We start from the raw sequence: 54,904 nt of genomic DNA on the forward strand, positions 1-54,904 counted from the left end.
GGCAGAGACCGAGGACGAGCACGCTCGGGTGCTCGCGAGCGGCACCCGCAACCGCCAGCACGTTGTCGAGCGACATGGAAACATCGGCGATGACGATCTGCGTCGCAGCCTGGAGAAATGTCTTCCTCGGCGCAGCTGCGCCGGCTTCAGCCGCATGTTCCTCACCATGACCGGCGCGCAGCTCACGCCACATCTTCCAGCAGACCCAGAGAAGCAGCAGGCCGCCAGCGAGCAGCAATCCGACGATTGCCAGAAGATAGACGGCGACGGAAGCAAACAGGATGCGGAGCACCGTTGCCGCCAGAATGCCGACAATGATCGCCTTGCGGCGCTGCGTAGCTTCCAGGCCGGCAGCAGCAAGGCCGATGACGACGGCGTTGTCGCCGGCGAGAACGAGGTCGATAGCAATGACCTGCAGCAGAGCCGTCAAACCGGCCGCTGTGAAAATATCCATATTGAAGTACCCCCAGGATATGCTTCGAGCGTGCTAGCGTCTTGAGGGTTTTCCGTCAACCGGCGAAGGGATGCGTTGTCGGCCGCGTCCACGGATATGCCCATTGCAATCTGAGCCGTGTAATTCGGTCGGTTGCGCTCGATGTGGTGTCCCGCGCGAACGGATCGATGTAGATTATGGAACGATTCTTTTCTTCGATCCGCAGGCCCATGGAAACTTTGCTTTATCTCCCCGTCAAAGGCTTCCTCGAAAAGGCAGGTTACGTCGTCAAGGGTGAAGTCGGCGGCTGTGATCTCGTCGGCTTGAGCGATGACGATCCGCCTGTGGTGGTGGTTTGCGAGCTGAAGCTCAGCTTCAATCTCGAGCTCATCCTTCAGGCGGTCGATCGCGCTGCCGTCTCCGACGAAGTCTGGATCGCGGCGCGGATTTCCGCCAAAGGCAAAGGGCGGGAGGCCGACAAGCGCTACCGCGACCTCTGCCGCAGGCTCGGCATCGGCATGCTCGGCATTTCGGATGCGGGTGACGTCAGCATCATCGTCGGCTCCGTATCGCCAATGCCACGGACCAATCCGAAGCGACGCTCGAGGCTCATGCGCGAGCATCAGAAACGGCGCGGCGACCCGGCGCTCGGCGGCAGTACGCGCACGCCGCTCATGACGGCATATCGCCAGCAGGCGCTCGGCTGTGCGGCAGCGCTGGCGTCAGGACCGCTTCGCGTGCGCGACATCAGGGCCAGTGTGCCGGAGGCAGGCAAGATACTGCAGTCCAATGTCTACGGCTGGTTCGAACGGCTCGACAGAGGCATCTATGGCTTGACGAACGCCGGACGGGAAGCGCTGCAGCGCTGGCCGCAGCCGGAGATGCAAGCGGCCGAATAGCTATCCGGCACAGGTTTAGTTCCATAATCTATCTTATGCGATTTTCGTGCAGCCACGGGCACATTCTATTTTTAAGCGCGACATGCCAATGATATCAACGGCTTGCTCTGAACTTTTAAAATCTCCCCACTCCCATGTTTGAACGGCTAAGCGATCGTGGATGGAATTGATGGCGATGAGTGAGTGCGACCTACAGCGGATCGAGCGCTGAAAGTGATCGACGCACGGCATGGCGATGATTTATGGCGAAGCGTCAATCACGGAAAATAGACATTGATGTGAGATGCAACTTGTCTGATAGTTTGATCAACATCACACACCTCTCCATGCCATCATCTGAGCGGAATGCTTTAAACATATGAGATCCCCTATTTTTTCGCGGTTCCTGGCAGCGATAGCGCTCGCCGCAATCTTCACGTCAGGGCAGCCAGCCTATGCGGAAAACCCGTCCGCACCCTGGCCACAGACGCTGAGCGACCTGCCGGCGGAATCCGGCATCCGATTCGGCACGCTCGAAAACGGCATGCGGTTTGCGATCATGCGCAACGCCACGCCGCCTGGACAGGCCGCGATCCGCTTCCGTATAGGATCCGGCTCGCTGGACGAGAACGAAGATCAACAAGGTCTGGCGCATTTCCTCGAACATATGGCCTTCAAGGGCTCGACGCATGTCGCCCAGGACGAGATGATCCGGATCCTGCAGCGTAAGGGCCTGGCCTTCGGGCCAGATACCAATGCCAACACCTCCTATGACGAGACCGTCTATGCGCTCGATCTTCCAGAAGTCGACGCAGACACGCTTTCAACCGGCCTGATGCTGATGCGCGAGACGGCGAGCGAGCTGACGCTGGATGCCGGCGCCTTCGACCGGGAGCGCGGTGTCATCCTGTCGGAAGAGCGGCTGCGCGACACGCCGCAATATCGTGCCGCAATCGGCGTCACGAACTCCCTGCTCGCCGGCCAGCGCGTTACGATGCGCTCACCGATCGGCAAAGTCGACATCATCAGCAATGCGCCCGTCGATCTGCTTCGCGATTACTACCACACCAACTACCGGCCAGAGCGCGCAACGCTGATCGTGGTCGGCGATGTCGACCCAGCCGCAATCGAGACCCAGATCAGGCAGCGTTTTGGCGACTGGAAGGTCGCCGCTCCGGCCCCGCAGAAGCCCGATCTCGGCATGCTGAAAGCGAAAGGCGAAAGCGCCGAGGTCATTCCGGTCCCCGGCGGCACAACGAATGTGCAAATCGCCTGGACGCGTCCCTATGACGCCTCACCCGACACGTTCGCCAAACGCCGGGCAGAATTGGTCGAGGATCTCGGTCTTCTCGTGCTCAAACGCCGGCTGAGCGCCATGGCCAACAGGGCCAACGCGCCCTTCATCAGCGCCGCCGTCGGTTCCCAGGATCTTTTCGACTCCGCCCGCATCGTCGTCATCATGGCGAATTCCGAGACGGACAAATGGCAGCCGGCACTTGCGGCCATCGACCAGGAGCAGCGCCGTTTCCAGCAATTCGGCGCCGAGCAGTCAGAGCTCGATCGCGAAATCATCGAATACCGCTCGCTTCTGCAGGCCGCTGCGGCCGGTGCTGCGACACGCACGAGTCCCGACATCGCTTCCATGCTGGCGAGTAGCGTCGATGACAAGCAGGTCTTCACCTCACCCGCGGAAGATCTGTCGATGTTCGAAACCATGACGAAAGACCTCACAGCGGCCGAGGTCAACCAGACCCTCGCGCATGTCTTCTCCGGCAACGGTCCGCAGCTCGTGCTGCAGACGGCGCAAGCGCCGCAGGGTGGTGCCGGCGACATCAAGCGGGTCTATGACACCTCCCTCGCCGTTCCGGTTACGGCGCCGTCAAGTGCGGCAGCCGTCGTCTGGCCCTACGCGCATTTTGGCGATCCCGGCACGGTCGTCGAACGACGCGTCGTCGAAGATCTCGGTCTGACTATGGTGCGCTTTGCCAACGGCGTGCGGCTCACCGTCAAACCGACCAAGCTGCGCGCCAACGAAGTGCTTGTCCGCGAGGATATCGGCCACGGCCGGCTGGACCTGCCGAAAGACCATCCCCTGCCCATCTGGACATCGCCGGCCGTCGTGCTCTCTGGCACCAAGGCCATGGATTATCCGGATCTGCAGAAAGCACTGGCAGCGAAGATCGCGGGTATCGACTTTTCCGTGGGCGACAGCACCTTCCAGTTCACCGGTCAGACGCAGACGGAGGATCTTGCGACGCAATTGCAGATCATGACCGCCTACACGTCCGACCCGGCTTACCGGCCGGAAGTTTTCAAGCGCGTCCAGCAAGCCTATTTGAACAACCTCGATCAGTATGAGGCAACGCCTGGCGCCGTCATCAGTCGCGATTTTGCCGGCCTCGTGCATTCCGGCGATCCGCGCTGGAGTTTTCCTGATCGGGCGCAATTGTCGGCCACGAAGCTGGAAGATTTCGAAGCGCTGTTTCGGCCCCATATCTCCACTGGACCGATCGATATCACCATCGTCGGCGATATAACGGCGGACGAGGCAATCCGTCGGACCGCAGAAACCTTCGGCACCCTGCCGGCCCGTGCAGACACGACACTGGGCAATGCGGCAAACGAGGTGAATTTCCCCGCGCCCACTGGAAAACCGGTCATGCGGACCCATAGCGGCAGAGCCGATAATGCCGCGGCCATCGTCGCTGCTCCTGTCGGCGACATGCTTTCGGATATGCAGCGGGGTTTTGTGGCCAACGTCGCTGGCCAGATCTTCGAGAACAGGCTGATCGACCAGTTTCGTATTGCCGAAGGCGCGACCTACAGTCCGCGAGGCGCCATGGACCTGTCATGGGACATTCCCGGCTATGGCTACGCCTATCTCTATGTCGAGACGACGCCGGCCAAGGTCGAAAATTTCTATGCGCTCGTGGACAAGATCGCTGCCGATCTGCGATCAAAAGATGTCTCGCCAGACGAACTTGTCCGCGCCCGAGCGCCGATTATCGAGACATTGAAGCACCAGCAGCAGAGTAACGAATATTGGGTGCAATATCTGAACGGCGCTCAAACGGACCCTCGGCGTCTGGAGCGAATACGAGACAATCTCAGCGGCTACGACAACGTGACTGCCGAGAGTATCCGCCAATTTGCCGCGACCTATTTCCAGCCGGATAAATTCTGGAAATTCGAGGTGCTGCCGGCAGCGGTACGATAGGCACAGCGTGCTTCAGAGCAGGATCTCGGACACGCGCTTCGGGATCCTTTCCAATTTGCTTCATCATACCGGTTGATGCCTGACAATGACGAGCGGGATTGTCTGTGTAAAAACGTCGAGATCGTTTTGATGGCGAAGCTGCGCTCAGCTGGCTAGATGCCCAAACGAATTTTACCGGTCTTCGCATGGCATCCGATCATTCTCATCCCATCCAGGAATATGCGCGCGTCGTGCGCGAGAAAAATCTTTTGAAGCTTCGTCTTCTTTCGGTCGACCGGCAGCTTGCCACGGCCGGCGGCGCCTGGAAATCCTATCTGGAGGAGACGCGCCTGTCGATCATCGAAGCGATGCTTGCGCTTGAGGAAGAGGGCGACGGCTATCTCTTGCTGATGCGCAAGGACGGCTCGGCGTAGGTTCCCTTCAGGCCGAGGCGAAGGGATGCGAGCGCCCTCTCCGCCTCCTCGATCTCCTTGAGCACCAGGCGCTGCTTGCGATGATCCATTCCGCCACCAGCGAGTGCGGCATCCACCAGTTCGAGCACATCAGTCGCTTCGACGACCACGCGCGTCGCACCTCTCTGCAACGACGCGACAGGCTCTGCGTGTTCCACACCGGAAGAGCGCTCCGCGGCAACAAAGATGCTTCCCTCGAGGAGATAGGATGCGAGGCGTGGATCGGGCACGACTTCCAGCAAATTCTGGATTTCGTCAGCGGAAAAACAGGTTCGGCTGATCAAGCGCGAGTGAAAGGCCGCGTAGTTCATCCCCAGCGCGGCGGCGACAACATCCACCGGGTAGGCTCTCTCCACAATGAGGATCGTGTAGACGATGTCTGCGAAGGCACGGCCGCGTTGCATCATGATCGCCCCCAGGCTCTGTTCCTGCAACTATAGCGGAAGCCGCGTCAAAAGGGAGAGGCTGTTTTGATATCGTATACGTCGGGGCGATGCTAACGCGGCGCCTCGGCAGGAGACACCCCACCTGCCGGGGAAAGGCCACCTGCCTCCGGGTCCGCCAAGGCGGGTGGCCGGACCGCATCGATGCGCCCTACCCTTTGGCTCGGTTTTGCGATTTTCGCCCGCGAGGCGTCGCTTTCGGGACGGCACTCGGATCTTTCTGGTCTACTCTGTCATAGGCAACGGCTGCGGGAGGAGCTGCTGGCGCGCTGCCCTGATTTCAACGGAGGAGACGGAAATGAGCAAGAACCGTGGCGTCGTCTATTTGCGGCCCGGAAAAGTGGAAGTCCGCGACATCGACGATCCGAAACTCGAAGCGCCGGATGGCCGCCGTATCGAACATGGCGTCATCCTGAAAGTCATCTCCACCAATATATGCGGTTCGGACCAGCACATGGTCCGTGGCCGCACCACAGCGATGCCGGGCCTCGTGCTCGGGCACGAGATCACCGGCGAGATCATCGAAAAGGGCATCGACGTGGAAATGCTCGATGTCGGCGACATCGTGTCCGTGCCCTTTAATGTTGCCTGCGGACGCTGCCGCTGCTGCAAGTCGCAGGACACCGGGGTCTGCCTGACAGTCAATCCGTCGCGGGCCGGCGGCGCTTATGGTTATGTCGACATGGGCGGCTGGATCGGCGGCCAGGCGCGTTATGTCACGATCCCCTACGCCGATTTCAACCTCTTGAAACTCCCTGATCGCGACAAGGCGATGGCCAAGATCCGTGATCTCACCATGCTCTCCGACATCCTTCCGACCGGCTTCCACGGCGCTGTCAGAGCCGGGGTCGGCGTCGGATCGACGGTCTATGTCGCAGGCGCCGGCCCGGTTGGTCTTGCCGCTGCTGCATCGGCTCGCATCCTTGGTGCGGCTGTCGTCATGATCGGCGACTTCAACAAGGACCGCCTCGCCCATGCCAGCCGGGTCGGATTCGAGGCCATTGATCTCTCGAAGAGCGACCGTCTCGGAGACATGATCGCGCAGGTGGTCGGCACCAATGAAGTGGATAGCGCCATCGATGCCGTCGGCTTCGAAGCGCGTGGACATTCAGGCGGCGAGCAGCCGGCGATCGTGCTGAACCAGATGATGGAAATCACCCGCGCTGCCGGTTCCATCGGCATTCCCGGCCTCTATGTCACGGAAGATCCGGGCGCGGTGGACAATGCGGCCAAGCAGGGAAGCCTGTCGCTGCGCTTCGGCCTTGGCTGGGCAAAGGCGCAGTCGTTCCACACCGGCCAGACGCCGGTTATCAAATACAACCGCCAGCTCATGCAGGCCATCCTGCACGACCGCCTGCCGATCGCCGATATCGTCAATGCGAAGGTGATTTCACTTGAAGATGCTGCCCAGGGCTATGAAAGCTTTGACCAGGGAGCAGCCACGAAATTCGTTCTCGACCCGCATGGTGCCATCGCCAAGGCGGCCTGACTGAAATGATATGCCGGGACGGTAGTGTCCCGGCATATTCTTCTTGTCTTCCACCCACGAAAACCGATGTGCCTTCCCTGCACCCTTGCAGGAAGGTCACTGCTCGCGGAATGTATGGCTGATCTGATCCATCAGCGGCTTCGTCATGTATGAGATGACGGAGCGATCCGCGACCTTGATGAAGACTTCCGCCGGCATGCCGGGATAGAGCTTCATGTTGGTGAGCTTCCCGAGGCTCGCTGGCTCCGGCTTGATGCGCACGGGATAATAGTCGGCGCCGCTGCGCTGCTCGGTAACGACATCGGGAGAAATCGATATGACATCGCCCTTCACTTCCGGCGTCGTCCGCTGGTCGAAGGCGCTGAAGCGGATATCGACTTTCTGGCCGAGCGTGAGCTGATCGATATCGCGCGTGGCGATCTTCGCCTCAATGGTCAGATCACGCTGATCGGGTGCCAGCAACATCAGCACTTCACCGGGATTGATGACGCCGCCGACGGTATGAACCGTGAGCTGATAGATGCGGCCATTCATCGGCGCGCGCAGTTCCAGCCGGTTCAACTGATCGACGGCGGCGATGCGACGCTCCTGCGTTTCTGAAATCTTGCCCTCGACATCCGTCAGGTCCTTGGAATTCTCCGTCCGGCGATCCTCGTCGAGCTGCAGGATCTGCAGATTGATCTCGGCGATCTTGCCTTCGGCCTGCGCCCGCGACGACAGGCGCTCGCCGCGATTGCCGTCGAGTTCGACACGCTGGCGCTTGAGGCCGTTGATCTTCTGCATGGTGACGATCTTCTGATCGTAGAGCTTGGMGGCGGCATCATATTCCTGGTCGATGAGCCGGGTGGCCTCGTCGATCGACGCGAGCTGCACCGTATCACCCTTTATCTCCTCGGCGAGCTGCGCCTTGCGCTCTTCCAGCTGCTTGCGCATGCCGACGAGCGACGACCGGCGGGCATTGAAGAGCTGGACTTCGCCGTCTACGAGGTTCCTGTTGGCCGCGATATCGATGTCCTTTGCGACAATATCATCCGCGGAGAATTCCGTTGCGCCGACGCCTTCAGCCTGCAAGCGGGCGCGGCGGACATAGAGCTGGGCAAGATTGCTGTCGATGATAGCAAGATTGGCCTTCACCGAGGCGCTGTCGAGACGCAGGAGAACATCCCCAGCCTCGACATGAGCCCCTTCCTTAGCCATCAGCTCCGAGACGATGCCGCCGGTCAGATGCTGAACCTTCTTCACGTTCTGGTCGATAATGACAGTGCCCTGCCCGACCACGGCATTCGAAAGCGCCGTCGATGCAGCCCAGCCGCCCATGCCACCGACAAGGGCGACGGACAAGGCCCACACGGACAGGATATGGCGGTTCAGTGAGTGTTGCGATTTCATCCTCATCGGCTTCGCTCCGGACTGTCTCCAACGACCTTCAGAGACGCCTGTCTTGGCTGCTCGGTCTGATTTTCGGTGCTGATCACCTTGGCGAGCACCAGATCCTTCGGCCCGAAGGCCAGCGCCTGGCCGTCGCGCATGGCCAGAACCAGATCGACGCTCGAGAGCGTGCTCGGCCGGTGGGCGACGACGATGACGATGCCGCCGCGCCGGCGAACGCCTGATATCGCGCCGGCCAGTGCTATCTCGCCGTCAATGTCCAGATTGGAATTCGGTTCGTCGAGCACGACGAGGAAAGGATCGCGGTAGAGTGCACGGGCGAGCGCAATGCGCTGACGCTGGCCAGCCGAGAGCATGGAGCCGCCCGGCCCTATTTCCGTTTCGTAGCCCTTCGACAGCCGCAGGATCAGTTCGTGAACGCCGGCGTTGCGCGCTGCTGCGATAATCTCCTGCGCCTGTGCATCCTTGCGAAAGCGCGCAATGTTCTGAGCGATGGTGCCGGCAAAGAGTTCCACATCCTGCGGCAGGTAGCCGACATGACGTCCGAGCGAGGCGTCATCCCACTGGTCGAGTGCTGCGCCATCGAGGCGCACCGACCCGCGATGCACGGGCCAGAGGCCCACGAGTGCGCGCACCAGCGAAGATTTGCCCGAAGCGCTCGGGCCAATGATGCCGAGTGCGCTCCCTGCCCGCAGCGTGAAACTGACACCCTGGACGACGAGTTCTTGCTTGCCGGGCGGGCCGCTCGAAACTGCCTCGACGGCAACCTCACTGGAAGGCGTCGGCAGGGCAAGCGGCGAAACCGTCTCGGGCAGCAGTGCCAGCATCTGGCGCAGCCGGTCCCAGGACTGCTGGGCCGCAACAAAGCCCTTCCAGTTGGCAATCGCCTGCTCGACGGGTGCCAACGCCCGCGATGTCAGGATCGAAGCGGCGATGATGATGCCRCCCGAGGCCATGTTTTCGATGACGAGCACGGCGCCGGCGGCAAGCACCGCCGACTGCAGCGTCATGCGGAAGATCTTCGAGACGATCGCGTAGCCGTTGACCGTATCGGAATTGCTGCATTGAACATCGCGGTAAGCATCATTGCGCGCCGACCAACTATCGGCGAGCTCGTCGGCCATGCCCATGGCCTGGACCACTTCTGCATTGCGCTGCGCAGCACTTGCGAGCGCATTCCTCTCGGTCGCGAGTTCATAGACTTTCTTGGCTGAAGCCTGCGAGCTGCGGTTCGTCAGATAGGTCAGTACCAACAGAACCAGCGCACCGCAGATGGCGATGATGCCGATAATCGGATGGAACAGGAAACAGATGCCGACATAGAGCGGCACCCAGGGCAAATCGAAAAAGGCTGCCGGGCCTGAACTGGACAGGAAGCTGCGAACCTGATCGAAGTCGCGCAGCGGGGAAAGGCCGTCACCGGCCACCCTGCCCTTGAGCGGCGCTTTGAGCGTCGTCTTGAAAACACGGCGGCTCATCACCTCATCGAAGACACCCGATATCCGGACGAGAATGCGTCCGCGCACGAGATCGAAGGCACCGTGAAAGGCATACAGCAGCAGCGCCAGAAGGGCGAGCGCAATCAGCGACGGGATGCTGCGGCTCGGTATGACGCGGTCATAGACCTGCAGCATGAAGAAAGAGCTGGTGAGATAGAGCAGATTGACCAGTGCGCTTGCGACGCCGACGGCGATCAAGCCGCCGCGGCTGCGTCGCATCGCTTCTGCAGCGAGGTCCTTCCCGCCTTTCTGAGCTGGCGAGATGCTAAGTCCGTTCAATATCAGATCTCCGTGGAACGCTTGGACTGATTGTACAGGCAAATCAGCCATGGCTTCACAAACATATTGTGAGCAATACAATATGGTTAATGAATGGTTAATACATCATAACTTTGGCGGATTCCACTGTATAAAGTCAAATTGCTTTTGAAGGGAATCACTATACCATCAAAGCAATAAATTCTACTTTCAGGCGAGGATTACAATAATGGCCCAAGCTATTAGAATTAATGATGTTATCGACTCTTTCGGAATTGATACACACATCGATTATACGGATGGGAAATACTCTAATATCGCAGAAGTTGTTAAAGCCTTGGGGTACCTCGGCCTCGACACGGTTCGCGATCATGCTCCCACCCCCGCCTCCGATCCCTATGGTCAAGGCCATCTCGGGGATGCGGCGGACGCCGGCGTGAAATTCGTTTTCGTCTCGGGGCGCGATGACACTCCCGCCACCGTCGTCCAGCGGCTGCATGCCTTCGTGGAGGCGCATCCCGGTTCGATCGTCGGCATCGAAGGCCCGAACGAGGTCAATAACTGGCCGGTCTCCTATAAGGGATTGTCGGGAGAGGCAGCGGCGCTTGCCTATCAAAAGGACCTGTTCAACGCTGTGAACGCCGATCCGCTGTTGAAGGACATTCCGGTGCTCGGCTTTACCGGTTACACGGTGGCCTCATCCAACGATTACACGACGATCCACACCTATGCGAAGGAGGGCGACCAGCCCTTCTCCTGGCTCCAGCGCGAATCGGGCGACCAGATGCAAGCCGATTCCGGCAAACCGCTCACCGTCACCGAGATCGGCTATCACACGTCGCTTTCGGCCGATACCAATGGCGGATGGGAAGGCGTCGACGAGGCGACGCAGGCAAAGCTGCTTCTCAACACGCTGATGGACGGCGCCTTTCTCGGATCGAAGGGGACCTTCATCTACCAGCTTCTCGACGCCTATTCAGATCCGCAGGGCTCCGACCAGGAAAAACATTTCGGGCTGTTTCGCCTGGATTACTCCCCCAAACCGGCCGCAATCGCGATCCACAATCTAACGGAAATTCTTGATGATAACGGCGCAACCCAGGCAAGCTTCAATCCGGGGGCGCTCAATTATTCAATCAGCGGGCTGCCATCGACGGCGCGCAGCTACCTGACGGAAAAATCTGATGGCAGCTACCAGATCATCATCTGGAACGAGCCCGATATCTGGAACCAAACGACCGACACCGCAATCCAGGCGGCGACGAACAGCGTCAACGTCAACCTCGGCGGGGCTTTCGGGGCGGTACAGGTCTACGATCCGCTGACGGGCAACACACCGATCAAGAGCTTCAGCAACATATCCTCCCTGAATGTGGATGTGGTCGACCATCCGATCATTATCAACATAGCAGCGGGATCCGGTGCGCCGCAGGAGCCCGGCCACATCTATGGCGGCACAGGAGACGACGTCTTCACTATCACCGCCCCGACCGATATTGCCGACGAAAGCCGCGGCGGCGGGACCGATACCGTCATGTCGTCGATCACCTTCAGCCTGGCGGACAAGGCGCATGCGATCGGGGCCATCGAGAACCTGACGCTGACCGGAAATTCCAGTATCAACGCCACGGGCAATGAGCTCGACAATATTCTCGTCGGCAATTCTGCAGCCAACGTGCTGGATGGCGGCGCAGGCGCGGACCGCATGCAAGGCGGGGCTGGCGACGACACCTATATCGTCGACAACGCCTATGATGTGGTGATCGAAGCTGGCGGGTCCGGCAAGGATATCATCAAATCCTACGTTTCCCTCAACCTCGCGAACAAGGACGATGTGACCGGAACCGTCGAGAACCTGACCTTGATCGGGTCGGCGAATGTCGATGCGACCGGCAACGCTTCGAACAATATCCTCACCGGCAATGCCGGGAACAACGACATCGACGGCGGCAAGGGTGACGACCGGATGCTCGGTGGTCTTGGCAACGACACCTACAAAGTGGATTCGACAGGCGACATCGTCGACGAAACAGGTGGCAACGGCACTGACACCGTCAACGCGTCCATATCCTTCAATCTGGCAAATACGCTCGGCACGGTCGAAAATCTGAAGCTCACGGGCTCGTCGGCAATCAATGCCACAGGCAATGCCGGAAACAACATTCTGACTGGAAATACCGGAGATAACGTGCTTTCAGGCGGCGCCGGAAGCGACCAACTCATCGGCGGCAACGGCAACGATATCCTGAATGGCGGAGCTGGAGCCGACCACTTCGTTTTTAATGTCAAGCCCAACGCCTACGGTAACATTGACAGGATCGAGGACTTTTCGGAAAGCGCCGGCGACAAGATCGTGCTTGACCACAACATCTTCACGGCGATCGATACGGCGAATTTTTCCGCCGGAAACTTCGTGCTCGGCACCAAGGCTTTGGACACGAATGATCGACTGATCTATGACCAAACGGCCGGAAAGCTTTTCTACGACGCGGACGGAAGCGGGCGCGGCGCTGCCGTGCAGGTCGCAACGCTCTCCAATCTGGCGACGCTTCATCACGACGATTTCCTGTTCCTCTAAAGTCAAACTACCTCAAGCGGCGGACCTGCATGGGGCTCCTTTCCGGAGCCCCTTTTTCTGCTTGTCGCATACCGGGCATGGACACATTGTCGATGCGCCCCACCGGCCAGGCGGAGAGACCACTGCCCTGGACCGTCTATCATCGCGGCCGCCTTCCTGACCAACGGCGTGCGCATTTCGTCAGGGCGTCAGCGGCTCCCGTTCATCAGGATATTTTCGTCTGGCTACAGCGAGCGAAGCTCTGTTCGCCGGCGACCAATGTCGTCCGGGCCGGTTCAATTTGCTCGTCGCCCTCCCGTGCTCTTAGCCAATATCGGGCTGCTTTATAGCGGCACGCCCGGCGATACGATCTTTGTTGCAGCGGGCGTTCTTACATCCGGTGTTTCTGCTGACGCGGATCTTCAAACGAGACAACCCCCGACAAGTTACTTGCATCATGCAAGTGACTTCTGTAGTGACTTGCATGATGCAACGAACAAGCTTCGCCAACTTCAAATGCCCGGCAGCTCGCGCGCTTGACAGTGTCGGCGACTGGTGGAGCATGATGATCCTTCGCGACGCCTTTCATGGGCTGATGCGTTTCGACGAATTCCAAAAGAGCCTCGGCATTGCGCCGAACATCCYGACACGACGGCTCGCGCATCTGATCGATGAAGGACTGTTCGAGAAGCGCCTCTATAGTGAGCGCCCTGCTCGCTATGAATATGTGCTGACCGACAAGGGACGCGATTTCTTTCCCGTTCTGATGGCCCTGTTTTCCTGGGGGCGCCGACATGCACCCGAAGACGATCTCGCCTTCCTGCTCGGTAATGCCGCCTCCGGCGAGGAACGCCGGCCCATCCTGGTGGATGCAAAGAGCGGCGAAGAACTGAAACCCGAAAACACCTGCCTGCTGCCGGGACCGGCCGCTAACGATGGCGACCGCGAACGGATCGCCCGCATGCGCGCTTACTACCTCGGCCTCGACGCCTAGGGCATTTCCGTTTTTCTTCGAGCAACGGGAATGCCCTATCTCTTTGTTTTTACGCAATTCCGAACGCAAAACTACTGCGCATTTTTGCTAGAATTGCTTCAGAAAGGACAAATCCATGGAACGCATTGTTGTCACCGGTATGGGACTTGTTTCGCCGCTCGGCGTTGGCGTCGAGACGGCTTGGAATCGGCTCGTCGCTGGTGGTTCCGGCCTGCGCGTACTGCCTGAAGACGTGGTCGGCGATCTCGCTGCCAAGGTCGGTGGGGTCGTGCCCTCCATCGAGGAGGACACCGAAGCCGGTTTTGATCCCGACCGCGCCGTTCCGCCCAAGGACCAGAAGAAGATGGACCGCTTCATCCAGTTCGCGATGATGGCGACAGACGAAGCGGTGCGCCAGGCCGGCTGGATGCCCGAGGGCGTGGATGAGCGCGAGCGGACGGCAACGATCATCGGCTCCGGCGTCGGCGGCTTTCCGGCCATCGCGGATGCCGTGCGCACAGCTGAAACGCGCGGTGTGCGGCGACTCTCGCCCTTCACCGTGCCTTCCTTCCTCGTCAATCTCGCGGCCGGTCAGGTCAGCATCCGCTACGGCTTCAAAGGGCCGCTCGGCGCACCGGTGACGGCTTGCGCGGCAAGCGTTCAGGCCATCGGCGATGCAGCTCGCCTGATCCGATCCGGCGAAGCTGACGTCGCGATCTGCGGTGGCTCGGAAGCCTGCATCGACAAGGTGAGCCTTGGCGGCTTTGCCGCGGCACGCGCACTCTCGAGCGGTTTCAACGACAGGCCTGAACTGGCCTCCCGTCCGTTCGATACGGCGCGGGATGGTTTCGTGATGGGCGAAGGCGCCGGCATTCTGGTCATCGAAACTCTGGAGCATGCGCTGGCACGTGGCGCGACACCGCTTGCCGAGCTCGTCGGCTACGGCACAGCTGCCGATGCCTATCATATGACAGCCGGACCGGAGGATGGCGATGGCGCCCGCCGGGCGATGGAGGCAGCATTGCGGCAAGCGAGAATTCCGGCTTCCGAGGTCAAACATCTCAACGCCCATGCGACCTCGACACCGGTCGGCGACAGAGGCGAGATTGCCGCGATCGGCACGATTTTCGGCCGCGATGGCGGCATTGCTGTCAGTGCCACCAAATCGGCGACCGGTCATCTTCTGGGTGCAGCCGGCGGTCTCGAGGCGATCTTCACCATCCTTGCGCTGCGCAACCAGATCGCCCCGCCGACGCGCAATCTGGATACGGCAGACCCGGCTGCCGAAGGCATCGATCTCGTCGGCAAGGTGGCCCGTAAGGTGGCGATGGAATATGCGATCACCAACGGCTTCGGTTTCGGAGGCGTCAATGCCAGTGCCCTCTTCCGCCGCTGGTCCTGAGCCCCTGGGTTTTATCGGCCTCTTTCCTTGCGCGCAAAATAGCCTACACTTCGGCTGACATAGCCGGAGATGTCCCATGCGCGCTTTCCTTGCAGTGCTCGTTCTGTGTGCCGTATCCGCGATGTCAGGCATGGCTGCCCATGCCGAAGATCCGGTGCAGACGACGCAGTCGATGATCGAGGAACAGATCAGGGCGTTCCTGAAGGATGACGCCGACACGGCCTATTCCTTCGCGGCACCTGGCATCAAGGCAATGTATCCGGACAAGAACGTCTTCTTCGCCATGGTGAAGAAGAGCTACGAACCGGTCTATCATCCCGGCAACTATGCCTTCGGCCGCAACAGATCGATCGACGACGGCGCGATGGTCTATCAGGAAGTGTTGATCTCAGGCCGCGATGGCAAGGATTGGACGGCAATCTATCAGGTCGCCCGCCAGCCGGATGGAAGCTACAAGATCAACGGCGTGCAGATCGTCCCAAATGCCGACAGCAAGGGCATCTGATCAGACGGGTTCGAGATCGCCCCTCGCCCATTCCTCTGTTGTCTCGGCCATGAAATCGGCGAAGCGGCCTTCGGCGATCGCCTTCCGGATGCCCTGCATCAGTTCCTGGTAATAGTTCAGATTGTGCCAGGAGAGCAGCATGCCGCCCAGCGCCTCGTTGGCACGAACCAGATGGTGGAGATAGGCGCGGGAATAATCACGCGTTGCCGGGCAGTTCGACTGATCGTCGAGCGGGCGCATGTCTTCCGCATGCCGGGCATTGCGGATATTGACCTTGCCGCGGCGGGTGAAGGCGAGCCCGTGGCGGCCCGAACGGGTCGGCATTACGCAATCGAACATGTCGATACCGCGTGCCACTGATTTCAGCATATCGTCAGGCGTACCGACGCCCATCAGGTAACGCGGCTTTTCACTTGGCAGGACGGGAAGTGTCGTTTCCAGCATTCTCAACATGACATCCTGCGGCTCACCGACGGCAAGACCACCGACGGCATAGCCCTTCAGGTCGAGCTCGGCGAGCTTTTCAGCCGAGCGGACACGCAGGGCCGGTATATCGCCGCCTTGCACGATGCCGAACATCGCCTTGCCCGGCTGGTTGCCGAAAGCGACCTTGCAGCGCTCGGCCCAGCGCAGCGACATTTCCATGGCGCGCTCGATTTCCTTCGGTTCAGCCGGCAGCGCGACGCACTCATCGAGCTGCATCTGGATATCGGAGCCGAGCAAGCCCTGGATTTCTATGGAGCGTTCCGGCGACATGTGATGCAGGCTGCCGTCGACATGCGACTTGAAGGTCACGCCCTGCTCGTCGAGCTTGCGCAGGCCTGACAAAGACATGACCTGGAAACCGCCGGAATCCGTCAGGATCGGGTGTTCCCAGCGGATGAGCTTGTGCAGGCCGCCGAGGCGGGCGACGCGTTCGGCCGTCGGGCGCAGCATCAGGTGATAGGTATTGCCGAGGATGATGTCGGCACCCGTCTCGCGGACCTGATCGAGATACATTGCCTTGACCGTGCCAACAGTGCCGACCGGCATGAAGGCCGGCGTGCGGATCGTACCGCGCGGCATGGAAACTTCACCGAGGCGCGCACCGCCATCGGTCTTCTTGAGGGTGAACTGGAAGTTCTCGGTCATTTGTCTTTCCGGAAAAGAAGGCTGGCGTCGCCGTAGGAATAGAAGCGGTAGCCTGTCGAAATGGCATGTTCATAGGCCGCGTGCATGGTGTCGAAACCGGCGAAGGCCGAGACCAGCATGAAGAGCGTCGAGCGCGGCAGGTGGAAGTTCGTCATGAGGATATCGACCGCCTTGAAGCGGTAGCCGGGCGTGATGAAGATGCCGGTCGCGCCAGCCCAAGGCTTGATCTCACCACCCTCTTCGGCAGCGCTCTCGATCAGCCGCAGCGATGTCGTGCCGACGCAGATGATGCGTCCGCCCCTCTCCCGTACGGCATTCAGCCTCGCAGCGATCTCGGCGCTGACATAGCCGCTTTCGAGATGCATCTTGTGATCGTCGGTATCGTCGGCCTTGACCGGCAGAAAGGTGCCGGCACCGACATGCAGCGTCACGAAATGCCGTTCGATACCGGCCTCGTCGAGTGCCTCGAACAGATCAGGCGTGAAATGCAGGCCGGCGGTGGGTGCAGCGACAGCGCCCTCCTCCCGCGCATAAATGGTCTGGTAGTCGGCGCGGTCGCGTTCGTCCTCCGGACGCTTGGCGGCGATATAGGGTGGCAGCGGAATATGGCCGACGCTGGCAATCGCCTCATCGAGCGTCGGGCCGGAGAGATCGAAGGAGAGCGTCACCTCACCCGCTTCGCCCTTTTCCTCGACGGTAGCATCGAGCGAGCCGAGCATGCAGCTTTCGCCGCCATGGCCGAAGGCGATACGGTCGCCTTCCTTGATGCGTTTTCCGGGCTTGGCGAAGGCCTTCCATTTGTTGGCGCCGATACGCATGTGGAGTGTGGCAGAAACCTGCTGGCCGCCGGCGCCCTCGCGATGGCGAATGCCTTCAAGCTGGGCTGGAATGACTTTGGTATCGTTGAAGACCAGCGCATCGCCTGCCCGCAGGAAGGACGGCAGATCGGAGACCTGGTGATCGGAAAACACTATCTGCGCATTCGGATCGACGACGAGCAGGCGCGCGCTATCGCGCGGCTCGGCGGGCCGCAGCGCAATGCGTTCATCCGGCAGGTCGAAATCGAAGAGGTCTACGCGCATCCAGGCACTTTCAGGCAAAGCGAAACCCGCCCCGCGCTCTCGCGCCTGGGCGGGTTTCAGCAGAAATCACAATCAGACGTCGGCGGCAACCCGCAAGGAGACGATCGAATCCGGATCGGAAACGGGTTCGCCCTTCTTGATCTTGTCGATGTTGTCCATGCCTTCGATGACCTGACCCCAGACGGAATACTGCTTGTTCAGCCACGGAGCGTCGGTAAAGCAGATGAAGAACTGGGAATTTGCCGAGTTCGGGCTCTGCGAACGGGCCATCGAGCAGGTGCCGCGAACATGCGGCGTTGCGGAGAATTCAGCCTTGAGATCGTCCTTCGAAGAACCACCCATACCGGCGCGGCCCGGGTTGAAATTCTCGCCGCCCTTCTTTCCGAACTCCACATCACCCGTCTGCGCCATGAAGTCGGCGATGACGCGGTGGAAGACCACGCCGTCATAGGCCTTCTCGCGCGCGAGTTCCTTGATGCGCTTGACATGCTCGGGCGCGACCTGCGGCAGAAGCTGGATGACAACCTTGCCCTTGGTGGTTTCCAGAATGATGGTGTTTTCCGGATCCTTGATCTCGGCCATTGTCGTTCTCCTTCTCGTCTTGAACTTACTTCTTGCCCATCGTGACCTTGATCATGCGGTCAGGATTGCTGACTTCGCCGTTCTGGCCTTCGCCCTTCTTGATCTTGTCGACGTTTTCCATACCGGAGACAACCTTGCCGACGACCGTGTACTGACCGTTCAGGAAGGAACCGTCTGCAAACATGATGAAGAACTGCGAGTTGGCGGAATTCGGATCCTGCGAGCGCGCCATGCCGACCGTACCGCGGACGAAGGGCGTCTTGGAAAATTCAGCCGGGAGGTCGGGCAGATCGGAACCGCCGGTGCCGGCCTGGCTCGCATCAAAGTTCTTTTCCATGTTGCCGTATTTCACGTCGCCGGTCTGGGCCATGAAGCCGGGGATAACGCGGTGGAAGGCGACATTGTCGTACTCGCCCTTCTTCACCAGCGCCTCGATCTGCGCCACGTGTTTCGGCGCGACATCAGGCATCAGTTGAATAACGACCGGGCCACTCTTCAGCTGGATGGTGACGTAGTGATCGGCAGCCTGCGCAAGAGCGTCGCCCGCGAAGGAGGCGAGATAGAGCACGCCGGCAAATGCAAGATAAAAGAGTTTCATGTGAGCTCCGTTGAGGCGATGCCGCCTTAGGCTTTGCGCTTGGATTTCAGGGCTTGCAAGACGGCGGCCGGCACGAAGGCACTGACATCTCCACCCATGGCTGCGATCTGTCGCACCAATGTGGCGGTAATAGGCCGCGAGGCCGTGCCTGCCGGCAGAAAGATGGTCTGGATATCGGGCGCCATCTGCCGATTCATGCCGGCCATCTGCATTTCGTAGTCGAGATCAGTGCCATCGCGCAGGCCGCGGATCAGAAGGCTTGCGCCATGCTCGCGCGCGGCGTCGACCACAAGGTTATCAAAAGAGACGACGTCAATATGCCCGCTCTTTTCCGGCAGTACTTCGGCCAGCGAGGCGCGGATCAGCTCTGCCTTTTCCTCAAAAGAGAAGAGCGGCGCCTTGCCGGGGTGGATGCCGATCGCGACGATCACTTTCTCGGCGACGTTCAGCGCCTGCACCAGCACGTCGACGTGTCCATTGGTGATCGGGTCGAAGGACCCCGGATAGAAAGCTGTCGTCATATGGCCCGGCCGTTCGTTTGACGCCTTTTGTCATGGAAGCCGTCTTCCCGCAAGTTATTTAGCCTAGCTGCCAGCGCTGCTGAACGATGAATGAACGGCACGTTCAAGACCGTTTCAGATACGATCTGCTTTACTCGGGCCATCAACACAGCCGCTGCCGGTCCCGGTGGCGGTCCTCCCGGAAAGACTGAGATCATGCTGATCGTCCTTATTGCAATAGCCGTTATTTTTTCGCTGCTTACGGAGCTTTTCTACGGTTATCTCGCAGATCGGCATCAGCTCGGCTGGGTGCGCCCGGAAGTCAACGAACATGCGGCCATCATGCGTCAGCTTGGCCATATGCGCCAACCGGTTTGAATTCTGAACGGCAGATGAACACGGTATTCAAGGTCGCTTCAGATCACGGTTGTTAAACACCCCGCCAACATCCGGCGGGAACCAATTTAAGACGGATGCGTTCAATGATCGACACATATGAGATGCGGAAGCGCGGCAGGAAGGGGATTAAGATGCCTGGCAAGATCACCATGATTAACATGCTCTGGATGGTAATGATTACGGGCATGCTGACTGCCACAATCGCTCTCTATGACAATCAAAAGGTCGATGCCTCCAAGGTATATGGTCCGTTCGCTTCGGCTCGCGCCGCAAGCGTTCTCGGCCAGTACTGAGGGGCGTGAACGCAACTCCCCACAGAAAGGAACGCCACCATGTTCACGATCCTGACAGTTCTTACTGCACTCATCAGCATCATGTTCATAGTGTCCGTGACTTCGACGATTTCCGCGCTGCGCCGTGAGAGCGAGGAAGTGAAGTCGCTGAACGAGAAGCACAGCACTTTCTAGGCTCTCCTCCCGGAGCAATAACAGCGAATACAAAGCCGGATGTTCTGCGTCCGGCTTTTTCGTCAAGTCGAAGCTGTAGGGCGAAGTGCCAGACAGCCGCTCTTCCGTAGCGGCAACACAAGAATGGCGCCTCTGCCGTAGAGCGCGCGCACGTAGTCGGAGCGCTCGCTCGTCACCACGACGTAACCCCTGCCCCATCGAAGGATGGAGACACCTTCCGGCAACGCGCCGGGCTTTATAGCGCGGGCACTGAAGACCATGGCGGCCGGCGCCTCGCCCGTTGCCGCAAAGACGAGCGCAAACAGCGCGAAGGCTGCGGCAACGACCGCTATCGCAACGCCTGTCCTGCGTGCCAAACGTGCCATCATACCATCGCCTGCCCCATGCCTCAGAAGTCAAATATATGCTCAAGGCCGGGATCAGCAATCTGCCGTTCCCGCAGCAGAGGCGCGAGATCTGCCATTTTGACCGACAGAAGCAGGCGGTCACTATCAAAACCGGTGCGTGGTAGGCGCGTGATCACCTCACCGGGGAGATTGTTCTGTTGCGAACCTGAGGGTACCGTCAGAGACACCATGATGTCGTCATTGCCGGCAATCTCGCGGATTGAACCGCCCGCCCTGGCGATATTCGAAAGGATATGAGTGAAGCGGTCATATCGGGGCGTCTCGATCACGACACCATCTGCGCTTTCCGAAACGATCGATACGTCCGGTATTGCAGCAAACGCTGATGTCGGCAGCCCCGATACGACGGAGCGGATCGTCAGCTTAGCCTGACCGGTCGCGGCCACAGCATCGGCGATCATCCCGGCATAAGCGATTTTGGCATGCCATTCGCCGCCAATCGCCAACCGGCGTTCCCAGCCTCGCAGCGGCGCTTCCACGGGTGCGGCCCAAAGCCGGTCGATCCAGGGTTGGAAAGGATATTTGTACCACGGGGTCTGGCGCAGAAAGGCAGCGTAGTCGATCGCCATATCGCGGGCGATAAGATCCTGCGGCGTCTTTTCGCTGCCGCGCCAGAGCGCGAAAATGTGACCGATCGTTTCCTCGTAGGCGGCCTTCATGCCCATTTCGAGCGTGAAGCTGACGCCGATGGTGGCGATCATCATCCGGGTTTCTGTGTCGGCACCACCGTGGCGGTCGGCTATCCGCGTCAGCGCACAGTCGGCCACCCAGAAATCCTTCACGCTGGAAAGATAGCCGAAGCCATGTTCATCACCCGTCTTCAGGGTCTCGGCCAGGCCGTCATAAGCGTAGACGATATGCCATTCCGGATAGGTTAGATAGGTATTCGCCTCCTGCCGCCGGAATTCGGGATCCGATATCAGCGGCAGGTAATTATCCGCTTCAGGATCGGCATGGCAGAAGGTTTCGACATAGGCAGCGGGGCTCAGCAGCAGAAGGATGGCGACAACGAGAACCGCGAGCATCCAGCCGATGATTTTCAGAAACCGCCGCATCATGGCGCCTCGCGGCGGAAGATATAGCTGGACGCGATCGCGACACCGCCGAGAAAGAGATGCGGCAGGTTGGCGAGAATCTTGAACGTGATGGGTAGGTTCTGAATGCCGTAGTTGACGATACCGAGGTCGAGGTAGCCCGACCCGGTGATCAGCCCAAGCAGACCATCGCCGAAATAGAGCAGGCCGAAATAGAAAAGGAAGTTTCGGGACGCACGGGCCGACAGGAACGCCGCTGTGCCCGCCCAGGCGGCAGAGGCAAGGTGCAGGCTGTCGTCGTAGATATCCAGCGCGAAGATACCGAAGGCTCGACCTTCCGCATCCGTCAGTCCCGGGATGTAATTCAACGCCGCCGCAAAGAGCAGAGCCACGGTGTAAAGCACAGCAATAAGCCGAAGCCTGGACATGCAAATCCTCCTAGAGGCTTCCGAGATAACGATTCCAGAAATGATTGCGGAAAATTAGACCGGGATCCAGCCGGCGCTTGGCCACTGCAAACTCCGGGGCGCGCGGATAAGCACGGATAAACTGATCCTGCCGGGCATGCGGCCGGTACGGCAGATAGTAACTGCCGCCAATATCAAGCACGCGCTCGATCAGCGCTTCGGTCATCCTCTGCATATCGGCCTCGCCTCTGACGGTCTTTTCCTGAGAGAAGAGCATGACGGCGGCAATGCGAGGCTCCGTAGCGTAAGCCAGTACGCTGTCGCGGTCTGTATTCACGTAGCGCAGCGTGATGTTGAGGAGTTGCTGATAGGACGCCGGAATGACATCCCGGCAGGCCGCAACGAAATCGGCAAAGCGCGATGGCGAAACGAAATATTCGTGCAGGATGTCGGTGCGGAAGGGAGTGCGATCATCGAGCGTGATGACGGGTTCGTTCATCAAGCTGTTGCGTGTCGACTGCGCTGATATCGACGGATTGACGACAGCCTCGGTCCACCAGCGAAGATGTTTGGCCGTATCCCAACCGAGCTGTGCTCGGAAGATTTCACGCGAAACGTGGCTGATGAAACCGGAGCCGGAGGCCGGAGGAATATTCGCCTGGTCAGCAGCGGCGCGATAGGTGATCAGCAGCGCATCTTCAAAAAAGCGGTCGAGCGAAATATCCATACGGCCGTAAGCCATATTGATCGAGCCGTCGCTCGCCAACAGCTCGGCAAAACGCCGTCCGAGATCCTCTCCTGCCAGATGTTCAAAGGTCGGCTGCAACAGCACGTTTGGCACCATATCGAGCTCGAGTTCGGTAATGACTCCGAAAAGGCCATACCCGCCCATGGCGTGATTGAAGAGTTCGGCATTCTCACTCCGCGAGCAGGTCAGCAGATTGCCGTCCGCCGTCATCATACTGATGGAGCGGACTGTGCTGCCGCACGCGCTGAAGGGAACCGGCCAGCCATGGGCGTTGACCGAAAAGGTGCTGGCAACGCCGAAGTCATTGTTGGACTGCATGACGGCGGGCGAAAAGCCTATCGCATCGAGCTTGGAGATGATCGTCGACCAGCGCGTGCCGGCGGCGACACGATAAGTCTTGGCGGCCGTATCCGCCTCCAGCCAATCCTGATCCAGCGTCAGAGCCGTACCGTTTTCGGCGAGGCTCTGGCCGCCCATCGAATGGCGTGCGGCGCTGGCGATGAAGGGCCTGTTGGCCTTGACCGCCTCGGCAAGTGCCGCGCGCAATTGGCCGATCATCGCCTCCTGCGGCGGCTCCTTCACCGTCAGATGTGCGGCGACCCGCGTCGGCGTCAGCTCTCCCGCATCATTAAGAATGGTCGTTGGGTCTTCGAGGGGAGGTTCCGCTGGAAAGGCCGGTCCCGGATCGCTTTGCGGCTGAAGCAGGAAACGCCCCGCCGCAACACCGGCTGCGGCCGAAATACCGGCGAGCACCCCGCGCCTTGTCCACTTGCCCATAACATTCCCCCTCCGGACGAATCGGCAAGTCCTTCATAGCGCAATAAAAAACCGGGCGGCAGGGGCCGCCCGGTCTGCAATGAGAAAGTGCTGAATTATTCAGCCGATGGGGTTTCGTCTGCTTCGCCCGCAGCAGGAGCTTCGCCTTCGGAAGCGGCAGCTTCGTCACCGTTTTCCGCCGTCTCTTCCTCTTCCGGCTCGCTGATACGCTCGACGGAAACGACCTTCTCATCCTTGGCGGTCGAGAAGATCGTGACGCCCTTGGTCGCGCGGCTGGCGATGCGGATGCCGCCAACAGGCACGCGGATCAACTGGCCGCCATCGGAGACGAGCATTATCTGATCGCCGTCGTCGATCGGGAATGCGGCGACGAGTTCGCCGATTTCACCTGTCTTCGACGTATCGGTAGCGCGAATGCCCTTGCCGCCGCGGCCGGAGATACGGAAGTCATAAGAAGACGACCGCTTGCCGAAGCCCTTTTCCGAAACCGTCAGCACGAACTGCTCGCGTGCCTTCAGCTCTTCATAACGCTCGTCGGAAAGCTGTCCCTCTTCGGTGACTTCTTCACCGACCAAAGCAATATCTTCTTCATCCACACCCGTTGCACGACGTTCGACGGCAGAGCGCTTCAGATAGGCAGCGCGCTCCCACGGCTCGGCGTCGACATGGCCGACGATCGTCATCGAGATGATGCGGTCGCCATCCCCGAGATTGATACCGCGCACACCGATGGAGTTGCGGCCGGCAAAGACGCGGACATCATCGACGGAGAAGCGGATGCACTGGCCGAGCGCGGTCGTCAGCAGGACGTCGTCCTGATCGGTGCAGGTCTCGACGGAGAGGATTTCATCCCCCTCCTCGTCCAGCTTCATGGCGATCTTGCCGTTGCGGTTCACCTGGACGAAGTCCGACAGCTTGTTGCGGCGGACCGTACCACGCGTCGTCGAGAACATGACGTCGAGGTTGTCCCAGCTGTCTTCGTCCTCAGGCAGCGGCAGGATGGTGGTGATGCGTTCGCCTGACGCCAGCGGCAGCATGTTGATCAACGCCTTGCCGCGAGAAGTCGGCGTGCCGATCGGCAGACGCCAGACCTTCTCCTTATAGACGATGCCACGCGAGGAGAAGAACAGAACCGGCGTATGGGTATTGACCACGAATAGCCGGCTAACGAAATCCTCGTCACGGGTGGTCATGCCCGAGCGGCCCTTGCCGCCGCGGCGCTGTGCGCGGTAGGTCGCGAGCGGCACGCGCTTGATGTAACCGAGGTGCGAGACGGTCACGACCATGTCTTCGCGGGCGATGAGGTCCTCATCATCCATCTCGAGACCACCATCGATGATCTCGGTGCGACGCGGCGTGCCGAACTCGTCGCGGACCGCGGTCAGCTCGTCCTTGACGATCGTCTGGATGCGGACGCGCGACGACAGGATATCGAGATAGTCTTTGATTTCCTCGCCTATCTTATTGAGTTCATCACCGATTTCGTCGCGGCCGAGGGCCGTCAGGCGGGCAAGGCGGAGCTCGAGGATCGCGCGGGCCTGCTCTTCGGAGAGATTGTAGGTCAGGTCCTCGTTGATGCGATGACGCGGGTCATCGATCAGGCGGATCAGACTTTCGACATCTTCCGCCGGCCAGCGGCGGGTCATCAGTTCTTCGCGGGCCGACTGCGGGTCGGGCGCCTGACGGATGACGCGGATGACCTCATCGATATTGGCGACGGCAATTGCCAGACCGACCAAGACGTGCGCGCGTTCACGCGCCTTGCGAAGCAGGAATTTGGTTCTCCGGCTAACGACTTCCTCGCGGAAGGAGACGAAGGCGCGGAGCATGTCGAGCAACGTCAGCTGTTCCGGCTTGCCGCCGTTCAGCGCCACCATGTTGCAGCCGAAGGAGGTCTGCAGCGGCGTGTAGCGGTAAAGCTGATTCAGGATGACGTCGGCATTGGCATCGCGCTTCAGCTCGACGACAACGCGGTAGCCCTGACGGTCGGACTCGTCGCGCAGATCGGAAATGCCTTCGATGCGCTTCTCGCGCACCAGCTCGGCCATCTTCTCGATCATCGTCGCCTTGTTCACCTGATAGGGAATTTCGGTGATGATGATCTGTTCGCGATCGCCGCGCATCGGCTCGATGGCGGCAACGCCGCGCATGATGACGGAACCGCGGCCGGTTTCATAGGCCGAACGGATGCCGGCGCGGCCGAGGATCTTGGCGCCGGTCGGGAAATCCGGACCTGGAATGATCTGCATCAGGTCCGGCAGCTCGATCGCCGGATCGTTGATCAGCGCAATGCAGCCGTCGATGACCTCAGACAGGTTATGCGGCGGAATATTGGTCGCCATGCCGACGGCGATGCCGCCAGCGCCGTTGACCAGCAAGTTCGGGAACTTCGCGGGCACGACCATCGGCTCGGAGAGCGTGCCGTCATAGTTGTCGCGGAAATCGACCGTTTCCTTGTCGAGGTCGTCGAGCAACGAATGGGCGGCCTTCTGCAGGCGGCATTCGGTGTAACGTTCGGCCGCCGGCGGGTCACCGTCGACGGAGCCGAAATTGCCCTGGCCATCGATCAGCGGCAGGCGCAGCGACCAATGCTGCGCCATGCGGGCGAGCGCGTCATAGATCGCAGCGTTGCCGTGCGGATGGTATTTACCCATCACGTCACCGGTGACGCGGGCGCACTTGACGTATTTCTTGTTCCAGTCGATGCCGAGTTCGGACATGCCGTAGAGAATGCGCCGGTGCACGGGCTTGAGGCCGTCACGCACGTCGGGAAGCGCGCGGGACACGATTACGCTCATCGCGTAATCGAGGTACGACCTCTGCATTTCCTCTATAATGGAGATGGGCTCGATGCCTGGCGGGAGCTTCCCGCCGCCGGGGGGTGTTTGCTCAGTCAAAACGGTTCACGTTCTCTTCTAGAATCACTTGAAGATTTATAGCGGAAAGCCTGTTCCCGCGCCAATTTAGCCAGGGGTTTTGAACAGGCTTTTGCGGTCGAAAGAGGGCAAATCGCGCCATTTGCCCGTGGGTAGGAGACAATCAGCGACCATGCATTTGCCAAATCGGAAGCCGCACATCACAATCATCAAAAACAAGCATCTATATGGGGTTTTGGAGAAGCGATGGCAAGCGCCGACCAACTGATCAACGCGTTTACGACGCTGCTCGTCACCATCGATCCGCCGGGGCTCGCCCCGCTCTTTCTCGGTCTCACTGTCGGCATGACCCGCCAGGAGCGCAAGCAGGTGGCGTTGCGCGGCTCGACCATCGCCTTCATCATCCTAGCCGTCTTCGCACTGTTCGGCTCCAGCGTGCTCGGCGTGCTCGGCATTTCCATCGGTGCCTTCCGGCTGGCGGGCGGCCTGCTGCTGTTCTGGATCGCTTTCGAAATGGTGTTCGAGAAGCGCCAGGACCGTAAGGAAAAGACCACGGAAGTGGCGATTACCAAGGATCATATCGAGAATATTGCCGTCTTCCCGCTGGCACTGCCGCTGATTGCCGGGCCGGGCGCCATTTCCGCGACGATCCTGCTGGGAGGCACCCTTCCCTCCACCGTCGAGCGGGCGCAACTGATCGGCGTTATCGCGGCCTGCTTGCTGATCACGTTGGTGGTGCTTTTCCTCGCCGACCGGCTAGACCGCTTCCTCGGCGTCACGGGCCGGGCAATCCTGACCCGCCTTCTCGGAGTCATCCTGGCAGCGCTTGCCGCCCAGTTCGTTATCGATGGGGCAAAATCGGCGCTCAACCTGATCAGCGCCACACCGACATGAAAACGGCGCCCTTGGGCGCCGTTTGCAAGACTACTGAACAAGACCGATCAAAACGGAATGTCGTCGTCGAGATCACGCGAGAAGTTGCCGCCGCCGGCACTACTACCGCCGCCGCTGCTTCCGCCACTACGTCCACCACCGCTACCGCTACGGCCACCGCCGGATGACTGCGCCGGCGCACCGTAATCGTCGCCATAACCGCCGCCACCGAAATCGTCGCCGCCACGGCCGCCGCCGAAGCCGGAGCCAGCACCGCCGCCCTCACCTCCGCGCCCGTCGAGCATCGTCAGCGTCGAATTGAAGCCCTGCAGCACGACTTCCGTCGAGTAGCGGTCGGCGCCAGTCTGGTCCTGCCACTTGCGGGTCTGCAGCGCGCCTTCGATATATAGCTTGGCGCCCTTCTTCACATATTGCTCGACGACCTTGCAGAGGCCTTCGTTGAAGACCACTACGGTGTGCCATTCTGTCTTTTCGCGGCGCTCGCCGGAATTGCGGTCGCGCCATGTTTCAGACGTCGCGATGCGGAGGTTGGCGATCGGCCGGCCATCCTGCGTGCGGCGGATTTCGGGGTCGGCGCCCACGTTTCCGATCAGAATTACCTTGTTCACACTGCCAGCCATATCATTTCACCTTACTGCCGCCCTGACCGGCGGCGTTCAAAACCATCGACATACTCTAAACCATAGAGGACAAGCGGTGCGCATCCAGCCCCGCTTAATCCACAAGGAATTTTGTTCTTTATTTGTTCTATTTATTCGCTATGATCCTGTCAACAGAATCGAAAACCTTTGTTGTTCCGGACATTCAGCCTCGACTCGCCCACCGGCATCACTACATAAGGGCTGTTATTCCCCCAAACGACTTGAAGCAGAGACGATGAGCGAACTGAAGACGATCTCCATCCGTGGCGCGCGTGAGCATAATCTGAAGGGCATCGACCTCGATCTGCCGCGCAACAAGCTCATCGTCATGACCGGCCTCTCCGGATCCGGCAAGTCCTCGCTTGCCTTCGACACGATCTATGCCGAGGGACAGCGCCGCTATGTCGAAAGCCTTTCGGCCTATGCGCGCCAGTTCCTGGAAATGATGCAGAAGCCCGATGTCGACCAGATCGACGGGCTGTCGCCGGCGATCTCGATCGAGCAGAAGACGACCTCGCGCAATCCACGCTCGACGGTCGGCACGGTTACGGAAATCTACGACTATATGCGCCTCTTGTTTGCGCGCGTCGGCGTTCCCTACTCGCCTGCGACGGGCCTGCCGATCGAAAGCCAGACGGTCAGCCAGATGGTCGATCGGGTGCTGGCTTTCGAGGAAGGCACGCGTCTTTATATATTGGCGCCGATGATCCGCGGACGTAAGGGCGAGTACAAGAAAGAGCTGGCGGAGCTCATGAAAAAGGGCTTCCAGCGCGTCAAGGTGGACGGCCAGTTCTACGAGATCGCCGATGCGCCTGTTCTCGACAAGAAGTACAAGCACGATATCGACATTGTCATCGACCGTATTGTCGTACGGCCGGATATGGCATCGCGCCTTGCCGACAGTTTCGAGACGGCGCTGAAGCTCGCCGACGGCCTTGCCGTTGCCGAATTCGCCGACAAGCCGCTTCCGCCCGAAGAAACCTCGGCCGGCGGCTCGGCCAACAAGTCGCTCAACGAGACGCATGAGCGTGTGCTGTTTTCGGAAAAGTTTGCCTGCCCGGTTTCCGGCTTCACCATTCCGGAGATCGAGCCACGGCTCTTTTCGTTCAACAATCCCTTCGGCGCCTGCCCGACCTGCGACGGTCTCGGCTCACAGCAGAAGATCGACCCTGATCTGATCGTGCCTGAGCCTGAGCGCACGCTGCGCGACGGCGCCATCGCGCCCTGGGCCAAGTCGACCTCGCCCTACTACAACCAGACGCTCGAAGCGCTCGGCAAGCATTTCGGCTTCAAGCTCGGCAGCCGCTGGAACGATCTCCCCGAAAAGGCCAGGGATGTCATCCTGAACGGCACCGAGGAGAAGATCGAATTCCATTATGCCGACGGCGCACGCACTTACACGACCTCGAAGAATTTCGAGGGCATCGTGCCCAATCTCGAACGGCGCTGGAAGGAAACGGATTCCGCCTGGGCGCGCGAGGATATTGAGCGCTTCATGTCGGCAGCCCCCTGCCCGTCCTGCAACGGCTATCGCCTGAAGCCTGAGGCGCTCGCCGTGAAAATCAACAAGCTGCATATCGGCGAAGTCACCCAGATGTCGATCCGCATCGCTCGCGACTGGTTCGAGACGCTGCCGGCGACCTTCAACGCCAAGCAGAATGAGATTGCCGTGCGGATTCTCAAGGAAATCCGCGACCGCTTGCGGTTCCTGAACGATGTAGGCCTCGAATATCTCAGCCTGTCACGCAATTCCGGTACGCTGTCAGGCGGTGAAAGCCAGCGTATCCGGCTTGCCTCGCAGATCGGCTCCGGCTTGACCGGCGTTCTCTATGTACTCGACGAGCCGTCGATCGGCCTGCACCAGCGCGACAATGCACGGCTTCTCGACACGCTGAAGCACCTGCGCGACATCGGCAACACGGTCATCGTCGTAGAGCATGACGAGGACGCGATCCTGACGGCCGACGATGTGGTCGATATCGGCCCGGCAGCCGGCGTGCATGGCGGCCAGGTAGTGGCGCATGGCACGCCGCAAGAAATCATGGCCAATCCGAAGTCGCTGACCGGGAAATATCTCTCCGGCGAACTTGGCGTGACCCTGCCCGACGAACGCCGCAAGCCGAAGAAGGGCAAGGAGATCAAGGTCGTCGGCGCCCGCGGCAACAATCTGAAGAATGTCACGGCGGCAATTCCGCTCGGCGTCTTTACGGCGGTGACGGGTGTTTCGGGCGGCGGCAAGTCCACCTTCCTGATCGAGACGCTTTACAAGTCGGCGGCGCGTCGCGTCATGGGTGCGCGTGAAATCCCTGCCGATCACGATCGCATCGATGGCTTTGAGCATATCGACAAGGTGATCGACATCGATCAGTCGCCGATCGGTCGCACGCCGCGTTCGAACCCGGCGACCTATACCGGCGCCTTCACACCGATCCGCGACTGGTTTGCCGGTCTGCCGGAGGCGAAAGCGCGCGGTTATCAGCCGGGCCGCTTCTCCTTCAACGTCAAGGGCGGCCGCTGCGAGGCATGCCAGGGCGACGGCGTCATCAAGATCGAGATGCATTTCCTGCCTGATGTCTACGTCACCTGCGACGTCTGCCACGGCAAGCGTTACAACCGCGAAACGCTCGACGTCACCTTCAAGGGCAAGTCGATTTCCGACGTGCTGGATATGACGGTGGAAGAAGGCGTCGAATTCTTCACCGCGGTCCCGGCGGTACGTGACAAGCTGCAGTCACTTTTCGATGTCGGCCTCGGTTACATCAAGGTCGGCCAGCAGGCCAATACGCTGTCGGGCGGCGAGGCGCAGCGCGTCAAGCTCGCCAAGGAATTGTCGAAGCGTTCGACGGGCCGCACACTTTATATTCTCGACGAGCCGACCACCGGCCTGCACTTCCATGACGTCGCCAAGCTTCTGGAGATGCTGCACGAATTGGTCAATCAAGGCAATTCTGTCGTGGTCATCGAGCACAATCTCGAGGTCATCAAGACGGCCGACTGGATCCTCGATTTCGGTCCTGAGGGCGGCGACGGTGGTGGCGAGATCGTGGCCGTCGGCACACCCGAGACGATCGTCAAGGAGAAGCGCTCCTATACCGGCCATTTCCTCAAGGAGTTGCTGGAGCGGCGGCCGGTCAAGAAGACGGTCGCAGCAGCGGAATGACGATGCGGCTCGCCACGATTGCGGAACTGCCTGCGGTCGTGGCGCTGACATCGGCTGCCTATCAGCCCTACACCGATCTTTTCGGCTATCCGCCGATCCCGGTGACGGAAGATTATGTGCCGCGCATCGAGCGAGGCGAGGTCTGGCTGCGGGAGGCGGACCGCGCGGTGGTGGGACTTTCCGTCATCGAGCGCCACGCCGACCACGTGATGCTTTTCAGTATCGCGGTATCGCCTGACGCTCAGAAGGCGGGACATGGCGTGGCCATGCTGCGCTGGCTGGAAGACAAGTCGCGGGAATGGGCCGTGACGGAGATCCGGCTTTATACAAATGCGCGCATGGAGCGGAACATTGCGCTCTATTGCGCCTTCGGTTTTCAGGAAACGGGTCGCCGGCCCAATCCCTATCGGCCAGGATGGACCATCGTCGACATGGCAAAGACGGTCGACGGGTCAAAGAAGGTTGGCGTGATCTAGGGGATCAAAAGCGAGGAGGAACAGATGAGCAAATCGGGCACGATCCGCGTGGGTATCGGCGGCTGGACTTTCGAACCGTGGCGCGGCCATTTCTTTCCGGCCGACCTCAAGCAGAAGGACGAGCTGAACTATGCCAGCCGCCAGCTTAAGGTTATCGAGGTCAACGGCACCTATTACAGCACGCAGAAGCCGGCAGTCTTCGCTAAATGGGCCGCCGACGTGCCTGACGGTTTCATCTTTTCGCTGAAGGCAACGCGTTACACCACAAACCGGAGGGTGCTTGCCGAAGCCTGGGAGTCGATGGAGAAATTCCTGTCGTCGGGTATCAGCGAACTCGGCGATCATCTCGGCCCTCTGCTCTGGCAGTTCGCACCGACGAAGAAATTCGAGCCCGATGATTTCGAAGCCTTCCTGAAGCTGCTGCCGGAAAAGCAGGACGGGCTGAAGCTGCGCCATGTCGTGGAGGTCCGCCACGACTCCTTCAAGGTGCCGGAATTCGTGGCACTTCTTGAGAAATACGGCGTGGCGCCCGTCTGCGCCGAGCATTTCGACTATCCGATGATTGCCGACGTGACGGCGGATTTCGTCTATACCCGGCTGCAGAAGGGATCGGACGATATTCCGACCTGCTATCCGGAAAAAGAGCTGGAGGACTGGACCAAGCGGCTTCAGATATGGGCCGAAGGCAAGGTTCCCGACGATCTGCCGCTGATCGACAAGGACAGGAAGGTCAAGGTCGAACCGCGCGACGTCTTTGCCTTCATGATCCATGAGGGCAAGGTCAATGCGCCGCATGGGGCAATCGCCCTGCAGAAACACGCTGACGGCTGATCGCTCAAAAAGGCAGCGCGTGCGCGGCGAGATCTTCGGCCGTCAGCCCCTTGCCGGCGCGCTGCCCCGCCTCTCCGTGCAGCCAGACGCCGGCAGCTGCTGCCTCGAAGGCCGGCAGGCCCTGGGCGAGCAGGCCGCCGATGATGCCCGCAAGTACATCGCCCGAGCCGGCGGTCGCGAGCCAGGCCGGTGCATTGGTATTGATCAGCGCCCGGCCGTCCGGCGAGGCGATGACGGTATCGGCGCCCTTGTAGATGACTGCTGCGTTGGCGCGACGAGCAGCGGCAAGCGCCTTGTCCACCTTGCCTGCCTTCTTGTCGGCGGCGATATCGGGAAAGAGGCGGGCGAACTCGCCGTCATGCGGCGTCAGTACAAGGCGCGGTTCTCCTGCGAACAGCTCGAAAAGCACCTTCGGATCATCCTTGAAGGAACTGATGCCGTCGGCATCGAGAATGAGATGGCGGTCGCACAACAGGGACACAAAATCGCGGGCCTTCTTTCCGATACCGAAACCGGGGCCGAGAACGAAGGTCTGGAGGCGCGCATCCCCGAGCCAATCCTCCAATGCAGCCGCATCGTCGATGGCGTGCAGCATGATGGCAGTCAGGTGAGCGCCGTTGGCGGCAAGAGCTTCAGTCGGCGCCGCTATGGTCACCAGCCCTGCCCCAGCCTTCAGGCCCGCCATGGCCGACATGCGGGCTGCCCCTGTCTTGCTCGCCTCTCCTGAAAACACGACGAGATGGCCGCGCTTGTATTTGTGTGTCTCCAGCCGTTCGGCAGGCATGGCGGCGCGCCAGGCAGCGGGCGTGTTCTCGGCTACGAGGCCGCTCGTCTGCGCCCTGATGATACGTCCTGGAATACCGATATCGAAGACTTCCAGCTCTCCGCAGAGCTCCCTGCCCGGCATCAGCAGATGGCCGGGTTTGCGAGTCATGAAAGTCACGGTATGTGCCGCGCGGAAGGCAGCGCCGAGCACGCTGCCGGTGCGCCCGTCGAGACCGGATGGCAGGTCAATGGCGATGACGGGAATTTTGGCAGCGTCGATCTTGCCAATCAGATGAGCCACATCGGCCGGAACATCGCGCGCGAGGCCGGCCCCGAAGAGACCATCGATAACAATATCGCCTAGTTGCGGATCATAGTCGCCGATATCCAGTCCCTTCCGCGTACAGGCAGCCCTCGCCCGAGCTGCGTTACCCTTCAGCCTGGCCGGATCGCCGAGATGGAAGATCTCCGTCCGCGCACCGCTCTCCAGCATGAGCCGGGCGACGACATAGCCGTCGCCACCATTGTTGCCGGGACCGCAGAGGACGGCAAAGCGCGAGGCGCCCGGATAAAGGCGCAAAGCCGCAGCCGCGACCGCGGCCCCCGCCTTCTCCATCAGGCCATAGGAATCGATTCCGGATTCGGCGGCGGCCTTATCGGCTGCAGCCATTTCGACAGGCGCCAGGAGGAGATCGGAAAGATGTTTGCTCATGCCCCCATTCAATTGAAAAAGCGCCTAAAAAACAACCGCATCATTGCCAAAACAAAAGAACGAATTTTGAGCATTTGCCTGTTTTTTCATCGACTCGAATTGCACCTTACAAAATCGAGGACAGCAGGATTTTTTTGAATTTCGCGGGATTTTTATCATAAATGCGGTCTTGTTCACTTGGTTTTTCATTAAAACGACACGGAAACTCAGGCAAACAGGGCTGCACGCATAAAATTCCGCGATTTTTTGAGCAAGACGGATTTCAAACTGGCACGATATCTGCATCATATCCCGCGAGCGGGACAGTTCCTGCTTTAACGGGAGAAGCGGAGAGACATTTTCTCATGAAAAAGATCGAAGCGATCATTAAGCCTTTCAAGTTGGACGAAGTGAAGGAAGCCCTTCAGGAAGTCGGACTGCAGGGTATCACCGTCACGGAAGCGAAGGGCTTCGGTCGCCAGAAGGGCCATACCGAACTCTACCGCGGCGCCGAATATGTCGTCGATTTCCTGCCGAAGGTGAAGGTTGAGGTCGTGCTCGCAGATGAAAACGCGGAAGCCGTCATCGACGCGATCCGCAAGGCCGCGCAGACGGGGCGCATCGGCGACGGAAAGATTTTCGTTTCCAACGTCGAAGAGGTCATCCGCATCCGTACCGGTGAAACCGGTATCGATGCCATCTGATCAGCTTTGCCTTTCGACGAAGCTCACCCATCCTCATCGCACATAACGTAACGTCATCACAAAACAGAGGAAGCATCTAATGGCGACCGCTAGCGAAATCCTGAAGCAGATCAAGGAAAACGACGTAAAGTTCGTCGACCTGCGCTTTACCGACCCCAAGGGCAAGCTGCAGCACGTAACGATGGACGTCGTCTGCGTCGATGAAGACATGTTCGCCGATGGCGTCATGTTCGACGGTTCCTCGATCGGCGGCTGGAAGGCCATCAACGAGTCCGACATGGTGCTGATGCCAGACACCGAAACGGTGCATATGGATCCGTTCTTTGCCCAGTCGACAATGGTCATCGTCTGCGACATCCTCGACCCGGTTTCCGGCGAAGCCTATAACCGCGATCCGCGCGGCACCGCCAAGAAGGCCGAAGCCTATCTGAAGGCCTCCGGCATCGGCGACACGATCTTCGTCGGCCCGGAAGCTGAATTCTTCGTCTTCGACGACGTCAAGTACAAGGCCGATCCCTACAATACCGGCTTCAAGCTCGATTCCACCGAACTGCCGTCGAACGACGACACCGACTATGAAACCGGCAACCTCGGCCACCGTCCGCGCGTCAAGGGCGGCTATTTCCCGGTTCCGCCCGTCGACAGCGCCCAGGACATGCGTTCGGAAATGCTGACGGTTCTCTCCGAAATGGGCGTCGTCGTCGAAAAGCACCACCACGAAGTGGCTGCTGCCCAGCACGAACTCGGCATCAAGTTCGACACGCTCGTTCGCAACGCCGACAAGATGCAGATCTACAAGTATGTCGTCCATCAGGTCGCCAATGCCTATGGCAAGACGGCAACCTTCATGCCGAAGCCGATTTTCGGCGACAACGGCTCGGGCATGCACGTCCACCAGTCGATCTGGAAGGGCGGCAAGCCGACTTTCGCCGGCGACGAATATGCAGGCCTTTCGGAAAGCTGCCTCTACTATATCGGCGGCATCATCAAGCATGCCAAGGCGATCAACGCTTTCACCAACCCGTCGACGAACTCCTACAAGCGTCTCGTCCCGGGTTACGAAGCACCGGTACTGCTCGCCTATTCCGCGCGCAACCGCTCGGCTTCCTGCCGCATTCCGTTCGGCACCAACCCGAAGGCAAAGCGCGTCGAAGTCCGCTTCCCGGATCCGACCGCCAATCCCTACCTCGCCTTCGCTGCCATGCTGATGGCAGGCCTCGACGGCATCAAGAACAAGATCCATCCCGGCAAGGCCATGGACAAGGACCTCTACGACCTGCCGCCGAAGGAACTGAAGAAGATTCCGACCGTCTGCGGCTCTCTGCGCGAAGCGCTCGAAAGCCTCGACAAGGACCGCAAGTTCCTGACGGCCGGCGGCGTCTTCGACGACGACCAGATCGACGCCTTCATCGAACTGAAGATGGCCGAAGTGATGCGCTTCGAAATGACGCCGCATCCGGTCGAATACGACATGTACTACTCGGCATAAGACAGGAAATGGAAGCCCCGGTTCGCCGGGGCTTTTTTCGATCCGGAGGCCACAGAGGTCGATGGGCAGATGACAATCATGTGACGCAATCCCGCAAAAAATCTTGATTTGTGGGGGACCGATCACCAAATCAGGTGAGAAAGGAAGTCGTACCATGAAAGAAAAACTAGCAAAGTTCAGTATAGGCGAAGTGGTCCGGCACAAGGTTTTCCCGTTTCGCGGCGTCATCTTCGACGTTGATCCAGAGTTCGCGAATACGGAAGAGTGGTGGAATTCCATTCCCGCGGAAGTCCGCCCCAGCAAGGACCAGCCGTTCTACCATCTGCTTGCGGAGAACGACGACAGTGAGTATGTCGCCTATGTTTCCGAGCAGAACCTGATGAGCGACGAAAGCGATACTCCGCTTCGCAATCCGCAGGTCGAGCAGATCTTCGACCGCAGCCCGACAGGCCAGTTCAAACCCAAGATGAGCTTCGCCCACTAAGTCGGATGACATAACCTCAATAACAAGGCCCCGCATCGCGGGGCCTTTTCTTTGGCAACAAAAAACCCGGCCTGAAGCCGGGTTTTCCGCGAATTCCTGAAAGTCCCGATTACTGGGCCTTTGCTGCCTTCTGGGCGTCTTCCAGCTTCTTGCGGGCTTCTTCAGCCTTCTTCTGCATGCTGTCCTGCAGGCTGCGCTGGCTTTCGGCAAGCTTCGATTCGGACACCGGTTCGCCGTCATAAGCGCCGGTGAAGCCTTCGAGCGAAACCTTGATCGGGTTCGGAGCGCGGCGGAAGTTGATCGAGGTGAAGACCACGTCGCTGCCCTTCTTGAGGCTTGCGATCATGGCGTCCGTCAGCGGGATTTCAGCCGTGCACTTGTCCGGCAGGCAGACGGCGTAGTCGAGCTTCTGGCCCTTGCCGCCGTCGATCTGCATCGCGATGCCCGGGGGGATCAGGCGTGCGGCCGGAACCGAGACCTGAAGGATCTTGCGATTGATCTTGCCGGAAACCGAGATCAGGCCAACGGCCGTGACGAGCTGGCCGCCGTTTGCGAGAACCAGGTTCTGAACAACGCAGATGTCGTTGTCTTCCTGCTTGCTGCAGGTCTTGTACCAGCCGAGGCGCGGTGCACCGACGGCCTGTGCGGGAGCGTCAGCCGACGCTGCCGGAGCCTGGGCCGCCGCATCCTGTGCGAAGGACGAGACCGGAGCCGAAGCGCCGAAAACCACTGCCATAACGGACAGTGCTGCCCGCATTTTCTTTTCAGACTTGAACATCATAACGAATTCCGTCTCCTGATATCCGTTGCGGGGCTACGTTCGGCCGCCCCAACCACCGGGTCGTTCGGCACTCCACCTCTTAAAAAAATAAGGCAAATGCATGACCCCAAAACTTCGGGTCACGTGTTACATCGCAGCGTTGAAGATATCCAGCATTTCTTTGGCAATTTCGCGGGCATTTTGGCACATAGGTAAAGAAAGCGGCGGTCGCGGTTGGAATTGCGTGCTCTCATGCTACCCTTCCGGCGAATCGTGCCCATTGCCGTGCATCAAGGAATTTCAGCAATGCTCCGGATCGCCATTCTCGCCGCTTTCATCCTTGTCGCCGGTGCCGTCGCCGCGGACCCAGTGCATGGTATCGCCATGCACGGTGCGCCGGCGTTGCCTGCCGATTACAAGAACTTCCCTTACGTCAATCCCGACGTGAAAAAGGGCGGGAAAATCACCTATGGCGTGGTCGGCACATTCGACAACCTGAATCCCTTCATCATCAAGAGCAACCGGACAACGGCGCGTGGCATGTGGGACCCGCAGTTCGGCAATCTTGTCTATGAGGCGCTGCTGCAACGCTCCAGTGACGAGCCTTTCACGCTTTACGGCCTGCTGGCGGAAACTGTGGAATGGGACGAGGATCGCACCTTTCTTCAGTTCAATCTTAATCCAAGGGCCAAATGGTCGGATGGACAGCCTGTGACGCCGGAGGATGTCATCTTCTCCTTCGAGCTGCTACGCGACAAAGGTCGTCCGCCATTTTCCAGACGCCTCGATGTTGTTTCCAAGATGGAAAAGGTCGGCGAACACAGCGTGCGTTTCACCTTCAACGACAAGGCCGATCGCGAAACACCGCTGATCTTCGGCCTGTTTCCGGTCCTGCCGAAGCATGTGATCAATGCCGAAACATTCGATCGCACGACCCTGACGCCGCCTGTTGGATCCGGCCCCTATAAAGTGAAAAGCCTCAAGCCCGGCGAGAGCATCACATACGAGCGTGATCCGAACTATTGGGGCAAGGATATTCCAGCCAAGGTCGGCATGGACAATTATGATCAGATCAGCGTGCAGTATTTCCTGCAGGATACGACACTGTTCGAGTCCTTCAAGAAAGGCGACATCGACCTTTACCTTGACGGCAATCCCGGGCACTGGGCCAATGCCTACGATTTCCCGGCCGCCACGTCAGGCTCCGTCCTGAAGGATGTGTTCGAGCCAAAACTGCCAAGCGGCATGCTGGGCTTCGTCTTCAATACGCGTCGGCCGATATTTGCTGACATCAAGGTGCGCGAGGGCCTGTCGCTGGTCTTCGACTTCGAATGGGCCAACAAGAATCTCTATTCCGATGCCTACAAACGCACGCAGAGCTTCTGGCAAAACTCTGACCTCTCAAGCTTCGGCGTGCCGGCGGATGCCAGTGAACTGGCGCTGCTTGGACCGATCAAGGACCATATCGATCCCGCCATTCTCGACGGCAGTTACAAGCTGCCGGTGACCGACGGCTCAGGACGCGACCGCAAGGTGCTGAAACAGGCGGTCGATATCCTCAAGGAAGCGGGATATACGATCAAGAACGGCAAGATGGTCGATGCAAGCGGCAAGCCGCTTGTCTTCGAGATCATGACGCAGAATCCCGACCAGGAAAAACTTGCTGTCGCCTATCAGCGCTCGCTGCAGACGATCGGCGTTGCAGCCTCGATCCGGACCGTTGACGATTCGCAGTATCAGAGCCGGACGAACACGTTCGACTACGACGTGATCATGAAGAGCTATACCTCGTCACTGTCGCCCGGCAACGAGCAGCTCGGTCGGTGGTCTTCGGCTGCACGTACGCGTGAAGGCACGGACAGCTTCGCCGGGGCCAACGATCCCAATCTCGATACGCTGATCGACCATCTCTTGCGGGCACGCTCTGCCGAGGATTTCACCGCATCCGTGCGCTCCTACGACCGGCTGCTGCTCTCCAACCATTATGTGCTGCCCCTATACCACGTCGACCAGCAATGGGTGGCGCGCAACAAGCGCATCGGCCATCCCGACGCCGTCCCGCTCTACGGCTATCAGCTGCAGACCTGGTGGGATACGAGCGCGCAGTAATCACATCATCAGGCGCACCGTTCTATTTCCTTTCTCTTGCCTCGGCCTTCCTCTAAAGATCGTCGAAAACATCTTCTATGCGATCGAGCCAACCGTCATTGAGGGATGGCAAAACAAGGAATCACAATGGAACGCATCACCATCGACGTTGTCTCCGATGTCGTCTGCCCCTGGTGCTATCTCGGCAAGGCGCGGTTGGAGCTGGCGATCGCCGAGGTGCAGGATGAAATCGGCGTCGATATCAATTGGCGCCCTTACCGCCTCAACCCGGATTATCCGCCCGAAGGCGTCGACCAGAAGAAGATGCTGGAGCAGAAACTCGGTGGCGCCGAACGCGTGGCTGAGGCGCACAAGATGCTGACCGGCTATGGCCGCGACGTCGGCATCAACTTCAATTTCGAGGCCATCAAGATCGGACCGAACACGCTCGACGCGCACCGGCTGATCCACTGGGCTGGTGTCGAGGACCGGCAGAAGCAGGAGGCAGTCGTCTCGGCGCTCTTCAAGGCCAATTTCGAGGAAGGCCGCAATGTCGGCGATCATGAAGTGCTGCTCGCTATTGCCGAGAAGGCAGGCCTGCAGCGCTCCGTCATTGCCGCCCTGTTCGCTTCGGACGCCGACGGCAGCGTCATCCTCTCGGAAATCGACGCAGCGCAGCGCATGGGCGTCAATGGCGTGCCGTTCTTCATCTTCGACCAGCAGTACGCCGTCAGCGGTGCTCAGACGCCGGATGTGCTGGCAGGCGCCCTCAGGGAAATTGCCGCAGCAAAGGCCGAAGCACGCGCCGGGATGAACTGACGCCGCCTGCCATCAGAACCACGCCTTCAGTCGGGCAGTCCGGTTTTCGCCGGGCTGCCCTTAGTTTTTCGCGAGTTCCGCAAGCTGCGTCATGATGACGGCTGCACCTTGCAGGCGCTTTTCCGGGGTCGGCAGGTCGCGTGTCAGGAACAGGCTGTGGTCGGGGCGGATCTTCGCCATCGCACCCTGCTTGCCGATATAACCGACGAGATTGGCCGGGTTCGGGAATTCCTTGTTGCGGAACTGCACGACGACGCCCTTTGGGCCGGCATCGAGCTTCTCGACATTGGCGGTACGGCAGAGCGACTTGATATAGACGATCTTCAGCAGGTGCTGGACCTCCACCGGCATTGGGCCGAAGCGGTCGATCATCTCGGCACCGAAGCCATCGATTTCCTTGAGCTCGGTCACTTCGCCGAGGCGGCGGTAGAGCGCCATGCGCAGGTGCAGGTCGGGCACGTAACCTTCCGGGATCATCACGGTCGTGCCGACGGATATCTGCGGCGACCAGCCGGTATCCTGGATCTCGTCGACACCCTTCACCTCGGCGACCGCCTCTTCCAGCATCTGCTGATACAGCTCGAAACCGACTTCCTTGATGTGGCCGGATTGCTCCTCGCCGAGCAGGTTGCCGGCCCCGCGGATATCGAGGTCGTGGCTTGCGAGCTGGAAGCCAGCGCCGAGCGTATCCAGCGACTGCAACACCTTGAGGCGGCGCTCGGCGGTCGCCGTCAGCACCTTGTTGACCGGCAGCGTGAAGAGCGCGAAGGCGCGCACTTTCGAACGGCCGACACGACCGCGCAGCTGGTAGAGCTGCGCCAGGCCGAACATATCGGCGCGGTGGACGATCAGCGTATTGGCCGTCGGCACGTCGAGGCCGGATTCGACGATGGTGGTCGAGAGCAGGACATCGTAACGGCCCTCGTAGAAGGCATTCATGATGTCTTCCAGCTCGCCGGCCGGCATCTGGCCGTGGGCGACGGCGACCTTCAACTCCGGCACATCGGACTGCAGGAAGGCGTGCACATCCTCCAGATCGGCAAGGCGCGGGCAGACATAGAAGCTCTGGCCGCCGCGATAATGCTCACGCATCAACGTTTCGCGGATGACGAGGCTGTCAAAGGGCGAGATGAAGGTGCGCACCGCCATGCGGTCGACCGGCGGCGTGGTGATGAGCGAGAGTTCACGCACTCCCGTCATGGCAAGCTGCAGTGTACGCGGGATCGGCGTCGCCGAGAGCGTCAGCACATGCACGTCGCTTTTCAGCTCCTTCAGGCGCTCCTTATGCTTGACGCCGAAATGCTGCTCCTCATCGATGATCAGCAGGCCGAGATTGGCGAAGTTGATGCCGGCGCCGAGCAGCGCATGGGTGCCGACGACGATGTCAGTCTTGCCGTCGGCCACTTCCTTTTTCGTGAGCGCCAGATCCTTGGAGCCGACGAGGCGTGAGGCCTGCTGGATGCGGATAGGCAGACCACGGAAGCGCTCTGAAAAGGTCTTGAAATGCTGGCGGGAGAGCAGTGTGGTGGGCACGACGACGGCGACCTGAACGCCGTTCATGGCAGCGACGAAGGCGGCACGCAGTGCAACCTCGGTTTTGCCGAAGCCCACGTCGCCGCAGATGAGGCGATCCATCGGCCGGCCGGCGCCGAGATCGCCCCGCACAGCCTCGATGGCGTTTTCCTGATCTTCGGTTTCGTCATAGGGGAAACGGGCGGCAAATTCGTCGTAGAGCCCTTCCGGCGTCGTCAGAACCGGTGCATGGCGCGTCAGGCGCTCGGCGGCGATGCGGATCAGCGCATCGGCCATATCCAGCAGCCGTTTCTTGAGCTTGGCCTTGCGCATCTGCCATGCGCCACCGCCGAGCTTGTCGAGCTGCACTTCCGTGCCCTCGCCGCCGAACCGCGACAGGAGATCGATGTTTTCGACCGGCAGAAAGAGCTTGGCATCGTCGGCATATTGCAGCTCGAGGCAGGCATGCGGCGCACCGGCCGCCTCGATGGTGCGAAGGCCGACGAAACGGCCAATGCCGTGTTCGGCGTGGACGACAATCGAACCTTCGTCGAGGCCGGCGACTTCGGAGATGAAATCTGCCGCGCGTTTCCGGCGGCGGGAGCGGCGCACCATGCGGTCGCCGAGAATATCCTGTTCGCCGATGACGATGAGATCGCCAGACTCGAAACCGGATTCGAGGCTGAATACAGCCGCTGCCGCCTCACCCTTTGCCAGGCCGCCGAGATCCTTCAGCGCGGTGATCGGCTTGACCCGCTCGAGACCGTGTTCGTTCAGCACCTGTAGCAGGCGCTCGAGCGAACCCTCGGTCCAGGCGGTAATGACGACCTTTGCGCCGCCGGCGCGCTTGTCGGCAATATGTTTGACAACGACGTCGAAGACGTTGACGCGTTCGGCATCGCCGCCACCTTCGGCATTGGAGCGAGCCCAGCGCGGCCCCTGACGCGCATCGAGATTGACGACGCGGCGTGCCTCGCCCTCATGCTCGTTGAAAGGCGACACCCTGATAGCGTTGATCGCATCAAGCGTGTGCGCGAAGATCTTGCTGTCGAGATAGAGCTGGCCGGGGGAGACCGGCTTATAGGGCGTGCCCTGCGCCATCTGGCCCTTGGCCGGCTGGCCGGAATTCAGGCGTGCATCATAATAGTCGTAGACGAGCTTGGAGCGCTCTTCGGCCGCTTCACGCACCGTGTGATCGGTGACGATGCGGAAGCCGGAGAGGTAATCAAACACCGTATCCAGCTTCTCGTAGAAAAGCGGCAGCCAGTGTTCCATGCCTGGATAGCGGCGACCTTCGGAAACGGCCAGGTAGAGCGCATCGTCGCGGGTGGCGGCGCCAAAGGTGGAGAGGTAGTTCTTGCGGAAACGGCTGATCGTATCCGGCGTCAGCGTCACTTCGCTCATCGGATTGAGATCAAGGGAACGCACCTGGCCGATCGTGCGCTGGCTTGCCGGATCGAAACTGCGGATCGATTCCAGCGTATCGCCGAAGAAATCCAAGCGGACCGGTTCTTCCGAGCCAGGCACGAAGACATCGAGAATACCGCCGCGCACGGCATATTCGCCGACCTCGCGCACCGTTGCTACGCGTTCGAAGCCGTTGCGCTCCAGCCGGCCGGCGATATCCTCCATGCGCACCTGATTGCCGGGGCGCGCCGAGAAGGTCAGGCTTTCGATGATATCCTGCGGCGCCACCTTCTGCAGCATGGCATTGGCCGTCACCAGCACGATTGCCGCATGCGGCTTCTTGCGGTGTGCGATCAGGCCGGAAAGTGCCGCGAGGCGCCGTGCCGAGGTATCGGCGCTCGGCGAGACGCGGTCATAGGGAAGACAGTCCCAAGCCGGCAGCGTCAGAACCGGGATATCGGGAGCGACGAAGCCCAGCATCTGTTCCAGATCGGCCATGCGGTGACCGTCCGACAGCACATAGGCGACGGGTTCGCCGCTGCGGGCGAGCTCGGCAAGCAGCAGCGGCTCCATGCCCGCAGGCACGTTGCCGATCGTCAGCGGCTCGGCGGCGGCTGCGAGCTTCCTGGCATCAAAACCTGGGATCATTCCGGCTTCCTGGGGGTCTCGAAATCGGGTTTGTAGGCGGCAATGCGGGCAAACATGGGCGTCTGTAAATGCTCTGGCGTCGGCCAGGTTCCCATGATCCAGCGCACGAGGTCGTTGTCTTCTTCGGCCATGATCGTCTCGAACTCGTCGAGCTCGGCTTCGCTCATGGTGGGAAGTTCATTTTCGGCGAATTGGCCGAAGACAAGGTCCATCTCTCTGATGCCGCGATGCCAGCAGCGGAACAGAATCCGGCGGCGTCGGGGATCGAGACCGGCGCTCGTGAGCGTTACTCCTGTCATGGCATCACCTTCCTTGTTGATGCGCCTCTATAGACCCTCGAAAGCGGCTTGTCAGCCTTGCCAAGGCCCTATTGTTCATCGCATTTTGACGCCCATGCGCCCCGCCATTCTCGACCCGCTGTTTTCTCCCGTTTCGGGCCTTCCGGGCGTCGGCCCGAAGATCTCGGAGCTTTTCGTCAAGCTGCTCGGACGCGAGACACCGGACGATTGCCGGGTCATCGACCTGCTGTTCCACGCGCCCCATTCACTGATCGACCGGCGCAACCAGCCGGGGATCGCGCGCGCGCCACAAGGAGCGATCGTGACGATCACGGCGCGTGTCGACCGGCATCAGGCGCCGCCGCGCGGCAATCGCAACGTTCCCTACCGGGTCTTCCTGCATGACGAGACCGGCGAGCTGACGCTCGTCTTCTTCCGTGGTCAGGCGGCGTGGCTGGAAAAGCAGTTGCCGATCGACGAGGAAGTGACCGTCAGCGGCAAGGTCGACTGGTTCAACGGCCGCGCTTCGATGGTGCATCCGGACTATATCGTCAAGGCAAGCGAAGGCGAGAACCTGCCGCTGGTCGAGCCGATCTATCCGCTGACGGCGGGGCTTTCTCCGAAGACCCTGCGCAAGATCATCGAGGCGGCATTGCCGCGCATGCCGGAGCTGCCGGAATGGATCGATCTTGCGCTAGCCCAAAAGCAGGGCCTGCCATCCATCCGCGACAGCTTCCATATGCTGCACGAGCCGCGGGATACGTCTGATATAGATCCGCAGACCCCTTCCCGCCGCAGGCTTGCCTATGACGAGTTCCTCGCCGGCCAGCTGTCATTGGCGCTTGTGCGCCAGAGGCTGCGCAAGGTCGCCGGGCAGCCGGTCCACGCAACCGGAGACATCAGCGGCAAAATACTGCAGAGCTTGCCCTTTTCGCCGACGCGCAGCCAGACCGAAGCCGTTGCCGACGTCCTGCAGGATATGGCCGGCGAAGAGCGCATGCTGCGGCTGCTGCAGGGCGATGTCGGCTCCGGCAAGACGCTGGTGGCGCTGATGTCGATGGCGGCGGTGATCGAAAGTGGCGGACAGGCCGTGCTGATGGCGCCAACGGAAATCCTCGCTCGCCAGCATCATGCGACGATTTCGAAATTCGCGGCCGCAGCCGGTCTCGGCGTCGAAGTGCTGACCGGTCGTACAAAGGGCCGCGAGCGCGAGGATATTCTCGATCGCATTGCGTCCGGCGAAGCGCAGATCATTATCGGCACGCATGCGCTCTTCCAGGACAGCGTCAACTACAAGAACCTGATGCTGGCTGTCGTCGACGAGCAGCACCGTTTCGGCGTGCACCAGCGGCTGAGGCTGACGGCAAAGGGCATCTCACCGCATATGCTGGTCATGACGGCAACGCCGATCCCGCGCACATTGGTGCTGGCAGCCTTTGGCGACATGGACGTTTCGAAGCTCACCGAGAAGCCAGCCGGGCGAAAGCCTATCACCACTATCACCGTGCCGACCGAGCGGACCGGAGAGATTGTCGGCAGGCTGAAGAGCGCATTGTCGGAGGGCAAGAAGGCCTATTGGATCTGCCCGCTAGTCGAGGAATCCGAAGAAGTCGATCTGATGTCGGTGGAGGAGCGGCACGCGACGCTCGTCTCGGCGCTCGGCCCGGGCATCGGCCTCATTCACGGACGCATGAGCGGGCCTGAGAAGGATGCCATCATGCTCGCCTTCAAGAGCGGCGAATTGCGGCTGCTGGTGGCGACGACCGTCGTCGAAGTCGGCGTCGACGTGCCGGATGCAACGATCATGGTGATCGAACATGCCGAGCGCTTCGGGCTGGCGCAGCTGCACCAGCTTCGCGGCCGTGTCGGGCGTGGTGACGAGGCGTCCACCTGCATCCTGCTCTACAAAGGGCCGCTCGGCGAGACGGGTCACTCGCGGCTTTCCATCATGCGCGATACGGAAGACGGTTTCCGGATTGCCGAAGAAGATTTGAAACTGCGCGGCGAAGGCGAAATTCTCGGGACGCGACAGTCAGGCACGCCTGGGTTCCGTATCGCCAGTATCGAGGCACATGCTGATTTGCTGGAAATCGCCCGTAAGGATGCGGCCTATCTGATCGAGCGCGATCCGGACCTGACGAGCGAGCGTGGCGAGGCCGTGCGTACGTTGCTCTACCTCTTCCGCCGCGACGAAGCGATACGGTTCCTCAGGGCCGGCTAGTCAACCTTGGAAAGCACCATCGGCTTGGGTCGCACGACCGGAAGATGTTCCGGGGCGACGAGGCCGCCTGATATCAGGAACTTGGCCGCATCCTCCGGGCTCATGTCGAGCATGACGATCTTCTCGCGCGGCACGAAGATGAGGAAACCTGCCGTCGGCACGGGTGTAGGCGGCAAAAAGACGGTGACCATATCCTGCCCCATCGCATTGAATTTCGAAGCGATTTCGCCCTTGGCATCGGTAGCGATAAAGATAAGCGCCCAGAGACCTGGCCCCGGATATTCGATGAGGCCGACCTTCTTGAAGGAATTCGACTGCTCCTTCAGCACCGTCTCGAAGATTTGCTTCACGCTTCTGTAGACAGTGCGGACCAGCGGCATGCGTTGGACGACGGATTCGCCGAAACGAACGATGCTCTGGCCGATGAGGTTTTTGCCGAGGAAGCCGACGATGGTGATCAGGATCACCGCAGTCAGCAGGCCGAAACCGGGAATGGCGAAGTTCAGATAGCTCTCGGGATTCCAGCGCGCTGGAATATAGGGCCGCACCCAGCTGTCCGACCAATGGATGAAGGTCCAGGTCAACCAGATGGTGATTGCGATCGGTGCGCAGATGATCAGGCCGGCGAGAAAATTATTCCTCAGCCGCATTGCGACCGGCACTCGGGGAGCCTTCTCGGTCATCTTTTTTGATGAACTCCGTTTCAGTCTTCAGACAGGCCGGGTCACCGGCCTTCCCCCTGTGTCCGCAGGCACAAAACTGCCAGAATTCGCCTTTTCGCACAACAGGTTTCAGCCCCTCGGGACTTACTCCACAGTCACCGATTTTGCGAGGTTGCGCGGCTGGTCGACGTCCGTGCCCATGAAGACTGCCGTATGGTAGGCCAGCAACTGGATCGGCAGGGAGAAGATCATCGGTGCGATGATCTCATCGACATTGGGGAGGGTGATCGTCGCCATGGTCGGCAGCTTCGAAGCGGCGGCACCGGCCTCATCGGTGATGAAGATGATGCGGCCGCCGCGGGCTGCGACCTCCTGCATGTTGGAGACGGTCTTCTCGAAGAAGCGGTCATAGGGCGCGATGACGATAACGGGCATGTTCTCATCGATGAGCGCAATCGGCCCATGCTTCAGCTCGCCGGCGGCATAACCTTCCGCGTGGATGTAGGAGATTTCCTTGAGCTTCAGCGCGCCTTCCATGGCAAGCGGGAAGCTGGTGCCGCGGCCGAGATAGAGCACGTCCTTGCATTTGGAGAGTTCACGCGACAAAGCCTCCATCTGCGGCTGGATGAGATTGACGACGCGGCTCATGATGCGCGGCATTTCGGCCAGGTGGCGCACCATCGCCTTTTCGTCTTCGGCGCTGATCGTGCCGCGGGCGCGGCCGGCGCCGATTGCCAGCGATGCAAGCACGGCAAGCTGGCAGGTGAAGGCCTTGGTGGAGGCGACGCCGATTTCGGGCCCGGCCATGATCGGGAAGACGGCATCGGATTCGCGGGCGATGGTCGATTCCCGCACGTTCACGACGGCGCCGATCTTCAGGCCGTTTTCCTTGCAGTAACGGAGCGATGCCAGCGTATCGGCTGTTTCGCCCGACTGGGAAATGAAGAGGGCTGCCTGCGAGGGCTGCAGCGGCATTTCGCGATAGCGGAACTCCGAGGCGACGTCGATTTCGACCGGCAAGCGGGCGTAACGCTCGAACCAGTATTTGCCGATCAGGCCGGCGAGATAGGCTGTGCCGCAGGCGGAGATCGCAAGACCGGTCGCCGCCTTGAAATCGATGGCGGATGCGTTCGGGCTGATCGTATTGGCAGCGAAATCCACGTAATGGCTGAGCGCGTGGGAGATGACCTCCGGCTGCTCGTAGATTTCCTTTTCCATGAAATGGCGGTGATTGCCTTTGTCGACCACATAGGCGGTCGCCTGGGAAATCTGCCGCGGGCGCTTGACCACCTTGCCGGAGAAATCGAGCACGGTCGCGCTGTCGCGGGTGATGATCGCCCAGTCGCCGTCAACGAGATAGGTGATCTCGTTGGTGAAGGGCGACAGCGCGATGGCATCCGAGCCCAGGAACATTTCGCCTTTGCCGTAACCAATTGCAAGCGGCGGGCCGGAGCGGGCTGCCATGATCGTGTCGGCGTCGCTCTTCAGCATCACGGCCAGCGCATAGGCGCCGGTGACGCGGTTCAGCATCTTCAGCATGGCTTCGCGTGGCGACAGGCCCTCACGCAGATACTTGGCCATCAGGTGGGCGACGACTTCCGTATCGGTCTGGCTCTGGAAGACTGCGCCGTCGTGGCTCAGCTCGTCGCGCAGCTCGGAGAAATTCTCGATGATGCCGTTATGGACGACGGCGACGCCTTCGACGAAATGTGGATGGGCGTTGGTCTCGTTCGGCACGCCGTGGGTTGCCCAGCGTGTGTGGGCAATGCCGGTCGTTCCCGGCAGCGGCTCGCTGTCGAGGCGCTTTTCCAGATTGAAGAGCTTGCCCTCGGCGCGACGGCGATCCATGACGCCCTCATGGATGGTGGCGACGCCAGCGGAATCGTAACCGCGGTATTCCAGCCGCTTCAGCGCATCGACAAGACGGCCCGAAACCGGCGCATTTCCGACGATCCCAACAATTCCGCACATGCAAACTTCCCCTCGGGCTTCAATCTTGAGGCCACTCCTAGCGATTCTCGCTTATTTCTCAATTGGTACGGCGGTCACTTTCGGTTTCCGCCCGTTACGGAAGAAGGCTCAGGATTTGGCCTTCTTGGCCGCCTTGATGGCAAGCGCGCGTTCGCGCAGCAGCTTGGCCCGCTCAGGCTTGATCTCCTGCCGGGCACGGCCGAAAGCGAGCGCCTCGGCTGGTACGTCTGCGGTGATCACACTGCCGGAGGCGATATAGGCGTTGTCGCCGATCGTAACGGGGGCAACCAGCGAAGAGTTAGAGCCGATGAAGGCATCCTTGCCGATAACAGTCTCGAACTTGTTCACCCCGTCATAATTGCAGGTGATTGCGCCCGCGCCGATATTGGTGCCGGATCCGATGACGGCGTCGCCGATATAGGTCAGGTGGTTGACCTTGGCGCCCTCGCCAATCTTGCCGTTCTTGACTTCGCAGAAATTACCGACCTTGGAACCGGCCGAGAGATCGGCACCCGGACGCAGACGCGCAAATGGACCGACGGTCGCACCTTCGCTGACATGGGCGCCTTCGATATGCGAGAAGGCATGAATGACCGCTCCGCTATCGATGACGGCGCCCGGGCCGAAGACGACGTTCGGCTCGATCAGCGCATCCTGGCCGATGACCGTGTCGTAGGACAGAAAGACCGTTTCCGGGGCGATCATCGTCACGCCTGACAACATCAATTCGAGGCGACGGCGCTGCTGCCAGAAACGCTCGATGTCAGCCAGTTCGGCGCGGGTGTTGCAGCCGGTCATCTCGACTTCCGGCGCGTCGACGGCCGTGACGCGGCCGCCGAGCGAACGGGCGATCTCGACGAGGTCGGTCAGATAATATTCGCCCTTGGCATTGCTGTTGCCGATGCGCGACAGGAGATCGAGCGCCTTGCGGCCGTTGATCGCCATCAGGCCGCTGTTGCACCAGGTGACTGCGCGTTCGGCATCCGTCGCATCCTTTTCCTCGCGGATGGCAATCAACTCGCCGTCCTTGACGAGCAGGCGGCCATAGCCCGTCGGGCGATCCGTGTGGAAACCGATAACGACAATGTCACTGCCCTCGGCCAGCGCCTTGCGGGCTTCAAGCAACGGGCCGGCCGTCTGCAGCGGCACATCGCCATAGGTGACGAGGATATCGTCATAACCTCCAGCAATCGCCTCGCGGGCGGCGAGAACAGCGTGACCGGTGCCGAGGCGCTGTTCCTGCAGGTAGGATTCGATCTTCACGCCACCGATATCGGCAGCCTTCGCCACCTTTTCGGCATCGCGGCCGACAACCAGGGCGACGGAGGAAATTCCGGTCGCGGCCACCGCATCGACGACATGGGCGATCATCGGCCTGCCGGCGACCTCATGCAGCACTTTCGACTTTGCGGATTTCATTCGCGTGCTGTCGCCGGCGGCGAGAATGACGGCAAGGCAGGTGCGTTCCATGGCAGACTCCGAGAATCCATTGCTAGGCGGCTGTTCTGCCGCTCATAGCAGCAAGGCGAGGCTTCAAAAAGACGAAATCGGCAGGGAAACGATTGGCTCGGCGAGCGCGGAGAAGGCTTCGTGGACGTGCTCCCTGCCCTCGACGATGACATCCTCCATCGCCTTGCGCGCTGCTGCGGTATTGCCTGCCGCGATGGCATCGACGATGCGCATGTGGGTTTCGGCGATGTTGGCGAAACCACTCTGCGAGGGCGGCGTGCTCATGCGGAACATGCCGACGAGCGCTGCCTCGATCAGCCCACCGAGCGTGCGCATGAAGGGATTGTGAGATACTTCTGAAACGGCGAGATGGAAGCGCAGGTCGGCAAGCGCGAGACTGTCGGCCGTGTGATCGCTTGCGGCCATGTCGAGCGCCAGGCCGCGCAGTAATTCGATCTCGGCCGGATTCGCACGCTCGGCCACAAGACCGGCTGCGAAGGGCTCGAAAGCAAGGCGGATGTCGTAGAGCTGCAGGAGGAATTCTTCGTTGACGCCGTTGGCGAAATGCCAGGAGATGATTTCGGTGTCGAACATGTTCCAGAAGTTCTTTTCCGTCACACGCGTGCCGACGCGCGCCTTTGCAACGACCATGCCCTTGGCTGCGAGCGTCTTCATCGTTTCCCGCAGCACCGTGCGCGAGACCTTGAAGCGCTGTGCCAGCTCGCCGTCGCCGGGCAGGATCGTGCCGACCGGATAGGTGCCGGCAACGATTGCCCGGCCGAGTTCATCGACGACATGCGCGTGGCTTGTTCGGGTTCTTCGCCCTGCCTTCCGGGTTTCAAGCGGTCTGTTGCGCAATCCGTCACTCCCCCTAGCCATATCTCCTGTTCAGACTGGAAAGGAAAAGGATGGCTTTCTGCATCACCATGAATGCAAAAAGCAGCAAGCCAATCAGGATCTTCGTCCACCAGCTCGACAGCGTACCGTCGAAGGTGATGTAAGTCTGAATGAGCCCCTGGATCAGCAGACCGATGAAGGTCCCTGCCACGAATCCCGCTCCTCCTGTCAGCAGCGTCCCTCCAATGACGACTGCTGCGATGGCATCCAGTTCAACGCCCACCGCCGCAAGAGAATATCCGGCAGACGTGTATAGGGAAAAAACGATTCCGGATAGGCCCGCCAGGAAACCCGACAGGGCGTAGATCTGAATCGTCGTGCGTGCCACCGGAACACCCATCAGCTGCGCCGTCTGCACACCGCCGCCCAGCGCATAGACATTGGTTCCGAAGCGGGTGCGGTGGGCGATGAAGATGCCGGCTGCGAAGACGACGAGCATGATGCCGCCGATCAGCGTCAGCCGTCCGCCGCCTGGCAGCCGATAGTAGAGGCTGGTCAGCGTGGAATAGTATTCGTGATTGATCGGAATGCTGTCGATCGACAGGACATAGGCCATGCCGCGGGCCAGGAACATGCCGGCGAGCGTGACGATGAAGGGCGGCATCTGCAGGAAGTGGATGATCATGCCCATGACCGCACCGAAGGCCGTGGTGATGATGAGAACGATCGCGAAGGCTGCCAGCGGGTGGATGCTGGTGTTCTGCAGAATGACGGCCAGGAAGACGCCGGTGAAGGCGATGACTGAGCCGATGGATAGATCGATGCCGCCGGAGATGATGACGAAGGTCATGCCCACGGCGGCAATGCCGAGAAACGCATTGTCAGTCAGTAGGTTGCCGATGACCCGCGTCGACAGGATGTTCGGATATTGCAGAGTGCAGAGCGCATAGGCGAGCACGAAGATCACGATGGTCGCAAAGAGCGGCAGGTATTTGGAATTCATTTGCGCCCCCCTGCGTCCGTCCGGCGAGTGAAGAAGTTGGCGAGCGACTGCATCGCTGGCGACTGGATGACCAGAATGACGATGATGATGACCGCCTTGATGATGAGATTGAACTCCGGCGGGAAACCGGAAAGCAGAATGCCGGTATTGACCGCCTGGATGATCATGGCGCCGATCAGCGAACCGATGATGCTGAAGCGGCCGCCAAGCAGCGAATTGCCGCCGACGACCACGGCGAGGATAGCGTCGAGCTCCAGCCAGAGGCCGGCATTGTTGGCGTCCGCCCCCTTGATGTCGGCGGCGACGATAATTCCGGCGATCGAAGCGCAGAGGCCACTCAACATATAGACAGCCATCAGCAACACCGGCGTCTGTACGCCCGAGAGCGTGCTCGCGCGTCTGTTGATGCCGACAGCCTCGATCAGCATGCCGAGCGCAGTCCGGCGAACCAGCAGAATGACCAGCAGGCCAGCGATCAGCCAGATGACGACAGGCATGGGTAGGAAGGCGAAGGAACCGCTGCCGAGAAAGATCAGCCCGTCATCGTTGAAGGTCATGATCACGCCTTCCGTAATGAGCTGAGCGATACCGCGGCCGGCGACCATGAGCACAAGTGTCGCGATAATCGGCTGGATATTGAGGATGGAGACGAGAAAGCCGTTCCAGGCGCCGCAAAGAAGGCCGATAACTACGGTCAGTACAAGAGTATAAGCAAGCGAATGGCCTTCGACGATCGACGAGGCCGCAACGGCACCGCAGATTGCGATAACAGCGCCAACCGAGAGATCGATGCCTTTGGTGGCGATCACGAGCGTCATGCCGATCGCCAACAGCGCCACGGGCGCCCCACGATTGAGCACGTCGATGATGCTGCCATAGAGGCGCCCATTTTGAACAATCACATCAAGAAATTGCGGGAAGAAGCTGAAATTCAAAAGAAGAACAACCAGAAGCGCAATCAATTGCGGCGCAAGACGAGAGCCCAGCACCTTCAGCGAGGCAGTCATGCGTCCTCCGTTCGTTTGTCGGCTGCCGCAATGGCGTCGACGATGCCGGCAGCGGTAATGCGCTCGCCGGTCAATTCAGCGATATGCTCGCGATCACGCAGCACGATGACGCGCGAGCTGTAGGCCACCAGCTCCTCAAGTTCGGAGGAGATGACGATCAGCGACATGCCCCTGGCGCACAGTTGCTCGATGAGCTTGATGATTTCGGCATGGGCACCGACATCGATGCCGCGGGTCGGCTCGTCGAGGATCAGGAAATCCGGATTGGTTGCGAGCCAGCGGGCGAGGATCGCCTTCTGCTGATTGCCGCCTGAGAGCAGCCGGATCGGCTTCTCGCGGTCGGTCGTGCGGATATCGAGCGCTCTGATGTATTCGTCAGCGATCGCGTTCTGTTCGGTACGAGAGAGCGGTCGCGCCCAGCCTCGGCGGGCCTGCAGGGCAAGGGCGATATTCTCGCGGATCGACAGGTCGCCGATGATGCCATCCGTCTTGCGATCTTCCGGGCAGAAGCCGAAGCCCTTGCCGATCGCGGCACGCGGGCTCGACAGCGTTACCGGCGCTCCATCGATCCTGGCGACGCCGCTGTCGGCGCTTTCGATGCCGAACATGAGTTCGGCGGTCTCTGTGCGCCCGGAGCCCAGAAGCCCGGCAATGCCGACGACTTCGCCGACACGGACCTCGAGATCGAAGGGTTTTACCTTGCCGCGTTTTCCAAAGCCCTCGAACGTATATTTGACCTCGCCGGCGGCAATGGTGCGTTCTTTGGCAGCATGTTCCGTCTGGGCGAGTTCGCGCCCGAGCATCATGGCGATCAGGTTCTGCCGCGGCAGTTCCGCTGCCTCATGTGTACCGACAAGCCGGCCATTGCGCAGCACGGTGATGCGGTCGCTGACTGCATAAACCTGTTCAAGAAAATGAGTAATGAAGACAATGCCTAATCCGCGCTTTTTCAAGTCATTTATGACACCAAAGAGCATTTCGACTTCATGCGTATCGAGACTTGCCGTTGGCTCGTCGAGGATGAGCACCTTGCCGGAGAGATCGACGGCCCGGGCGATCGCCACGATCTGCTGGACGGCGACCGAGAAGCGGTCGAGTTGCGCGGTTACATCGATATCGAGGCCATAGCCTGCCAGAAGCTCACGGGCATTTCTGTTCATGGTGCGGGCATCGATCATACCGAAGCGCTTCGGTTGGCGGCCGAGGAAGAGGTTCTCCGCAACGCTGAGATTGGAAAGGAGGTTGACCTCCTGGTAGACGGTGCCGATGCCGAGCTTCTGGGCGGCCAGCGTATCGGCCGGATCGATCTCGTGACCTTCCAGCGTCAGGCTTCCGCCGTCGCGGCGATAGGCACCCGTAATGCACTTGATGAGCGTCGATTTGCCGGCGCCGTTTTCGCCGAGAAGCGCATGCACCTCACCCCGACGTAGCGTGAAATCCACCTTATCCAGGGCGACGGCGCCGGGGAAGAATTTCGATATGCCGGCGGCTGCGAGAATATTCTCGAAATTGTGAACCATGAGGGTTGCTGTTTCCTGATATTGCGCCTTACGCCTGTACGAAAAACGGGCATGACGCCCTGCTGGTACCGGCAGTTCCGCACC

Annotated in this window: 47 protein-coding genes and 1 pseudogene (1 of these 48 only partly in view); 22 read left to right on the top strand and 26 right to left on the bottom strand. The window is 60.3% G+C overall.

Translation table 11 applies throughout. The annotated features are described in order from the left end of the window. A protein-coding gene (locus tag AC1D35_RS02390) for a TerC family protein (RefSeq protein ID WP_113310086.1) crosses the window boundary here: on the bottom strand, positions 1-454 show its 5' portion. 158 nt of this gene lie to the left of the window's left edge; the window shows 454 of its 612 coding nt (coding positions 1-454); its start codon is at positions 452-454; its stop codon lies off the left edge, out of view. Between the two features lie 209 nt (positions 455-663). Here AC1D35_RS02390 and AC1D35_RS02395 point away from each other — a divergent pair, with 209 nt between their 5' ends. The 3 genes from AC1D35_RS02395 to AC1D35_RS02405 all read left to right on the top strand — a co-directional run bounded on the left by AC1D35_RS02395 (position 664) and on the right by AC1D35_RS02405 (position 4,941). After that, positions 664-1,332, top strand: coding sequence for a DUF2161 domain-containing phosphodiesterase (locus AC1D35_RS02395; RefSeq protein ID WP_113295731.1), 669 nt, complete (start codon positions 664-666; stop codon positions 1,330-1,332). Between the two features lie 358 nt (positions 1,333-1,690). Then, the gene (locus AC1D35_RS02400) at positions 1,691-4,528 is read left to right on the top strand and encodes a M16 family metallopeptidase (protein WP_113310087.1); all 2,838 of its coding nucleotides are present in this window, start codon (positions 1,691-1,693) and stop codon (positions 4,526-4,528) included. Positions 4,529-4,713: 185 nt separating this feature from the next. Further along, positions 4,714-4,941: a hypothetical protein gene (locus AC1D35_RS02405; protein ID WP_113310088.1), complete on the top strand. Its 228-nt coding sequence runs from the start codon at positions 4,714-4,716 to the stop codon at positions 4,939-4,941. On the opposite strand, the gene AC1D35_RS02410 is transcribed toward AC1D35_RS02405, so the two are convergent. After that, positions 4,905-5,387 (bottom strand): phage regulatory CII family protein, encoded by a 483-nt coding sequence (locus AC1D35_RS02410; protein WP_113295531.1) that lies wholly within the window; start codon positions 5,385-5,387, stop codon positions 4,905-4,907. The two genes, AC1D35_RS02405 and AC1D35_RS02410, sit on opposite strands and share 37 nt — an antisense overlap. 334 nt (positions 5,388-5,721) lie before the next feature. Between AC1D35_RS02410 and fdhA the strand changes: the two genes are divergently transcribed. Beyond that, entirely contained in the window at positions 5,722-6,912 is a 1,191-nt protein-coding gene (gene fdhA, locus AC1D35_RS02415; RefSeq protein ID WP_113310089.1) for a formaldehyde dehydrogenase, glutathione-independent, read from the top strand. Positions 6,913-7,008: 96 nt separating this feature from the next. On the opposite strand, the gene AC1D35_RS02420 is transcribed toward fdhA, so the two are convergent. Beyond that, positions 7,009-8,307 carry an HlyD family type I secretion periplasmic adaptor subunit gene (locus tag AC1D35_RS02420; RefSeq protein WP_477938209.1) on the bottom strand — a complete coding sequence of 433 codons (1,299 nt, stop codon included), beginning with the start codon at positions 8,305-8,307 and terminating at the stop codon, positions 7,009-7,011. Continuing rightward, the gene (locus AC1D35_RS02425; protein ID WP_113295732.1) at positions 8,304-10,019 is read right to left on the bottom strand and encodes a type I secretion system permease/ATPase; all 1,716 of its coding nucleotides are present in this window, start codon (positions 10,017-10,019) and stop codon (positions 8,304-8,306) included. Before AC1D35_RS02425 ends, AC1D35_RS02420 begins: the two co-directional genes overlap by 4 nt. A gap of 268 nt (positions 10,020-10,287) precedes the next feature. On the opposite strand from AC1D35_RS02425, the gene AC1D35_RS02430 reads away from it, so the two are divergent. The 5 genes and pseudogenes from AC1D35_RS02430 to AC1D35_RS02450 all read left to right on the top strand — a co-directional run bounded on the left by AC1D35_RS02430 (position 10,288) and on the right by AC1D35_RS02450 (position 15,495). Next, positions 10,288-12,636 carry a calcium-binding protein gene (locus AC1D35_RS02430; RefSeq protein ID WP_113295534.1) on the top strand — a complete coding sequence of 783 codons (2,349 nt, stop codon included), beginning with the start codon at positions 10,288-10,290 and terminating at the stop codon, positions 12,634-12,636. A 138-nt stretch (positions 12,637-12,774) separates the two neighbouring features. Then, positions 12,775-13,048, top strand: a pseudogene (locus AC1D35_RS02435) (hypothetical protein); the annotation flags it as partial. 54 nt (positions 13,049-13,102) lie between these two features. After that, a complete protein-coding gene (locus AC1D35_RS02440; RefSeq protein WP_477938214.1) occupies positions 13,103-13,609 on the top strand; it encodes a winged helix-turn-helix transcriptional regulator in 507 nt (168 codons plus the stop codon). A 115-nt stretch (positions 13,610-13,724) separates the two neighbouring features. Continuing rightward, positions 13,725-14,990 carry a beta-ketoacyl-ACP synthase II gene (gene fabF / locus AC1D35_RS02445; RefSeq protein ID WP_113310090.1) on the top strand — a complete coding sequence of 422 codons (1,266 nt, stop codon included), beginning with the start codon at positions 13,725-13,727 and terminating at the stop codon, positions 14,988-14,990. A 76-nt stretch (positions 14,991-15,066) separates the two neighbouring features. After that, positions 15,067-15,495 (top strand): DUF4864 domain-containing protein, encoded by a 429-nt coding sequence (locus tag AC1D35_RS02450; RefSeq protein ID WP_113295538.1) that lies wholly within the window; start codon positions 15,067-15,069, stop codon positions 15,493-15,495. Here the strand turns inward: AC1D35_RS02450 and tgt are convergent, their stop codons facing one another. The 5 genes from tgt to coaD all read right to left on the bottom strand — a co-directional run bounded on the left by tgt (position 15,496) and on the right by coaD (position 19,409). After that, the gene (gene tgt / locus AC1D35_RS02455) at positions 15,496-16,626 is read right to left on the bottom strand and encodes a tRNA guanosine(34) transglycosylase Tgt (RefSeq protein WP_113310091.1); all 1,131 of its coding nucleotides are present in this window, start codon (positions 16,624-16,626) and stop codon (positions 15,496-15,498) included. It lies immediately after the preceding gene. After that, complete coding sequence (gene queA / locus AC1D35_RS02460) at positions 16,623-17,708, bottom strand: tRNA preQ1(34) S-adenosylmethionine ribosyltransferase-isomerase QueA (RefSeq protein ID WP_113310092.1); 1,086 nt, start codon at positions 17,706-17,708, stop codon at positions 16,623-16,625. Before queA ends, tgt begins: the two co-directional genes overlap by 4 nt. A 72-nt stretch (positions 17,709-17,780) precedes the next feature. Continuing rightward, on the bottom strand, positions 17,781-18,290 hold the full coding sequence (locus AC1D35_RS02465; protein WP_113295541.1) for a peptidylprolyl isomerase: 510 nt from the start codon (positions 18,288-18,290) through the stop codon (positions 17,781-17,783). Positions 18,291-18,315: 25 nt separating this feature from the next. Continuing rightward, complete coding sequence (locus AC1D35_RS02470) at positions 18,316-18,888, bottom strand: peptidylprolyl isomerase (protein ID WP_113295542.1); 573 nt, start codon at positions 18,886-18,888, stop codon at positions 18,316-18,318. A gap of 26 nt (positions 18,889-18,914) precedes the next feature. Further along, positions 18,915-19,409: a pantetheine-phosphate adenylyltransferase gene (coaD, locus tag AC1D35_RS02475; RefSeq protein ID WP_113310093.1), complete on the bottom strand. Its 495-nt coding sequence runs from the start codon at positions 19,407-19,409 to the stop codon at positions 18,915-18,917. Positions 19,410-19,499: 90 nt separating this feature from the next. Between coaD and AC1D35_RS02480 the strand changes: the two genes are divergently transcribed. The 3 genes from AC1D35_RS02480 (at position 19,500) to AC1D35_RS02490 (ending at position 20,254) form a co-directional block, all read left to right on the top strand. Beyond that, positions 19,500-19,766, top strand: a complete 267-nt coding sequence (locus tag AC1D35_RS02480) for a hypothetical protein (protein WP_113310094.1) — start codon at positions 19,500-19,502, stop codon at positions 19,764-19,766. 104 nt (positions 19,767-19,870) lie between these two features. Further along, positions 19,871-20,080: a hypothetical protein gene (locus AC1D35_RS02485; RefSeq protein WP_113295545.1), complete on the top strand. Its 210-nt coding sequence runs from the start codon at positions 19,871-19,873 to the stop codon at positions 20,078-20,080. Positions 20,081-20,119: 39 nt separating this feature from the next. Then, the gene (locus AC1D35_RS02490; protein ID WP_477836226.1) at positions 20,120-20,254 is read left to right on the top strand and encodes a hypothetical protein; all 135 of its coding nucleotides are present in this window, start codon (positions 20,120-20,122) and stop codon (positions 20,252-20,254) included. A gap of 62 nt (positions 20,255-20,316) precedes the next feature. Here the strand turns inward: AC1D35_RS02490 and AC1D35_RS02495 are convergent, their stop codons facing one another. The 5 genes from AC1D35_RS02495 to gyrA form a co-directional block, all read right to left on the bottom strand. After that, positions 20,317-20,619, bottom strand: coding sequence for a hypothetical protein (locus tag AC1D35_RS02495; RefSeq protein WP_477938210.1), 303 nt, complete (start codon positions 20,617-20,619; stop codon positions 20,317-20,319). 23 nt (positions 20,620-20,642) lie between these two features. Then, complete coding sequence (locus AC1D35_RS02500; protein WP_477938211.1) at positions 20,643-21,719, bottom strand: hypothetical protein; 1,077 nt, start codon at positions 21,717-21,719, stop codon at positions 20,643-20,645. Beyond that, positions 21,716-22,123, bottom strand: coding sequence for a hypothetical protein (locus tag AC1D35_RS02505; protein ID WP_113310096.1), 408 nt, complete (start codon positions 22,121-22,123; stop codon positions 21,716-21,718). The genes AC1D35_RS02500 and AC1D35_RS02505 overlap by 4 nt, the downstream gene beginning before the upstream one ends. Positions 22,124-22,133: 10 nt before the next feature. Beyond that, entirely contained in the window at positions 22,134-23,627 is a 1,494-nt protein-coding gene (locus tag AC1D35_RS02510; RefSeq protein ID WP_113310097.1) for an FAD-binding oxidoreductase, read from the bottom strand. 95 nt (positions 23,628-23,722) lie between these two features. Then, positions 23,723-26,524, bottom strand: a complete 2,802-nt coding sequence (gene gyrA / locus AC1D35_RS02515; RefSeq protein WP_113310098.1) for a DNA gyrase subunit A — start codon at positions 26,522-26,524, stop codon at positions 23,723-23,725. Between the two features lie 225 nt (positions 26,525-26,749). On the opposite strand from gyrA, the gene AC1D35_RS02520 reads away from it, so the two are divergent. Then, positions 26,750-27,397: a MarC family protein gene (locus tag AC1D35_RS02520; protein ID WP_113295550.1), complete on the top strand. Its 648-nt coding sequence runs from the start codon at positions 26,750-26,752 to the stop codon at positions 27,395-27,397. Between the two features lie 47 nt (positions 27,398-27,444). Here AC1D35_RS02520 and AC1D35_RS02525 read toward each other — a convergent pair whose 3' ends face one another. After that, positions 27,445-28,017 carry a single-stranded DNA-binding protein gene (locus AC1D35_RS02525; protein WP_113295551.1) on the bottom strand — a complete coding sequence of 191 codons (573 nt, stop codon included), beginning with the start codon at positions 28,015-28,017 and terminating at the stop codon, positions 27,445-27,447. 256 nt (positions 28,018-28,273) lie between these two features. On the opposite strand from AC1D35_RS02525, the gene uvrA reads away from it, so the two are divergent. Genes uvrA through AC1D35_RS02540 form a run of 3 tightly spaced genes read left to right on the top strand, consistent with a single transcriptional unit; the run spans position 28,274 to position 32,505 of the window. Then, positions 28,274-31,198, top strand: coding sequence for an excinuclease ABC subunit UvrA (gene uvrA, locus AC1D35_RS02530; RefSeq protein WP_113310099.1), 2,925 nt, complete (start codon positions 28,274-28,276; stop codon positions 31,196-31,198). Further along, positions 31,195-31,674 carry a GNAT family N-acetyltransferase gene (locus AC1D35_RS02535; RefSeq protein ID WP_113310100.1) on the top strand — a complete coding sequence of 160 codons (480 nt, stop codon included), beginning with the start codon at positions 31,195-31,197 and terminating at the stop codon, positions 31,672-31,674. The genes uvrA and AC1D35_RS02535 overlap by 4 nt, the downstream gene beginning before the upstream one ends. A gap of 24 nt (positions 31,675-31,698) precedes the next feature. Beyond that, positions 31,699-32,505, top strand: a complete 807-nt coding sequence (locus tag AC1D35_RS02540; protein WP_113310101.1) for a DUF72 domain-containing protein — start codon at positions 31,699-31,701, stop codon at positions 32,503-32,505. Positions 32,506-32,509: 4 nt separating this feature from the next. On the opposite strand, the gene AC1D35_RS02545 is transcribed toward AC1D35_RS02540, so the two are convergent. Continuing rightward, entirely contained in the window at positions 32,510-33,982 is a 1,473-nt protein-coding gene (locus AC1D35_RS02545) for an NAD(P)H-hydrate dehydratase (RefSeq protein WP_113310102.1), read from the bottom strand. Positions 33,983-34,326: 344 nt separating this feature from the next. Between AC1D35_RS02545 and AC1D35_RS02550 the strand changes: the two genes are divergently transcribed. From AC1D35_RS02550 to hspQ, 3 genes are all read left to right on the top strand, one after another. Further along, positions 34,327-34,665, top strand: a complete 339-nt coding sequence (locus AC1D35_RS02550; RefSeq protein ID WP_003539626.1) for a P-II family nitrogen regulator — start codon at positions 34,327-34,329, stop codon at positions 34,663-34,665. Between the two features lie 79 nt (positions 34,666-34,744). Continuing rightward, entirely contained in the window at positions 34,745-36,154 is a 1,410-nt protein-coding gene (gene glnA, locus AC1D35_RS02555) for a type I glutamate--ammonia ligase (RefSeq protein WP_003559365.1), read from the top strand. A gap of 154 nt (positions 36,155-36,308) precedes the next feature. Further along, positions 36,309-36,638 carry a heat shock protein HspQ gene (gene hspQ, locus AC1D35_RS02560; RefSeq protein WP_113295556.1) on the top strand — a complete coding sequence of 110 codons (330 nt, stop codon included), beginning with the start codon at positions 36,309-36,311 and terminating at the stop codon, positions 36,636-36,638. A 109-nt stretch (positions 36,639-36,747) separates the two neighbouring features. Here hspQ and AC1D35_RS02565 read toward each other — a convergent pair whose 3' ends face one another. Then, positions 36,748-37,419, bottom strand: coding sequence for an invasion associated locus B family protein (locus AC1D35_RS02565; RefSeq protein ID WP_113295557.1), 672 nt, complete (start codon positions 37,417-37,419; stop codon positions 36,748-36,750). A gap of 285 nt (positions 37,420-37,704) precedes the next feature. Between AC1D35_RS02565 and AC1D35_RS02570 the strand changes: the two genes are divergently transcribed. Together AC1D35_RS02570 and AC1D35_RS02575 are read left to right on the top strand one after the other, a co-directional pair. Continuing rightward, positions 37,705-39,507 (top strand): extracellular solute-binding protein, encoded by a 1,803-nt coding sequence (locus AC1D35_RS02570; protein WP_113310103.1) that lies wholly within the window; start codon positions 37,705-37,707, stop codon positions 39,505-39,507. Between the two features lie 126 nt (positions 39,508-39,633). After that, entirely contained in the window at positions 39,634-40,305 is a 672-nt protein-coding gene (locus tag AC1D35_RS02575; protein WP_113310104.1) for a DsbA family oxidoreductase, read from the top strand. Positions 40,306-40,365: 60 nt separating this feature from the next. Here AC1D35_RS02575 and mfd read toward each other — a convergent pair whose 3' ends face one another. Both mfd and AC1D35_RS02585 read right to left on the bottom strand, forming a co-directional pair. Further along, the gene (gene mfd / locus AC1D35_RS02580; RefSeq protein ID WP_113310105.1) at positions 40,366-43,872 is read right to left on the bottom strand and encodes a transcription-repair coupling factor; all 3,507 of its coding nucleotides are present in this window, start codon (positions 43,870-43,872) and stop codon (positions 40,366-40,368) included. Then, a complete protein-coding gene (locus AC1D35_RS02585; protein WP_113295561.1) occupies positions 43,869-44,171 on the bottom strand; it encodes an FAD assembly factor SdhE in 303 nt (100 codons plus the stop codon). The genes mfd and AC1D35_RS02585 overlap by 4 nt, the downstream gene beginning before the upstream one ends. A gap of 94 nt (positions 44,172-44,265) precedes the next feature. On the opposite strand from AC1D35_RS02585, the gene recG reads away from it, so the two are divergent. Further along, entirely contained in the window at positions 44,266-46,371 is a 2,106-nt protein-coding gene (gene recG / locus AC1D35_RS02590) for an ATP-dependent DNA helicase RecG (RefSeq protein WP_113310106.1), read from the top strand. Here recG and AC1D35_RS02595 read toward each other — a convergent pair. The 7 genes from AC1D35_RS02595 to ytfR all read right to left on the bottom strand — a co-directional run bounded on the left by AC1D35_RS02595 (position 46,368) and on the right by ytfR (position 54,820). Next, entirely contained in the window at positions 46,368-47,054 is a 687-nt protein-coding gene (locus AC1D35_RS02595) for a DUF502 domain-containing protein (RefSeq protein WP_113295563.1), read from the bottom strand. The genes recG and AC1D35_RS02595 overlap by 4 nt on opposite strands. Positions 47,055-47,177: 123 nt before the next feature. Further along, positions 47,178-49,004 carry a glutamine--fructose-6-phosphate transaminase (isomerizing) gene (gene glmS / locus AC1D35_RS02600; protein ID WP_113295564.1) on the bottom strand — a complete coding sequence of 609 codons (1,827 nt, stop codon included), beginning with the start codon at positions 49,002-49,004 and terminating at the stop codon, positions 47,178-47,180. A gap of 108 nt (positions 49,005-49,112) precedes the next feature. Continuing rightward, positions 49,113-50,474 carry a bifunctional UDP-N-acetylglucosamine diphosphorylase/glucosamine-1-phosphate N-acetyltransferase GlmU gene (gene glmU, locus AC1D35_RS02605; RefSeq protein WP_113310107.1) on the bottom strand — a complete coding sequence of 454 codons (1,362 nt, stop codon included), beginning with the start codon at positions 50,472-50,474 and terminating at the stop codon, positions 49,113-49,115. A 63-nt stretch (positions 50,475-50,537) separates the two neighbouring features. After that, positions 50,538-51,311: a FadR/GntR family transcriptional regulator gene (locus AC1D35_RS02610; RefSeq protein WP_113310108.1), complete on the bottom strand. Its 774-nt coding sequence runs from the start codon at positions 51,309-51,311 to the stop codon at positions 50,538-50,540. Between the two features lie 13 nt (positions 51,312-51,324). Continuing rightward, positions 51,325-52,293: a galactofuranose ABC transporter, permease protein YjfF gene (gene yjfF, locus AC1D35_RS02615; protein WP_113295567.1), complete on the bottom strand. Its 969-nt coding sequence runs from the start codon at positions 52,291-52,293 to the stop codon at positions 51,325-51,327. Next, positions 52,290-53,300 carry an ABC transporter permease gene (locus AC1D35_RS02620; RefSeq protein WP_113310109.1) on the bottom strand — a complete coding sequence of 337 codons (1,011 nt, stop codon included), beginning with the start codon at positions 53,298-53,300 and terminating at the stop codon, positions 52,290-52,292. Before AC1D35_RS02620 ends, yjfF begins: the two co-directional genes overlap by 4 nt. Beyond that, positions 53,297-54,820, bottom strand: a complete 1,524-nt coding sequence (ytfR, locus tag AC1D35_RS02625) for a galactofuranose ABC transporter, ATP-binding protein YtfR (RefSeq protein WP_113310110.1) — start codon at positions 54,818-54,820, stop codon at positions 53,297-53,299. The genes AC1D35_RS02620 and ytfR overlap by 4 nt, the downstream gene beginning before the upstream one ends. Positions 54,821-54,904: the final 84 nt, after the last annotated feature.

The organism is Rhizobium sp. P1_E6 (assembly GCF_056405875.1).

Coding starts and splice junctions, on each gene's coding strand:
- AC1D35_RS02395 (WP_113295731.1), top strand. CDS start 664: ATGGAAACTTTGCTTTATCTCCCCGTCAAAGGCTTCCTCGAAAAGGCA.
- AC1D35_RS02400 (WP_113310087.1), top strand. CDS start 1,691: ATGAGATCCCCTATTTTTTCGCGGTTCCTGGCAGCGATAGCGCTCGCC.
- AC1D35_RS02405 (WP_113310088.1), top strand. CDS start 4,714: ATGGCATCCGATCATTCTCATCCCATCCAGGAATATGCGCGCGTCGTG.
- AC1D35_RS02410 (WP_113295531.1), bottom strand. CDS start 5,387: ATGATGCAACGCGGCCGTGCCTTCGCAGACATCGTCTACACGATCCTC.
- fdhA (WP_113310089.1), top strand. CDS start 5,722: ATGAGCAAGAACCGTGGCGTCGTCTATTTGCGGCCCGGAAAAGTGGAA.
- AC1D35_RS02430 (WP_113295534.1), top strand. CDS start 10,288: ATGGCCCAAGCTATTAGAATTAATGATGTTATCGACTCTTTCGGAATT.
- fabF (WP_113310090.1), top strand. CDS start 13,725: ATGGAACGCATTGTTGTCACCGGTATGGGACTTGTTTCGCCGCTCGGC.
- AC1D35_RS02450 (WP_113295538.1), top strand. CDS start 15,067: ATGCGCGCTTTCCTTGCAGTGCTCGTTCTGTGTGCCGTATCCGCGATG.
- tgt (WP_113310091.1), bottom strand. CDS start 16,626: ATGACCGAGAACTTCCAGTTCACCCTCAAGAAGACCGATGGCGGTGCG.
- queA (WP_113310092.1), bottom strand. CDS start 17,708: ATGCGCGTAGACCTCTTCGATTTCGACCTGCCGGATGAACGCATTGCG.
- AC1D35_RS02465 (WP_113295541.1), bottom strand. CDS start 18,290: ATGGCCGAGATCAAGGATCCGGAAAACACCATCATTCTGGAAACCACC.
- AC1D35_RS02470 (WP_113295542.1), bottom strand. CDS start 18,888: ATGAAACTCTTTTATCTTGCATTTGCCGGCGTGCTCTATCTCGCCTCC.
- coaD (WP_113310093.1), bottom strand. CDS start 19,409: ATGACGACAGCTTTCTATCCGGGGTCCTTCGACCCGATCACCAATGGA.
- AC1D35_RS02480 (WP_113310094.1), top strand. CDS start 19,500: ATGAACGGCACGTTCAAGACCGTTTCAGATACGATCTGCTTTACTCGG.
- AC1D35_RS02485 (WP_113295545.1), top strand. CDS start 19,871: ATGATCGACACATATGAGATGCGGAAGCGCGGCAGGAAGGGGATTAAG.
- AC1D35_RS02490 (WP_477836226.1), top strand. CDS start 20,120: ATGTTCACGATCCTGACAGTTCTTACTGCACTCATCAGCATCATGTTC.
- AC1D35_RS02495 (WP_477938210.1), bottom strand. CDS start 20,619: ATGGCACGTTTGGCACGCAGGACAGGCGTTGCGATAGCGGTCGTTGCC.
- AC1D35_RS02500 (WP_477938211.1), bottom strand. CDS start 21,719: ATGATGCGGCGGTTTCTGAAAATCATCGGCTGGATGCTCGCGGTTCTC.
- AC1D35_RS02505 (WP_113310096.1), bottom strand. CDS start 22,123: ATGTCCAGGCTTCGGCTTATTGCTGTGCTTTACACCGTGGCTCTGCTC.
- AC1D35_RS02510 (WP_113310097.1), bottom strand. CDS start 23,627: ATGGGCAAGTGGACAAGGCGCGGGGTGCTCGCCGGTATTTCGGCCGCA.
- AC1D35_RS02520 (WP_113295550.1), top strand. CDS start 26,750: ATGGCAAGCGCCGACCAACTGATCAACGCGTTTACGACGCTGCTCGTC.
- AC1D35_RS02525 (WP_113295551.1), bottom strand. CDS start 28,017: ATGGCTGGCAGTGTGAACAAGGTAATTCTGATCGGAAACGTGGGCGCC.
- uvrA (WP_113310099.1), top strand. CDS start 28,274: ATGAGCGAACTGAAGACGATCTCCATCCGTGGCGCGCGTGAGCATAAT.
- AC1D35_RS02535 (WP_113310100.1), top strand. CDS start 31,195: ATGACGATGCGGCTCGCCACGATTGCGGAACTGCCTGCGGTCGTGGCG.
- AC1D35_RS02540 (WP_113310101.1), top strand. CDS start 31,699: ATGAGCAAATCGGGCACGATCCGCGTGGGTATCGGCGGCTGGACTTTC.
- AC1D35_RS02545 (WP_113310102.1), bottom strand. CDS start 33,982: ATGAGCAAACATCTTTCCGATCTCCTCCTGGCGCCTGTCGAAATGGCT.
- AC1D35_RS02550 (WP_003539626.1), top strand. CDS start 34,327: ATGAAAAAGATCGAAGCGATCATTAAGCCTTTCAAGTTGGACGAAGTG.
- glnA (WP_003559365.1), top strand. CDS start 34,745: ATGGCGACCGCTAGCGAAATCCTGAAGCAGATCAAGGAAAACGACGTA.
- hspQ (WP_113295556.1), top strand. CDS start 36,309: ATGAAAGAAAAACTAGCAAAGTTCAGTATAGGCGAAGTGGTCCGGCAC.
- AC1D35_RS02565 (WP_113295557.1), bottom strand. CDS start 37,419: ATGATGTTCAAGTCTGAAAAGAAAATGCGGGCAGCACTGTCCGTTATG.
- AC1D35_RS02570 (WP_113310103.1), top strand. CDS start 37,705: ATGCTCCGGATCGCCATTCTCGCCGCTTTCATCCTTGTCGCCGGTGCC.
- AC1D35_RS02575 (WP_113310104.1), top strand. CDS start 39,634: ATGGAACGCATCACCATCGACGTTGTCTCCGATGTCGTCTGCCCCTGG.
- mfd (WP_113310105.1), bottom strand. CDS start 43,872: ATGATCCCAGGTTTTGATGCCAGGAAGCTCGCAGCCGCCGCCGAGCCG.
- AC1D35_RS02585 (WP_113295561.1), bottom strand. CDS start 44,171: ATGACAGGAGTAACGCTCACGAGCGCCGGTCTCGATCCCCGACGCCGC.
- recG (WP_113310106.1), top strand. CDS start 44,266: ATGCGCCCCGCCATTCTCGACCCGCTGTTTTCTCCCGTTTCGGGCCTT.
- AC1D35_RS02595 (WP_113295563.1), bottom strand. CDS start 47,054: ATGACCGAGAAGGCTCCCCGAGTGCCGGTCGCAATGCGGCTGAGGAAT.
- glmS (WP_113295564.1), bottom strand. CDS start 49,004: ATGTGCGGAATTGTTGGGATCGTCGGAAATGCGCCGGTTTCGGGCCGT.
- glmU (WP_113310107.1), bottom strand. CDS start 50,474: ATGGAACGCACCTGCCTTGCCGTCATTCTCGCCGCCGGCGACAGCACG.
- yjfF (WP_113295567.1), bottom strand. CDS start 52,293: ATGAATTCCAAATACCTGCCGCTCTTTGCGACCATCGTGATCTTCGTG.
- AC1D35_RS02620 (WP_113310109.1), bottom strand. CDS start 53,300: ATGACTGCCTCGCTGAAGGTGCTGGGCTCTCGTCTTGCGCCGCAATTG.
- ytfR (WP_113310110.1), bottom strand. CDS start 54,820: ATGGTTCACAATTTCGAGAATATTCTCGCAGCCGCCGGCATATCGAAA.